Raw genomic sequence first — 56,981 nt, 5'->3', positions numbered from 1 at the left:
CAACAGAGGGTCGCCTTGGGGCGACCCTCTGTTGTTTGCGATGCTGTTTGCGGTTGCCGTCAGGCAGGGATCACAGTCGCCCCTGCTCCCGCAGCCCGGCGAGCCCTTGCATGCCGCCAGTGTGGATAAAGACGATTTTGCTGCCGAGGGCGATACGGCCCGCCGCCAGTTCGCGAAACAGACCCCACATCGCCTTGCCGCTATAGATGGGTTCAAGGGGCAGATCGGTCGTGGCGCTGAAATCCTGCACCCACTGCCAGAGGGTCGGGCTGAATTTGGCGTAGCCACCATCGTGGTGATCGAGCGCGATGCGCCAACCGGGGATGCTGGCAGCCGCGGGATGGAGGCGACACACCTCGTCAGCGATAAAGCCACCTCCTTTCAGTACCGCAATGGCGAGGATCTGCTCCCGATCCCGTTTGCCGGCGATCAGGCCCGCCAGAGTGCCGCCGCTGGCGCAGGGCAGTACCCAGAGATCCGGCGAGAAGGGCACTTCGCCGACCAGTTCCGCCACACCGGGGATGGCCAGCGGGCTGCTACCCCCTTCCGGCACGATCAGGGTATCCGGCGCGTCAAATTGGGCCAGCCAGTCGGGATCCTGCCGTCGCCGGTAACTCTGGCGGTCGACGAAAACGAGATCCATGCCCCAGCGCTGGGCATCCCGCAGAGTAGAGTTACTGACGGCGTCATATTCGCCCCGTATGATACCGGTAGTACGAAGACCAGATTGGCACCCCGCTGCCGCCAGCGCGTGGATATGATTGGAATAGGCGCCGCCAAACGAGAGCAGATGCCGTTTGCCGTGCTCTTTGGCATGCAGCAGGTGGTACTTGAGCTTGCGCCACTTGTTGCCGGAGATGGCCGGATGGATCAGATCATCACGCTTGCACCACAGCTCGACACCATAGCGGGTCAGCAACGGATGGTGGAGGCGTTGCAGGGGGGAAGGGAGGATGGCTTGACCCTCTGACTCGGCGGAAAGGTTGGCTTGCAATGGTGAGTCCGTCTTTTAATCTGGAGGCTAATCTGCTGTTTATGTTAATATTTCATACATTTAATCACTATTGATGGGCGGGCTTACATGAAACAACTGTTCAGACGGTCGACGCCAAGCCGCCAGGTCGGGCTCTTGCTGGCCAATGACAGGATCATGCTGGCTGCGGTGGGCAATCCCCCCGTCTTCGCGACGCGCACCATCAACGGCCCACAGGAGTGGGCAGTGGCCATGAACGAGCTGTTCAGCCGTCATGGGCTGGCCAAGTCTACGGTGCGGGTGGCCCTCGCCGCCAGCCTTTATCAACAGATCCAGATCGACAAGCCTGCCGTGCCTGACGCCGAGATGGCGGGGGCGCTTCCCTGGGCCATCAAGGACTATGTCAGCGAACCCGTGCTGCAACTGGCGATGGATTATGTGGACTTGCCCACCCCGCCTGCCGGTCGTCCGCGCATCAATGTGATCTGCCTGCCCAAGAGCCGGGTGCAACAGCTGGCCGATGCCATCAATGGCATAGCCACCCTGCAATCCATCATCAGCGACGAATTGGCGCTCACCTCTCTCTATGACGCGGATGACACGGTGCGCATGCTGCTGTGGCAGCCCAAGGGGCAGGATCTGCAACTGCTGGTCTTCCATCAAGGCGGGCTCTGCTTCTCCCGCCAGCTGCGCGGTTTCACCAGCCTGACTGGCGAACATGAACCGGACAGTATGTTGCTCGATTCGCTGGCGCTGGAGATCCAGCGCTCCCTCGACTATCTGGCGGGCCAGCTGAAATTGCCCGAGCTGGGGCAGATGCAGTTTGCCGTCGCCTCGCCCTTTATCGGTACCCTGGTGCGCCACATGGAGCAGACCTTCGGCTTTGCCGTCTCCGCCATGGCCAACAAGGCAGTCCTGGCCGGCGTCGAATACCTCTCGGCCTACGCCGCCGCCATCGGGGAGGATGCGTGATGAGACGTCAGATAAACCTCTATGGCGCCGAGTTTCGCCCCAAGCGACAGTGGGCCAGCCTCAATCAGATGGCGCTGGTATGGGGCTTTGCGCTGTTGCTGATCCTGTTGATGGGCGTCGGTTACAGCTGGCAGCAGCAGCAGGTCAGTCGGGCGCTGGCGCAGCGCTCTGCCGAGCTGGAACTCAAGCGCAGCGAGGCGCAGCGGCTCGATGCCGAGCTGGCGCGCCATCAGGCAGATCCCAGGCTGCAACAGCAACTGGTCAACAAGCAGGATGAGCTGACGGCCAAGCAGGGGCTGATGCGCCAATTGGGCAGCCTGACCCTGCAAAAATCCCAGGGCTACGCCAGCGTGATGGCGGATCTTTCCCGCATTCGCAACAGCAACCTCTCGTTGCAGCGCATCGAGATCAACGAAGGGCGGATCAACCTCTCCGGCTTTGCCGGACGCAGTCAGGATGTGCCGGCCTGGGTCAACCGCTTCAAGCAGACCCCGAGTCTGGTAGGCAAGGAGTTTGGTGAACTGACCCTCGGCCGTGACAAGGAGGGTCGCCTGACCTTCCAGTTGAGCGGCATTGCGCGGGAGAAACCCTGATGAACCTGAAAACACAATGGCAGGCATGGGGCCAGCGTATCGCCGTGTTGAGCCAGCGGGAGCGGGTGTTGATCCTGCTGACCGGTCTGGTGCTGCTGGGCGCGGCCGGACTCTACGGCTGGCTCGATGGCGCCGATACCCGCCTGCAGCAGGATCGTATGGCCCTGAGCGCCGCCGAGCGCGACCTCGAGATCATGGAGCTGGAAAACCTCGGCAAACAGGCCCGGCTCAAGCGGGATCCCAATCAGGGAGTTCGCGAGCAGCTGGCGCAGGTCGAAGCGGATCTGGCCCGGATCGACGATGAGCTGAAGGCCCAGACCGTCGATCTGATCCCGGCGCACGAGATGCCGCTGGTGCTGGAGGCGCTGCTCTCCCGCTCCGCCAACCTTCACATGCTGGCCCTCAGTTCGCTGGAGCCGACCCCGCTGATGGCGGGGGAGCAGAAGGTCAATCTCTACAAGCATGGTATCCGGCTTCAGCTTGAAGGCGGCTATTTCGATGTGTATCAATATCTTAAAGCGCTGGAAGCCTTGCCGCGTCACTTTTACTGGAAGCAGTTCGACTATCAGGTCAAAGCCTATCCCGGCGCGGTGGTGGAGATGGAGATCTACACCCTGAGTACCAGCAAGGAGTTTATCCGTGGCTAGAGTATTTGCGTTGTGCTGTTGCCTGTTCAGCTTGCTGGCACAGGCGGAGCAGGTCGAGGTATTGCAGGATCCCACCGCGCCGCTGGCTGATGTGGCGGTTGGCGCCCGTGCGACCAGCGAGAGCAGCGCCGGTTTGCCGAAGCTGCAGAGTGTGGTGCTGGGCAATGGCCCGGCACTGGCGGTACTCAATGGCAAGAGTTATCGGGTCGGACAACAGGTGGACGGCTATACGCTGGTGGCCATCAATGCCGATGCCGTGGTGCTGGAAAAGGCGGGGAAACGCCATGCGGTAACACTGTTTGCCAGCAAGATCCGGGTTTGAGTCGTGCTTGCCTCTCGAGAGGTGAATCGGCTTTATCGAGTTTAATTGCAAGTCAGGGTGCCCTAATTACATGAAAAAACACCGTCTCTGTCTGATCACCGTGGCCATGATGGCTGCAGGCTGTACCACGTATCAGCACCCCGAACCGACCCAGGCCAAGGATGCTCTCAAACAGGCCATGAACGAACAGCAGAAACAGGCTGCCCCTCTGACCGCCTTGCCCAAATCGGTGCAAAGTGAATTGCTGCAGTTGAACCGGCCGCAGATACCGGTCGGCATGCCGGAGAAGCGGCTGCGTATCGCGGCTCACGACGTGGAGGCGGTGGAGTTTTTCGGTTCCCTGTTCAAGGGCTCCCGCTACAGCGTGGCGGTGCACCCCGGGGTGGCCGGGCTGGTCTCCGTCGAGCTCAAGGATGTGACTCTGCCGGAAGTGCTGGCGGTGGTGGGCGACATGTACGGCTTCGACGTGCAGCGCAAGGGCAATGTCTTCCATATCTATCCGGCGGGTCTGCGCACCGAAACCATCCCGGTCAACTACCTGATGATGTCCCGTCGTGGCCTCTCCCGCACCTCGGTCAGCACCGGCGGGGTGACGGCCAATGACAGCAATAACAGCAGCGACAGCAGTTTTGACAATGCATCGAACAACAACAGCGGCAGCAACAGCTCAACCAGCAACAACTCGAGCGGTGACAACAACAACGGCACCCGTATCGAAACCGACACCAACAGCGACTACTGGACCGATCTGCGCGACTCCCTGCAGACCCTGATTGGCACGGGTGACGGTCGCGCCGTGATCACCAGCCCGCAGGCAGGTCTGGTCACCATTCGCGCCTACCCGAAAGAGCTCAAGGCGGTGCGTGAATTCCTGACCCAGTCCGAGAGTCACCTCAAGCGGCAGGTGGTGCTGGAGGCGCGGATCATCGAAGTTGCCCTCAACGAAGGGTATGAACAGGGGGTCGACTGGAGCGGTCTCTCCGCCAGTTGGGATGGCAACAAGGGGATTACCGGTGGCCAGTCGCTTGCCAATACTCAGCTGCCCAGCACCCCCAACCAGATCTTCAGTGCGCTGGGCGGCGGCGCCGGTTTCAAGATCTCTGATGGCAACTTCAATGTGGCGGTCAACCTGCTCAAGACCCAGGGCGATGTGAATACCCTCTCCAGTCCCCGTGTCACCGCGACCAACAACCAGAAGGCGGTGATCAAGGTGGGGACGGATGAGTATTACGTCACCAATGCGTCCACCACCATTACCACTACCTCGACGGGCACAGACAAGACGCCTAACGTGGAGCTGACCCCCTTCTTCTCCGGAATTGCGCTGGACGTAACGCCGCAGATCGATGAAGAGGGCAAGGTGCTGCTGCATATCCATCCCTCGGTTATCGATACCGAAGAGCAAAACAAGGTGATCGACATGGGTACCTCGGGTGGCAAGTTGCAACTGCCGCTCGCCAAGAGCTCGATCCGCGAATCCGATACCGTGGTGCAGGCCAATAACGGTGACATCATCGTTATCGGCGGCCTGATGAAGACCGACAAGCAGGAGATCGTCAGCAAGGTGCCGCTGCTGGGGGATATTCCCTGGGTGGGTGAAGCCTTTACCAACCGCCGCGAGAGCACCAAGAAGGTGGAGCTGGTGATCATGCTCAAACCGACCGTGGTGGAGAAAGATACCTGGCAAAACGAGCTGCAACGCTCCTCCGAGCTGCTCGACAAGTGGTATCCGGCCAAGGGCTGACCCATGACACCAGATGCGGTCACCCTTATCCCGAACGGCCTGTGCTGCCTTGCCAGCACAGGCTGCTTGCTTGTCGTGGCAGGTGAGGTCTCATGTACCTGACCCACTTCGGCCTGCAGGAGGCACCGTTCAGCCTCACTCCCAATACCGGCTTCTACTACGGCCTGCCGCCTCACGAAGAGGCGCTGCAGGTGCTTAACTGGGCGCTGGCGCAGGGGGAGGGCTTTATCAAGGTGACCGGCGAGGTGGGTACCGGCAAGACCCTGCTCTGCCGCAAGCTGCTCAGCGAGCTGGGCTCGGAAGCGCGTCCGGTGCGGCTTGCTTGGTTGCCCAATCCCCACCTCACTCCGGCCGAGCTGCGCATCGCGCTGGCGCTGGAGCTGGGGTTGGCGGTACGGGATCAGAGCGAGCTGGATCTGACCGATCGTATCCATCGTCACCTGATCAGCCTGCACCAGCAGGGCAGTCGGGTGGTTGTGCTGATCGACGAGGCGCAAGCGCTGCCGGACGAGACGCTGGAGGCGATCCGCCTGTTCGGCAATCTCGAGACCGAATCGAGCAAGCTGCTGCAGATCGTGCTGTTCGGCCAGCCGGAGCTGGATGCCAGACTGGCCAAGCCGCATCTGCGCCAACTGCGCCAGCGGATTGGCTTCTCCTACTGCCTGCGGCCGCTGCGTTTTGACGAGACTCGCGCCTATCTGGAGCACAGATTGCAGGTCTCCGGGTATCGCGGGGCTCCGCTGTTTGCAGGTCGAGCCATGCGCCTGTTGTGGCGCGCATCGCGAGGGATCCCGAGACTTATCAATATCCTGGCGCAGAAGTGCCTGATGCTGGCCTATGGTCAGGGTGTGCGCCAGATCGATAGCCGTCTGGTACGGCTCGCCATTCGCGATACCGACGACGCCCACCGCTTTGCGCCACGGCGCTGGTGGCCCCTGTTACTGTTGCTGGGGTGCGCCCTGGCTTATGGAGTCTGGCCATGAGTGTCATCAACCAGATGCTGAAAGATCTGGACCGGCGCCAGCAAGGATCCGAAGGTGCCGCCGTCTATATTGCCCCTGCGCGCCAGCAGGGATGGTGGATGTTGCTGCTGACCCTGATCTGCGGTCTGGCACTGGGGATCCTTGGTTGGCGAACCTGGATCTACTGGCAGCAGACCCATTCCGTGACGGCTGCCAGTGAAGTGGTCGCCTCTGATGCGGTGACTCCCGATGTGGTGACAAGGGTCGCCGCGCCAGTCAGCCCGCCCGAGCCGGTCGAGGTGGCGGCCGCGCTGCCGTTGCCAAGCCAGGATGAGGTGAATGATGAGGCAGGCGAGAGTGACTCGGATGGCATGGCCGACGGTGCGTCCTTTGATGCCTCCAGCGATGTTGACGAGACGGAGCCGACCGATGAAGAGCTGCAGCCCGAGCTTTACGCCGAACTGGCGGCAGAGCAGCAGGCAGTCGCCAGCGCACCGCGCAAACCGGGCATATTGAAGATCGAGACGGTCGAGCTGTCGGCCAAGGAGCTGGCGGCACTGGCGGAGCGCAAGGCGACCACCGCCATGGCCAAGGGAAGCCTGCGGGATGCGCAGGACAACTACTATCAGGTGCTGGCCCACGACCCCTACAACCAGGGGGCGCGCGAGCAGCTGGCGGGGCTGCTCTACGGCGAGGGCCGCCTGACCGAGGCGCGTCAGCTGCTGGAAGAGGGGATCCGGCTCGATCCCCAACAGGCCGATTTTCGTCTGCTACTGGCCCGCCTTGCCATCAGCGAGGGGCAGCAGCAGCAAGCGCTTGGCTGGCTGTCCGGCTATCAGCCGGATCTCGCCAGCAACATGGACTACTACGCCACCTGGGCAGGACTGACTCAGGAGCTGGGCCAGAATGCCGATGCGGCGGCGCTCTATGTGAAGCTGCTGCGTCAGCAGCCGGATCAGGGCCGCTGGTGGCTTGGCCTCGGCGTGGCCGAGGATGGTCAGGGCCACAGCCAGCGGGCGCTCGATGCCTATCGCAACGCCTTGCTGCACGGCAACCTCGGCGAGGCGTCGACCAACTGGCTGGAACAACGAATTGGTCAACTAACCCCTTGATAAACAGCATGTTCGATTAGCTAAGCCTAATCGGATGCGGCAACGGGTGTGAAGTAACAGAGATCGGAGCAAACATGGTACAACCCAGACTGAAAATGCGCCTCGGCGACCTGCTGGTACAAGAGCAGATCATCTCTGATGATCAGCTGCAGCTTGCCCTGCAGCAGCAGCGTCAGACCGGCCGCAAGCTGGGCACCACTCTCATCGACCTCGGCTTTATCAGCGAGGTGCAGCTGTTGCAGTTCCTCGCCCGCCAGCTGGATGTGCCCTTCTTCGATCTCAACAACCTCACCATCGACGCCGCCGCGGTGCCGCTGCTGCCCGAAGTGCAGGCGCGCCGTTATCGGGCACTGGCGGTCAACCTCACCGACGACAAGGTGACGGTGGCCATGTCGGATCCGGCGGATCTGAGCGCGCTGGATGCCATCGCCGCCCTGCTCAGCCCGCGCATCATGGTGCTGGCAGTGGCGCGGGAAGGGCAGTTGCTGGAGTATTTCGACCGCCTCTATCGCCGTACCCGCGAGATTGAGAGTTTCGCCGAACAGCTGCAGGAGGAATATCAGGACTCCGGCTTCGAGCTGGGCTCCAGCAATCTGGGGGCCAACGACGAGGGAGAGGCGACGGTGGCCAAGCTGCTGCGCTCCCTGTTCGAGGATGCGGTGCAGGTAGGTGCGTCGGATATCCACATCGAACCGGACGAGAAGGTGCTGCGCATTCGCCAGCGGATCGACGGCATCCTCCACGAGAACATCCTCAACGAGGTGCGCATCGCCCAGGCGTTGGTGCTGCGTCTCAAGCTGGTGGCGGGGCTCGATATTTCCGAGAAGCGCTTGCCGCAGGATGGTCGCTTCAACATGAAGGTGCGCGGCCGCGATGTGGATGTGCGGATGTCCACCATGCCGGTGCAATATGGCGAGTCGGTGGTGATGCGTCTGCTGGATCAATCCTCTGGCATCTTGTCGCTGACCGAGACCGGCATGCCGCCTGAGATCCTGACCCGTTTCCGTCGCCAGCTCAAACGCCCGCACGGGATGATTCTGGTGACCGGCCCGACCGGTAGCGGCAAGACCACCACCCTCTATGGCGCTCTCTCCGAGCTCAACCAGTCCAGCAACAAGATCATCACGGTAGAAGACCCGGTGGAGTATCGTCTCTCCCGCGTCAATCAGGTGCAGGTCAACCCCAAGATCGGCCTCACCTTCTCCAATGTGCTGCGCTCCACCTTGCGTCAGGATCCGGACATCCTGCTGGTGGGCGAGATGCGGGACAACGAGACGGTAGAGATCGGTCTGCGTGGCGCCATCACAGGTCACCTGGTGCTGACCACACTGCACACCAACGATGCGGTGACCAGTGCTTTGCGCCTTATCGACATGGGGGCGCCCGGCTATCTGGTGGCGAGTGCCCTGCGGGCGGTGGTCGCCCAGCGGCTGGTGCGGCGGGTATGTGAGCACTGCGTCGAGGAGAAGGCGCCCGACGAAGGGCAGGCCACCTGGCTCACCGTGCTCTCCGGCGAGGCGCCTGGCCAGCATACCTATCACAAGGGCCGGGGTTGCCAGAGCTGCAACTTTACCGGTTATTCCGGCCGGATCGGGGTCTACGAGCTACTGGAGCTGGATCAGCCGATGATGGATGCCCTGCGCCGCAATGATGCGGAAGGGTTCGCCAAGGCGGCCCGTCAACATGAACACTATCGGCCGCTGGCCCTGACGGCCCTCGATTATGCCCGTCAGGGGATCACCTCGGTGGATGAGGTGCTGCGACTGGCCGAGGATTTGGGGTAAGCGATGGCTAACTTTGCCTACAAGGGGCGTGACAGCCAGGGCAACGCCACCAGTGGCGTGGTCGAAGCGGCCAACGAGATGGCGGCCGCCGAACAGCTGATGCGCCGTGGCGTGATGCCCACCGAGCTCAAACCGGGCAAGGCCAAATCCGCTGCCATCGACTGGTCACTGTTGCTGGAAGGGGGCGTCAAGCTGGATGAGCTGGTGATCTTCAGCCGCCAGATGTATGCCCTGACCCGGGCCGGGATCCCGATCCTGCGCGCCATCGCCGGGCTGGAGGAGAGCACTCACAGCAAGCCGCTCAAGCGGGCGCTTCATTCGCTTGGGGAAGATCTCGGCAACGGTCGCCCGCTTTCGAGCTCGATGCAGGCGCACCCCAAGGTATTCAGCAGCCTGTTTGTTGCCATCATCCATGTGGGTGAGAACACAGGTCAGCTGGAAGAGGCCTTTTTGCAGCTCGCCAACTATTTCGAGCTGGAGCTGGAGACTCGCAAGCGGATCAAGACCGCCATGCGCTACCCCAGCTTCGTGATGATCGCCATCGGTATCGCCATGGTGATCCTCAATATCATGGTGATCCCGGTGTTTGCCGGCATGTTCGCCAAATTCGGGGTGGAGTTGCCGCTGGCGACCCGCATTCTGCTCGCGACTTCCCACTTTTTCGTCCACTACTGGTGGCTGCTGCTCGCCATTCTGGCGGGGATGGTGTTCGGCTGGCGCCGCTGGGTCGCCACCACCAAGGGCAAGCTGACCTGGCACCGCTGGCAGCTCAAGTTGCCGATCGTCGGCACCATCATAGAGCGCTCCCTGCTGGCCCGTTTTGCCCGCAGTTTTTCCATGATGCTCAAGGCAGGGGTGCCGCTAAACACGGCGCTGACCCTGGTGGCCGATGCGGTGGATAACGCCTATATGGCGGGGCGGGTGCGGGATATGCGCGCCGGTATCGAGCGGGGCGAGAGCCTGCTGCGCACCGCCAGCAGCAGCGGCCTGTTCACCCCGCTGGTGATGCAGATGATCGCCGTGGGGGAGGAGACCGGTCAGGTCGATGACCTGCTACACGAAGCGGCCGAGTATTACGAGCGGGAGGTGGATTATGACCTCAAGAGTCTCACCGCTCGGATCGAGCCGATCCTGATCGGGATCGTGGCGGTGATGGTACTGATCCTGGCTCTGGGTATCTTCACCCCCATGTGGGACATGATGCGCGCAGTTCGCGGCAAGTAATCTTGCTGGAACTGGATATCTTCACACCTGAGTGGTGGGACATGATGCGAGCCGTATGAGGCAAGTGATCGGTGGAGTCGAGGGCTGGATGAGCAGACAGACGCAGCAGGATGATCGCTGGCTGACCGGATATCGGCGGATCGCCGTGATCATCCTGCTGATGGTGATCGTGGCGACCCTGGTGCGGAGCTATCAGGGCCACCGGGAAGAGGCGCAGCAGCTCACTCTCACCTTGCTGGGGGAGCAATTTGCCGAGCGGGCACAGCGTTTGCACGGCATTTGGCTCGATGAGCGGCGCCCGCAGACACTGCATGTCGCTGGCAAGGGGTGGCAGTTTGATGCCCGAGGGTGGCCCCTGGGGCTGGTGCCGCTGCAATCACCTTCGGAAAATTGCCGCCAGTTGTGGTTGGCACTGATGGGTGAGACGAAGGGGGGCATGCCTCCCCTGCAGGTTCTGGCCCGCCCCGATGGCAGTGGTTGCGAGATGGGGTGGGATGGTTATTGGCTGGTTTATCAGTTTTCTGACGGGCGGGTGATGAAAAAGCCTTGAATGAAACTAATCATATGACCCAACTACATGATTTTTTTGGGTCTGCATGAAATAATGTAGGGCATTACGGAGGGAGCATGACAATGAAACCAATGGCACCAACAATGCCGGAAAACGGGATGAGGAGACGGTCTGCCGGCTTCTCCCTCATTGAGCTGGTGATCGTTATCGTGATCCTGGGGATCCTGGCGGTGACTGCACTGCCGCGCTTTCTCGATGTGACAGATGAAGCGAAAAAGGCCAGCGTCGAGGGAGTCTCCGGCGGTTTTGCTACCGGCGTTTCGCTGGTGCGTGCTCAATGGGAGGCGGAAGGTCGCGCCAAACAGGACAGCCTCAATACCGTGCTCTATGACGGCAGCCGCTTCTATCTGACCACTCCGACCGATACCCAGATCAGCAATGGCGAGCTGTCGCCCGGCTATCCCATGGATACCGTTGCAAGCAGTAATCCCGATGTGGATCCCGCTAATCTGACCGCCGAACGTTGTCTCAATATTTGGGAAGGGTTACTGCAAAACCCGCCCAAGGCTACGGCCAGCTTCAATGAAGTGCGCGGTAGCGGCAATGACCTGAAATACTATGCCACAGTGAGCAGTAATGGACTGGATTCGGTCTGCCGTTACTATTTGGTCAATAGTTTGAGTAAGGGCAGTGATGGCAAGTATCAGGATCCGCAAGGCAAGACTGATGCATTTATGAGTTTCAGTTACCGTCCGGCGTCCGGTCAGGTGACCACAAATATTAATTAACAGAGGAAAGTGAAATGAAAAAACAGTCGGGTTTTACCCTGATCGAACTGGTTATCGTGATCATCATTCTGGGTATTCTGGCGGTCACCGCTGCACCCAAGTTCCTGAATCTGCAGGATGATGCTCGTAAAGCAGCTGCTGATGGAGTTAAAGCATCGCTGCAGAGTGCTTCACAAATGGTTTATAGCAAAGCCGCTATTCAAGGAATTGAGTCAACTTCAGGGGCTGTCTCAATTGCAGGTACCACTGTTAACACTATTTATGGTTATCCAACCACTACTGATGTTGACAAGACTGTTACTCTGGACGGTTGGGCTGTTGTGTCAGGTACTCCTGGTACTTTCAAGCCTAATGATCAAGCCAATGGCAAGTGCTCGGTCACTTACACTCAACCTGGTGCTGCTGGAAGTGCACCAAGCATTGCTGTAGCCACTGATTGCGGTAAATAAAACATTTTGGGGAGGGGAAACCCTCCCATTTTTAGTCGGAGTATCAGTGTCCAAAATACGAGGCTTTACCCTTATCGAGCTCGTAATGGTGATCCTGTTACTCGGGATTCTAGCCGCCTTTGCCGTGCCCAAATGGCTGGGCAAAGGCGGCTTTGAAACTCAAACCGTACGTGACGAACTGCTGACCCGGCTGCGGCTGGTACAGACCGTCAATATGCACGAACCGGCCAATCGTTGTACCTCACTACTTGTTGAATCTGGCCAATTTGGCCACAGCACAGAATCCCCATGTGATAATCCTGCGGCCATATCGAGCTGGAATGCTAATCAGCACACCCGTGGTCGGTTGGTGACCGCCTCTGACGGAATCACTCTTTCCCTGAACAGCAACAAAAGTTTCGTACTCCGCTTCGATCAGATGGGCCGCCCGCTTGGTAGCTGCGCCGGTGGCTGCGAGCTGCAAGTCACCGATGGTCGTGAAACCAGCCGTATCAAGATTGAATCCGAGGGGTTTATTCATGAGATCCCTTAAGCGTGGTTTCACCCTGATTGAGCTGATCGTCGGCATAGTGCTGCTGGCGGTGGCCTTGACCGGCATATTGGGGTTACTCATCAATCAGGCGCCGCAGGCGGTGGATCCGGTGCAGCAGGTGCGTGCCGCCCAGTTGGCCCAGCGCCTCTCCGGCGAGATCCTGCAAAAGTCGTTTGATGAACATTCGGATCATAACGGTGGTCGTTATCGTTGTGGCGAGCAGGTGGCAGGGGTGACCATCTCTTCCTGCTCCACCAGTTATGGCCCGGATGGCGAGCCCGCATCCTATGCCTATAACGATGTGGATGATTTCGATACCGCAGGTAATTGGGTGGATGCCAACACGCTGACCCAACCTGAGGTGGGAGTCAGCAGCGAGGAGTATCGCAACTATCAGGTGAAAATTGCGGTGAGTGGAGCCGATTTCAGCGACGGCACCTTCAAGAGTTGTGCCGCGCCCTGCTCGGTGGGCAAGCGCATTGATCTGCAGATCAAGCTACCGGATCAGAGCGTGCTCGACTTCTCTTTTTATCGGGGTAATTACTGATGGATCGCTCCGCTGTCGGGTGTTGCTTGCCTGTCCGAATGTCCGCGCCTGTAACCACTTCCGGCGTTCGATTACGCCTGGCGGCCAATCGAACCGACCGTAAACCTCAGGGTAATCGTGGCTTTACCCTGGTCGAGCTGGTGATGGTTATCCTGCTGCTCGGGATAATGGCGACGTTTACCAGCCAGTTTATCGGTATCGGTACCCAGATTTATGGCGATGCCAGCAGCCGCGAGCAGCTGATGAGCGATGCCCGCTTCGCCATGGAGCGGCTTAACCGCGAACTGCGCGATGCGGTGCCGGGATCGGAGCGGATCGAGACGACTGGCGGGACATGGGTCGACACCGGCGCCTGTTTGCGGTTCTGGCCCATCAGCACCTCGAGCCGCTATCTGGCACTTAACCGCGCCATGTCGGGGAGCACGGCCACCCTTGAGCTGGTGATGGCGACCCCGGCTTCTGCTGCCAATCCGCTGGATGTGGATGCCACTGCCGTCAAAAAAGATGATCAGCTGATCGTCTTCCCCGTGCCGGACAAAAAAGTCGGTTCGCTCACGGCAGGCTGCGATTATGGCCGCTGCGTAGCCAGGGTTACCGATGTGCTGACGCCCGTATCCGGAGCGCAAACCATCCGCTATACCAGCACCGAGAGTCTGACTGGCCTCTCTCCAGGCAGCCGGGTCTACTTTGCCAACCAGCAGGTTCGCTACTGTGTGGAAGGAAACACGCTGACCCGTGCCACTGCCTCCATTGGAGCATCCTTACCTGCACAGGGCGTGTTGATGGCGGATTCCCTTCGTATTGGCACCTTCTATCGGGAAACCTCGGCGTTTAACGCCGAAGGGGAGTTTGGTATGCGCTTTGTGTTCGAACGCAAGGGGGAGTCGGTCACCTTCAACCACAAGATAGAGGTGTTCAATGTGCCCTGATCCACAGGCTTTCGGACGGATGCGAGGCAGTGCCTTGATGATCGCCCTGTTTGTGATTGTGGTGATGGCGCTGCTGGCGGCTGCAATGGGCCGTTTTCTGGTCGATAGCGGTGAGAAAAATACCGTGGAGGTGCGCAGCGTGCGGGCTCTGCTGGTCGCCCAGAGCGGGTTGGAAGTGGCGCTCTATCGGTTGTTCCCCAAGCGCACGCTTGCCCAACCGAACCCACCTGCAGTCTGCCTGGCAAGCAGCCCATTCAGCTTTGCCAGCAATCCAGGGCTGACCAACTGTCAGGCTGTGGTTCGTTGCGCCACGGTGCCGGTGACCTACAACGGATCTGTGACCAATGGCTATCGTCTCGAGAGTGTCGGAACCTGTGGCAGTTCCGACCTTAACAGTGCCAACCCTGATTTTGCCGTGAGCCGAACCCTGATGGTCGAAGCTTATGATGGAGGAACTCCCTGATGCGCAATTTATGGATCGTCGCAGCCGTGTGGCTATTTAGTGGCGCAGCAGGGGCGTTTCAGCAGATTGATAGTGAAACCTTTTTTCCCGCGGTGGCGCAAGGGCATCGAGGTGATGGTGGAGGTACCTGCTCAACCGGTAGTGGGGGGCGTCTGGAACAATATGGCACTGCTCGTATCAATGGTACACAAGGGGCTGATTTAAATTTTTGTTCTTCAAACTCCCCATTACCAGAAAGAGGTTGCGATACAGTTGATAGTGGAGATCGGCGTTGTACCATCGCGGGCTCCCGGGAGCTTGCATTACCCATCACCGGTGAAAACGTATTTTTAACCAGTTCTAACGCAGGCGGTAACGTAACCTGTAACTCTTCACTGCTCATTGGTTCAAATGTGCAAAGTCAGTTTCGAGACCTCACACTTAATAATGGCTGCAGGCTCACTTTTTCAGATAGCCAGAGTGAATACCGACTACGGACATTAACAATCAATAATGGTGGCAAGGCCATTCTTCCGGCTGGTGATTATTATATAAATTCGTTGAATCTATTTAGTGGTAGCCTCATTGAGGCTCTTGGACAGGTAAGAATATTTGTCAATAACTCTACATCACTAGAAAATGCCAGCTTGTTACGTGCAAACGGTGGTTCTATTCTATTATTTGGCTATAACAGTATAACTATGAATAGCAGCAGTCGTGTTGATGGCTATGTTTACAGCAATCAAACGCTAACAATGGAAGGTAGTTCTGTTATCAATGGTCGAGTCAGTGCTCGCAATTTATTGATGTATAACAATGCAGTGATAAATATAAGTGCTGATACCCCATTGTCACAATGTTTCAGTGACGATTTTTCGAGACCAAGTCTGGGCGATAACTGGGTTGTATCTCAGAGAAATAATAGTGAGTTGCCATCTATTCAGAGCGGTCGCTTGCGGATGACCCGAAATATTGGCAATCAGGCCACCTCTGCTACCTATCAGCGTTTATTCCCGGCTGCAAACAACTTGGTTGAAGTAACCTTTCGTTATTATGCATGGTCACCCACTTGGTTTAATACCGGGGGGGATGGATTAGCGGTGATTCTTTCTGATGCGACAGTAACCCCGCAGCCTGGTAGTTTTGGTGGCGCGCTCGGTTATGCTCAACGTGATAATGGAACGCCCGGTTTTGCCGGTGGTTGGCTTGGCGTCGGTCTTGACGAATATGGAAACTTTTCCAACGGTAATGAAGGAAAAGTTGGTGGCCCGGGATTCCGTGCTCAAGCAATTGCGATTCGGGGGGGCGTCGGTTCAAGTTATCGCTATTTGGCAGGCACGGCGGCCAATCTTAATCCCAAGATTGATGTGAGTGGCACCAGTTCCGCCCAGCCCGGCCATCTCTATCGGTTAAGGATTGATTCACGTGTGGCTGGCCGCTCCATGGTCTCGCTGGATAGAAACACTGGCTCCGGATTTAGTACCCTGGTTGCGCCATTCGATGCGATGGCGACCGCTGGGCAGGAGCAGGTTCCTGCAGATTTTTTGCTGTCGCTTACAGGGTCAACTGGAGGCGCCAACAATAACCATGAGCTGGATGATATCCAGATCTGCGCCCTGCGCTCCAACCCGATCGGGGTGCAGATTGATCATTTCCAACTTGATCACTCCGGTCAGCCACTGACCTGCAATCCCGAGACGGTGACGGTCAAGGCGTGCGCCGATGCAGCATGTTCCACGCTTATCACAGACCCGGTTACTGCAACCCTGAGTCTTACCCCAACTTCTGCCAGCAATGGTTGGATTGGCGGCAATACGGTGACCTTTAGCAGCGGTTCGACCACGGTGCAGTTGCGCAACAATACGCCGACCGCGGTGACCATAGGCGTTTCCGGCTCGACTCCGACGACCAAGCCATTCAGTACCACCTTGTGCAAGGCCGGGGCCGGTACGCCCAGTGCGGCAGCCTGTACCCTGAACTTTGCCGATAGCGGTTTCTTCTTTGATGTGCCTGATACTTATTCCAACCAGCCTCAGGATGTGACTATCAGTGCGGTCAAAAAAGACGACATTACCAAGCAATGTGTGCCCGGATTTACCGGCGTGAGGTCTGTCGGCTTTTGGGGAACGTACAACAATCCAAATACCAATAACTTTGGTAGCAAGATCTCGATAGATGGCAATGCCATCGCTACCTATGCCGCCAGTGTTCCTTCACCAACGCCAACCACCCTTAACCTGGCTTTTGATAATCAGGGTAAAGCGACCTTGAAAAAAGTGACCTACCCGGATGCGGGTCAGATGCAGCTTTCAGCCAGTCATAATGGCAGTGGTGAGACGGCGGGTCTGGTGATGAAGGGGGCCGACACGTTTGTGGCACGTCCGGTCGGCCTGTGCATTACGCCCCCGCAAGGGGGCTGCGCGGCTGGTGACAGCAGTTGTCCGGTCTTCAAAAAAGCGGGGGAGGCGTTCCAGGTAGATATCAAGGCGATGGCCTGGGAATCCGCCAATGATGGGGATATCTGCGTCGGGAATCAGACTACGCCCAACTTTTCCCTGCCCAATATTGCTCTGGGCAGTACGCTGGTGGCACCCAATCCGGGCACCAATGCAACGCTGGGTACTACCGCCTATAGCCATGTGGCTGCGGCCAACAGTGCCAATAACGTTAGCCAGACCGTGAGCGAGGTGGGAGTGTTCCGGATGACGGCGACGCCACCGGCGGCAAAGTCGCCAGAAGGAAGCACTATATCTACGGGCTATTTCGGCTATACCATCCCTCCCGCCAGCAGCATGCCGGTGGGCCGCTTCGTACCCTGGGATTACAGTTTGAGTAATGGTTTTATCACGCCTGCCTGCAATGCCTTTACATATATGAGCCAGCCCTTTGCCAGCGGTTTTGTCCTCACTGCACGCAATCTGCAGAAAGGGACGACAGAGAACTATCAGGGGGCGTTCGCTAAAGGGGTTGCTGAGATGGTGGCTGCCAATGCTCTGGATGGGGTTGCGCGAGACAAGCGTATTACACTATCTCCCTCGCTCAGCTGGGCAAGTGGTATTGCGAGCGTTAATCAGCAGTCACCTTTGGGGCTGAATACCCGCTTTGATCGTGCAGCGAGTCCAGAAGCACCTTTCGCCACGTTGAGCTTTGGTCTCAAAGTCGATGATCAGGATGGCGGCAATACACTGTTGGCTAATCCAAATATGAATACTGCTGTCGCTGGGACATGTTCCGGATCGGGGTGTAATGCGGTGCTGCTGGGTACTCAAAAGCTGTTGTACGGCCGCCTGCAGGTTGGTACGGCGGCGGGCCTGGCCTCGGCGCCGCTGGCCATTCCACTGCAGATGCAATATTACGAAGCGGGCAACTGGCTGCAAAACAAGGAAGATAACAAGGAAGATAAATGTACCCAGCTCTCTTTGGCCAATCAGGGGTTCATTTTCCTCAATCCGAGTCACACCTTTGATGCGGCGACTCGCGAGCTGAATCTGGGGGCGGGTCGCAAGATAAAGTTGGGGTTGGGTAGTTCTGCACCGGGTGGGGATGCTGCACTGGCGAAAGACGGGGAGATCTTGTTCCACTTTGCCAAGCCGGACATCTCGGTGCGCATTCCCTACAAGGTCGATTTGGCAAAACAGCCATCATCGCCACTCTGGTTGTCTGACCCAACGAGTGCCAATGACGGCAACCTGCAAGGTGAGGCCATTTTCGGCTCCAGCCGGGGTAATGACAGAATTATTTATCGGCGCGAAGTATTGCAGTAATTGATGTGTAAGGGGGGTTGGCTCAACAGCATCCCCCTAAATCCTTGTTTATTAGTGTTTGCAAGCGTGTGCGAGTGAGTGATGACTCGCATTTTTGTCGCGCCTGATTGATTGGCGACAGTTTGAGCGCTTGCCCATTGGGGTGGGCATTGGTAAAGTTAGCCGGTTTTCTGCACCTCCAAATTCTTAGGATTTCCCGTAGCCATGTTCAAAAAGCTCAGAGGCGTCTTTTCCAACGATCTGTCGATCGATTTGGGAACTGCCAACACCCTGATCTATGTAAAAGATCAAGGGATCGTCCTTAACGAACCCTCAGTTGTCGCCATTCGCCAAGAGCGCGGGAACGCCAAATCGGTCGCTGCTGTCGGTCATGCCGCCAAGCAGATGCTGGGCCGTACCCCGGGCAACATCTCCGCAATCCGCCCGATGAAAGACGGCGTGATCGCCGATTTCTACGTGACCGAGAAGATGCTGCAGCACTTCATCAAGCAGGTTCACGACAACAACTATTTCCGCCCCAGCCCGCGCGTGCTGGTGTGTGTACCGTGCGGCTCCACCCAGGTTGAGCGTCGCGCCATCAAGGAGTCCGCACTGGGCGCCGGTGCCCGCGAGGTCTACCTGATCGACGAGCCTATGGCTGCTGCCATCGGTGCCGGCCTGCCGGTATCCGAAGCGACCGGTTCTATGGTTGTTGATATCGGTGGTGGTACCACTGAAGTGGCCATCATCTCTCTGAACGGTGTGGTCTACTCCCAGTCCGTCCGTATCGGTGGCGACAAGTTTGACGAAGCGATCATCAGCTACGTCCGTCGCAACTACGGCAGCCTGATCGGTGAAGCGACTGCCGAGCGCATCAAGCACGAGATCGGCTCCGCCTATCCGGGCGAAGAGGTGCGCGAGATTGAAGTTCGTGGTCGCAACCTAGCTGAAGGTGTACCGCGCAGCTTCACTCTCAACTCCAACGAAATCCTGGAAGCGCTGCAAGAGCCGCTGTCCGGTATCGTGGCTGCCGTCATGGTGGCGCTGGAGCAGTCTCCGCCGGAACTGGCTTCCGACATCTCCGAGCGCGGCATGGTGCTGACCGGTGGTGGCGCACTGCTGAAAGATATCGACCGTCTGCTGATGGAAGAGACCGGCATTCCTGTCGTCGTGGCTGAAGATCCCCTCACCTGTGTGGCCCGTGGCGGCGGCAAGGCGCTGGAGCTGATCGATATGCACGGTGGCGATCTGTTCCACTACGAATAAGACCCAAAGCCGGCCAGCGTGCCGGCTCTTTTTTGACGACCCATGAAACCCATTTTTGGTAGAGGCCCTTCGCTTCAGTTACGGTTGTTTCTCGCCGTCATCATCTCCATCGCTGCCATCGTCGCGGATTCCCGCTTCGGTGTTTTTACCCATGTCCGCGTCTACCTCAGTTCGTTAGTCAGTCCCCTGCAGTACATGGCCAATGCGCCCGGTACCCTGCTCGACACCATGTCGACCCAGGTGCAGACCCGCGCCGATCTCATCGAGCAGACCAAGCAGCAGGAGCAACAGCTGTTCACCCTGCGTGCCCGTCTGCTCAAAATGGATCAGCTGGAGCACGAGAACCAGCGGCTGCGTGAGCTGCTCGGTTCGCCGGTGCACAAGGAGTCCCGCAAGATGGTGGCCGAGCTGCTGTCGGTGGATTCCGACCCCTTCAGCCATCAGGTGCTGATCAACAAGGGGGCCCTGGATGGCGTCTACAACGGTCAGGCGGTGATCAACGATCAGGGTGTGATTGGTCAGGTGCTTCACGTGGGTTCCACCACCAGTCGCGTGCTGCTGATCACCGACTCCAGCCACGGTATTCCGGTGCGGGTGCTGCGCAACGACTTGCGCGCCATTGCCTCCGGCAGTGGCGAGCTCGACAAGCTTGAGCTGCGCAACCTGCCGCGCAACACCGATATTCAGGTGGGTGACCTGCTGGTCACCTCGGGTCTGGGTGGCCGTTTCCCGGAAGGCTATCCGGTGGCGACCGTGACCCGCTCCGAGTATGTGGAGGGCAAGCCCTTCGCCCAGGTCGAGGCCAAGCCGCTGGTGGAGCTGGACAGGCTGCGCTATCTGCTGCTGCTGTGGACCGACAAGAAGCCTGAAGTACATGATGAGGATGGCGAACGGGCGGCTCCCGCTGCGTCCGCCGCAGGAGCCACCCGCTGATGCTAGAACCCGCCAGCGGCAGGATCTGGATCTGGATCTCGATCCTGCTGGCCTTGAGCCTGTCGATCCTGCCGCTTCCTTTCGAATTTGACCCCTTCCGTCCGGACTGGCTGGCCATGGTGCTCATCTACTGGGCACTGGCTTTGCCGCATCGGACCAACGTCGGCACCGCCTGGGTGGCGGGCCTGCTGCTGGATGTGCTGCTTGGCAGCACCCTCGGCGTGCGGGCGATGGCGATGGCCATCACTACCTATCTGGCGGCCTTCCAGTTCCAGAAGATCCGCAACTTCTCCCTCTGGCAGCAGGCACTGATCATCGGTGGCCTCTCGCTGGTGGGTAAAATGACGGTATTCTGGGCCGAGCATCTGTTCAGCCAGGCCAGTCTCAACTTCTCCTACTTTTGGTCGACGTTGACGACGATGCTAATATGGCCCTGGGTGTTTCTGGTGCTGCGCAAGGTGCGGCGCCGCTTCAATATCAGGTAAATATGAACAAAAACAACGAACCACAACTCTATCTCGCCTCGGCTTCTCCCCGTCGCCGTGAACTGCTGACCCAGATTGGCTACCGCTTCGAGGTGCTGAAACTGGATGTGCCCGAGCAGCGGGAAGAGGGTGAAAAGGCGCAGGATTACGTCTGCCGTCTCGCCCGTGACAAGGCGATGGCGGGCGTGGCGTGTGCGCCGACGGCGTTGCCGGTGCTGGGTGCCGACACCATAGTGGTGCTGGGCGACCGGGTACTGGAGAAACCGTCCGATCTGCTTGATGCCAAAGATATGCTGGAGTCCCTCTCCGGCAAGGTGCATCAGGTGATGACGGCGGTGGCGCTGGCCAGCAAGGATCGTTGTGACGTGCGTCTGGTCACCACCAACGTGGCGTTTCGCAAGCTGGACGAGGCCGAGATCGAGGCCTACTGGCAGACCGGTGAGCCCTGTGACAAGGCCGGGGCTTATGGCATTCAGGGTATTGCGGGCAAGTTTGTCAGCCGTATCGAAGGGAGCTATAGCGCCGTGGTCGGCCTGCCCCTGCTGGAGACAGACCTGCTGATCAAGCATCATCTGGAACAGCTCAAATAATTTCCCGTCAGCTGTGCTCTGCTGCGTTTCTCCCTTGCGCGCGTTGTACCGGATTGGCTCTATAGAATTCAAAACTGGAACAGGCAAGGTTACTTATGTCGGTAGAACTGCTGGTTAACGTTACCCCCTCCGAAACCCGGGTCGCTCTGGTCGAAAACGGTCTGCTGCAGGAAGTGCATGTAGAACGTCAGGCCAAGCGCGGCATTGTCGGCAATATCTACAAAGGCAAGATCAGTCGGGTGCTGCCCGGTATGCAGGCGGCCTTCGTCGATATCGGCATGGACAAGGCAGCTTTTTTGCACGCCTCTGATATCGTCCCTCACACCGAGTGTGTGGCGGTGAAGGAGAAGGAGCAGTTCCAGGTCGGTAACATCGCCGAGCTGGTGCGGCAGGGGCAGGACATCATGGTGCAGGTGGTGAAAGATCCACTGGGTACCAAGGGTGCCCGTCTCACAACCGATATCACCCTGCCATCCCGCTATCTGGTCTTTATGCCGGGCAGCGCCCACGTCGGTGTCTCCCAACGTATCGAGTCCGAAGCAGAGCGGGAGCGCCTCAAGCGTACCGTAGCTGGCTATGTGGACGAGCTGGGTGGCTACATCATCCGCACCGCCGCCGAAGGGGTGGGGGAGCAGGAGCTGGAGCAGGATGCCGCCTTCCTGAAACGCCTGTGGCGCAAGATCCTCGAGCGCAAGCAGAAGTATCCACCCTGCAAGATCCTCTACGAGGATCCCAGCCTGGCATTTCGGGTAGTGCGTGACTTTGTCGGTGCCGAGCTCGACAAGATCCGCGTTGACTCGCGCCAGAGCTTCGATCAGCTCAAGCGCTTCACCGAGGAGTACGTGCCGGAGCTGGCCAGCAAGCTGGAGTACTACCCCGGCGAGTCGCCCATCTTCGATCTTTACGACGTGGAGAACGAGATCCAGCGGGCGCTGGAGCGCAAGGTGGAGCTGAAATCCGGCGGCTACCTCATCATCGACCAGACTGAAGCCATGACCACGGTGGATATCAACACCGGCGCCTTTGTCGGCCATCGCAATCTGGAAGAGACCATCTTCAACACCAACGTCGAGGCGACGGCGGCCATTGCCCGTCATCTGCGCCTGCGCAATCTCGGCGGCATCATCATCATCGACTTCATCGACATGCAGTCGGAGGATCACCGCCGCCGGGTGCTGCACAGTCTGGAGCAGGCGCTGTCAAAGGATCGTGCCAAGACCAACGTCAACGGCTTCTCCCAGCTCGGTCTGGTGGAGATGACCCGCAAACGCACCCGTGAGAGTCTGGAGCATGTGCTCTGCTCCGAGTGCCCCGAGTGCAAGGGGCGCGGCCGGGTCAAGACGGTGGAGTCGGTCTGCTTCGAGATCCTGCGGGAGATCATCCGGGTCAATCGCGCCTACGATGCGGATCAGTTCACCGTCTACGCGGCCCCGGCCGTGGCCGACTACCTCCATGGCGAGGAGTCCCACAGTCTGGCTGAGCTGGAAGTGTTCATCGGCAAGCAGGTGCGGGTAGTGAGCGAACCCCTCTGCGGTCAGGAGCAGTTCGACGTGGTGATGATGTAATTGGTCTATCGCTGGCTGAGTCGGGGCTGGTTGGCCCTGGGGGTCCTGTTCGTACTGATGGCCATGCTGGTCACCCTGGTACGGGTCGGGGGCCCTTTGCTGAATCAATACCGGGAGAGTCTGATCCACACTCTGCTGGGGGATTCACAACTCAAGGTCAGCGTGGAGCAAGTGGGGCTGGACTGGACACAGTCCGGGCCCGCGCTCGAACTGCAGCAACTCGCCATCGCCCCGGATTCGGGGCGTTTTACCGTACAGCTCGGCAAAGCCTGGGTGCACCTCGACTTCTGGCGCACCATTAACGAGCTCAAGCCGGTGTTTGGCGAGCTGATCCTGAGCGATGGCGATATCACCATCGACTTGCGCCAACCGGCTGACGAGAGCCCCTCCGGCGATCCCCAGCAGGGCGCCCTGCTGCGCTTTCTGCTGACCCAGCTCTCCACCTTCGATGTGCACAACACCCGCCTCAGCGTCACCACCTCCCTCGGTGATCTGCGCGCCCTCGACATCGCCCAACTGCGCTGGCAGAACCGTGGCAAGCGCCATCAGGGGGTCGGCAAGGCTTACCTCATCAACGGGGTGGGCGAGAGCACCATCGATCTGATTCTGGATGTGGACGCCCCGACTGCCCGGCTCGATCGCCTCAAGGGGCAACTCTATCTGGGGGCCCGCCAGCTCGATATCACCCCGACCCTGGCCAAGATCCATGCGGGCGAACCCAAGGTTGCCGGTCAGCTCGACTTCCAGCTCTGGAGCGAGTTTGACAGCGGCAAGCTGGGCAATACCCTGCTGGCGTTTGGCAACAACTACCTGATCTGGAAGGATCCCAAGAAAGGGGAGATGCACCGTTTCGGTCTCGATGGCGGCAAGATCCAGCTGCGCCGTGAGGGCACCGACTGGCAACTGGCGAGCCATAACGTCACCTTCAAGCTGGATGGCAAACCCTGGTTGCAGAGCCGCTTGCAGCTGGAGCGGATCGGGGATCGGGTGCAGGGCTATCTGCCCAGCATAGAGTTCGACAAGATCACCCAGATCAGTCAGCTGGTCTCGGCGCTCTACCCCACACTCTGCGAGACCCTGCGCCAGACCAATCCGCAGGGTTCGGTGCAGGATCTGACGCTGCTGGCCAACGCCGACTGGCAGGATCTCTCCCTCAGCGGCCGCTTCAGCAAGGTGCGCCTCAAGGCGTGGCAGGATATACCCGGGATGCAGGATCTCAACGGCGAGTTCTGGCTTACCCCGACCGGCGGTAGCGCCAGATTGGCGCTGGCGAACGACAAGGTGGATCCCGCCCGTCACTTCAAGATGCCGATCCCGGTCGACAACTTCTCGGCCCGCCTCGACTGGTGGCGCGAGGAACAGGGCTGGGTGCTCTACGGGCAGGATATCGCGCTGGATAACCCGGATCTGACCCTGGCCAGCCGTTTCCGCCTTGATCTGTTCGAGCACCCTTTCCTGGCCCTGACCGGCCGCATCGATGTGAAGAATGCGGGCCATGCGGATCGCTACTTCCCGCTGCAGGCGATGGACAAGGGGCTGGTGGATTACCTGAGCGGCGCCATCAAGGGGGGCAAGGCCAAGGGGGCCGACCTGCTCTGGTATGGCGAGTTCAGGGACTTTCCCTACGACAACGGCAAGGGCATCTTCCAGGTGGCGGTGCCGCTGGAGCAGGCCACCTACGAGTTCTTCCCCGGTTGGCAACCGCTCACCGACCTGCAGATCGACCTGTTGTTCCAGAATGCCGGTCTCGATATGCGCAGCCACTCCACCAAACTCGGCAAGGCGAGCTCCGACTCGGTGCATGCCTGGATCCCGGATCTCTCCCCCGGCGCCCATCTCTATGTGGATGCCAAGGTGCAGGGGGAGGGCAAGGCCATCAGCGACTACCTGCAGGACTCCCCGCTGGGCAGTTCGGTAGGTCAGGCGCTGCGAGAGATCGAGATCCGCGGCCCGATGGCCGGTTCGGTCAAGCTCGATATTCCTCTCGATGGCGAGAGCGAGGTCAAGGCGAGCGGCGATGCCACCTTCAGCAACAACAAGGTGCGGTCGCCAGTCTGGATCTGCCGCTGGAGAAGGTGCAGGGGCGGCTCGAATATGACAACGAACAGACCCGTTTCAGCAACCTCAAGGCGAGCCTGTGGAACCAGCCGCTGACCCTCGATTATCAGGGGCGCCAGCATCCGGATCACTATCAGGTCGACCTCGATTTCAAGGGGCAGTGGGATAGCCGCCGCCAGCCCACCGCCATCTCCTCATACGGTATCCTCAACGGCCGCAGCAACTGGGGCGGCAAGCTTGGGTTGATCCTGCCCGACAGCAAGCCGTTCAGCTTCCAGCTGGCGCTTGACTCCAACCTGCAGGGGATGGCGCTGGATCTGCCGCTGCCGCTGGCCAAGAGCAGCGCCAGCCGGCTGCCGCTCAAGGTGATCGCCCGTGGCCGGGATGGCAGCGCCGACATTCGTGCCGTACTGGGGGCTGATGTGGATATGCAGACCCGACTGGTCTACGGCGAAGGGGTACCTTATCTCAGCCGGGTGCGGGTCGATGTGGGTCAGCCGGGCGCCCGGGTAATGCGCGATGCCCCCATGCTGCTCGCCATCAACCAGCAGGAGGCCGATGTGGGCGGCTGGCTGGCCAGACTCAAGCAGTGGCTGCCAGCGCAGAACCAGACCGGCAATGCGGTGGTCGGCCCGGCCTTCCTGCCGCAGGAGTGGTGGGTGGATGGACAGCTGGCTCGCGCCTATATCGGCAGTGCCACCCTCAAGGCGGCGCGTTTCACCGTGGGGCCGACCAATCAGGCTACCGAAGTGATGATCGACAGCCCCGATGTGATGGGGGTGATCCGCCTGCCTGCAGTAGCCAATCGTCCGGTGGATGCCAAGTTTGCCCGCATCTACTGGTCCGGCAAGAGTTCGGATCTCAGCCCGGATCCCGATACGAAGCAGGATAATGCCATCATGGCCTCCATCCCCTGGCTGACATTCAGCTGTGTCGATTGCCGCTTTGGCGCATTGCCGCTCGGCGAAGTGAAAGGGGAGCTGGTGCCCGGTGCCAACAAGGTGACCCTCAAGGGGCTGGATGTGCGGCTGGCGGGGAGTCAGCTCACCGGCAGCGTCGACTGGCTGGCCGATGGCAACCGGATGGAGACCCGCGCTCGTGGCAAGCTGACCAGCAACAACAGCGAACTGCTGCTCAAGCGGCTCGGCTACACCTCGCCCATCGGCGATGCCCCCGGCTCCCTCGCTTTTGATCTGAACTGGCAGGATGTGCCCTATCGCCCGAGCCTGCCGACTCTGGGGGGAAGTGCCAACTATCAGCTGGAGGGCGGCACCCTGCGAGAGGTCAACGACAAGGGGGCACGGCTGCTCTCCCTGCTCAGTCTCGACTCCCTGCTGCGCAAACTGCGACTCGATTTTCGCGATGTGTTCGACAAGGGCTTCTACTTCGAATCCATGTCTGCCTCTGCCACCATCAAGCAGGGGCAGGTCAGCAACGATGATTTCTATATGAAGGGGGCGGCAGGCAACCTTCGCGGCGAGGGGATCGCCGATCTGGTGCGCTGGCGGCTCGACTACGAGCTGAGCTTCTCTCCCAATCTGGGGGGCACCCTGCCGGTGGTGGCGGCCTTCTCCATCACGCCGGTCACGGGTCTCTATGTGCTGGCCCTCTCCAAACTGCTGGAGCCGGTGGTGGATGTGGTGACCCGCATCGATTTTCGCATCTCGGGCCCGCTCGACGCACCCAAGCTGATCGAGGCGGGGCGAGATCGCGCGCGCATCAAGCTCAACCAGCAGCAGAAAGAGGCGGTTGACGCCGTTGCCCCCGGCCTGCCGACCCAAGAAGTGACCCCTTTCCTGCTGAGCCCCAAACACGCAGGGCCCGCTCAGCGCTGAACGAGCGGCCCGGCACCATCACAAGGAGTGAGCCATGATCCGACATATCCTGCTGATCGCCTTCAAGCCGGGCACCCAGCCTGCCCAGATAGATGCGGTGCGTACCGCCTTTCTCGCCATTCCCCATCAGGTCAGCGGCGTGACCGCTGTCGAGTGGGGTCGGGATGACAGCCCGGAGGGGCGGGCCGAGGGGTTTACCCACAGCGTGCTGATGACCTTCGCCGACGAAGCGGCCCGCCAGCGCTATCTGCCCCACCCGGATCACGATGCCCTCAAGGCCATCTTCCGCCCTGTGCTGGCGCGCATCATAGTGCTGGATTACACCCTGCAGGCGGGGGATCGGGTTGTGTCAGAGGGGCCGTTATGATGGTGGATGAGCACTGGGCTGCCATCCCTCCACTGCAGCGCGCACTGCTGGAATCGGTTATGAAACATGGCGCAGCTCATCCTGCGATTGATGCCGGGGTAGTGGTTGGGTCGCTCGCCAAGGGCAAGGCAGACCGGGTATCCGATGTCGATCTCTTGTTGCTGGCCGAGCCGGGCTTCCATAAGCAGGGAGACGAACTGGTGCGCACCATTGTGGGGGAGCGGCCCATCTTTCATTGCTGGCAAGGAAGACATGAAGAGGTCTGTTCATACTGGCGCTTCATCTTCCTCGATATGTCCAGCATCGAGATCCATATCCTTGATCGGGGGGCTGAGTTCCCCCTTGCCAAACCTTATTTGCCACTGTTCGATAAAACTTCCTCCCTTGGTGCGCTTGAGGTATCTGGCCCTGCCCCAAGCCATTGGGACTTTCCTGCCTATATGGCCGAAGGAGATGGTCTGGTTTGGGAGTTGTTCGATTGCCTCAAATGGGCGGAGCGGGGGCAGCGGGGATTGGTCCGGCATCATCTTCGCAAGCTGCTGGCCGAGATGGATAAAGACCCGAATATTGTGGATCGCGATTAATACGGACAAGGAGAACGTCATGTGGTTAGCCGCAATACAGCTGGTATCTGGCCGTCACTGGCAGGATAACCGGGAGCAGATCGCCGCTGAACTGGCGGCCTTGCCCAAAGAGCGGCCGCTGCTGGTGCTGCTGCCGGAGAACTTTGCCCTGTTTGGCGAACGGCAGGGTTATCTGGATGGTGCCGAGGCGATTGGCTCCGACCTGAGCGGAGTCGCGCCGATCCAGCAGCAACTGGCGGAATGGGCCAGTGATTACGACATCTGGCTGGTGGCCGGGGCTATGCCGACCACCATCTCAGGTTCCGACCATATCCACACCAGCTCGCTGGTGTTTGACCCAAGCGGTGAGCTCAGGGGCCACTACCACAAGATCCACCTGTTCGACGTGGATGTGGCGGATAATCACGGCCGCTATCGGGAGTCGGAGACCTTCAGCCCCGGCAAGGAGCCTGTGCTGGTGGACTCCCCCTTTGGTCCCCTCGGCCTCTCGATCTGTTATGATCTGCGCTTTCCCGAGCTCTACCGCCAGTTGGCCCGTGCTGGTGCCCGCGTGCTGCTGGTGCCTGCCGCCTTTACCGCCGTGACCGGCGAGGCGCACTGGGAGCCGCTGCTGCGGGCCCGCGCCATCGAAAACCAGTGCTACGTAGTCGCTGCCAATCAGGGCGGCACTCACGAGACGGGGCGCCAGACCTGGGGCCACAGCATGGTGGTCGACCCTTGGGGTCGGGTGCTGGCGAGCAAAGAGTCCGGGCGCGGCACAGTGCTGGCGAAGATGGAGCCCGGGCTTATCGATGAATTGAAACGCACCATGCCAGTGCTGCAACACGCCCGTTTGCTCTGATGGTGTGGCTTGTCGCCAACCCGTCGGCAAGACGATTTAAAACAGCTCGTTACGAGAGTGGAGAAGAAGATTGAGTCTATTGAGCCAGGTTAGTGCCTCCCTGTTGGCCCCGAACGATCTCGACGAAGGGCGCCTGCAGCAACTGCTCGGCAGCCTGATGAGCCATCAGGTCGAGTTCGGCGATCTCTATTTCCAGCGCAGCTGGCACGAGTCCTGGATGCTGGAAGATGGCATCGTCAAGGATGGCAGCTACAACATCGATCAGGGTGTGGGGGTGCGCGCCGTCAGCGGCGAGAAGACTGGCTTCGCCTACTCGGACGAGCTGAGCCTGCTGGCGCTGCAACAGTCGGTGACTGCCGCCCGCGGCATCGCCGCTGCCGGTGCTCACGGCAAGGTGAAGGCATGGGCGCGCACCGAAGCGAACCTGCTCTATCCGGCCATGGATCCGCTGCAGACCCTCGACAAGCATCAGAAGATCGCCCTGCTGGAGCAGATGGACAAGTTCGCCAGAAGTCTGGATCCCGCCATCAATCAGGTGATGGCCTCCATCAGCGGCGTCTACGAAGAGGTGCTGGTGGCCGCCACCGACGGCACCCTGGCTGCCGATGTGCGTCCGCTGGTGCGTCTGTCGGTGACCGTGATCGCCGAGAAGGGCGATCGCCGCGAACGTGGCAGTGCTGGTGGCGGCGGGCGCTTTGGTTACGACTGGTTCCTCGAACTGGACGGGCTGGAGAGCCGCGCCTTTGGCTATGTGCGTGAAGCGGTGCGTCAGGCGCTGGTCAATCTGGAAGCCATCGATGCGCCAGCCGGCACCATGCCGGTGGTGTTGGGCTCCGGCTGGCCCGGCGTGCTGCTGCACGAGGCGGTAGGTCATGGTCTGGAGGGGGATTTCAACCGCAAGGGATCTTCCGCATTTGCTGGCCGCATCGGCGAGCAGGTGGCCTCCAAGCACTGTACCATCGTCGATGATGGCACCCTGCTGGGTCGGCGCGGCTCCGTCTCCATTGATGACGAGGGGACACCGGGTGGCTACAACGTGTTGATCGAGAACGGTATCCTCAAGGGTTATCTGCAAGACAAGCAGAACGCTCGCCTGATGGGGGTACCGCTCACCGGCAACGGGCGCCGCGAATCCTACGCCGCCATGCCGATGCCGCGCATGACCAACACCTACATGCTGGCGGGCCAGTACGATCCGGCCGAGATCATCGCCTCGGTGAAGAAGGGCATTTATGCCCCCAACTTCGGTGGCGGTCAGGTGGACATCACCTCCGGCAAGTTTGTCTTCTCCGCCTCCGAGGCCTACCTCATCGAGGATGGCAAGATCACTGCCCCCATCAAGGGCGCGACCCTGATCGGCAACGGCCCAGAAGCGGCAAGGAGGGGCATGAGCCAGGTCTCCATGGTGGGCAGCGATCTTGCGCTGGATCGTGGGGTTGGCATCTGCGGCAAGGAGGGGCAGAGCGTGCCGGTCGGTGTCGGCCAGCCCACCCTCAAACTGGACCAGCTCACCGTGGGTGGTACTTCGTAGGTTTTGGTTAGCCGCGCAGCGGCGTAACCCGACGCATTCAAACCCCCGGCTCTTGCCGGGGTTTTGCTATTCAGGGGATCGCAGACAACAAAAAGCCCCGGTCGTTGGACCGGGGCTGGCGGGTGATTCGGTATCAGTTGACGGATATGGCGCGGGCGTCGATGAAATAGCGAGCGTTACCCTGTTTGTCGATCTGGATTTTGGCAACCAGCTGCTCTTGATCTTTATATTCCCAGCGTTGCTCGATCTTGGCGAGGGATGGGCTCGCAATCCCAACCACGTTCAGGTACTCGTGAAACAGGCTATGGCTCCCATTTCGGTCAGCATCTTGTCCATCTGCATACTCTCCTGAAGTTGAGTGGGTATTCATCAACAAACCTATCAGCGTCCATCTGAATACAGTCTGTATGAAAAACAAACTAACTCATTTGTGTGTCAATAACATGATCAGGAACAAGATCAGTGCAGATCGTCAGGGACTTTTTGATACCGTTTTCAATCAGAGCCGGTGGGCTTTTGCGGCAACTGATCAAACGTGCCGGAAGCCTTTGGGAGCGCCGGCGCGGTTTGCACAGCCTGGCCGCCGTGGAAGACTGGATCCTGTGCCACTTCCTTGATGCCGTTGATGCAAAACTGCATACCCATGCAGACCAGCAGGAAGCCCATGATGCGGGTTATGGCGTCGATGCCGGTGGCGCCCAGGATCTTGCAGACCGGATCCGCCAGCTTCAATACTCCCCAGCTGATCAGGCTCATCAGGGCAAACGCCGTTACCACACCGGCGTTGATGGTGAGGCGGTTGTACTCGTCAGGCAGCTCGGCAATCTGGGCTGCCCCGCTTATTACCAGCGCCATGGTACCTGGCCCGCACATGCTGGGCATGGTGAGCGGTACGAAGGCAATGCTCTGGTTGATATCGACCCCGCTCTGCTGGCTGGGGGCGGGGAACAGCATGCGAAAGCCGATAAAGCCGATGATGAGGCCACCGGCCAGGCGCAAGCCCGGAATGGAGATCCCGAACAGATCCAGGATCGAGGATCCGATAAAGAAGGTGGTGCAGAGGGTGCAGAACAGATAGATGGCGGCCAGATTGACCTGACGGCGCACGTGTTCGCGCGACATCCCCTTGCTCAGTCCCAGCAGCAGGGTGGCCGTGGTAGGCGGGTTGACCATGGGCAGCAGCGCCAGCAAGGTGAGTAATACGACCTGAAAGAACATCTTGAGCCTCGGATAAAGAGTGGGAAGCCATGGGGCGATGCGGGTGGCAGGCCCCAGAGGGAGGCATATCTTATGCTGGCGAAACTGAACATAAGCAGTACAAAAAAGCCCCGGCAGATACCGGGGCTTGTTGTTCGGGTCAGGCCGCTTGCGGCGCTTGCTGCTGCCGGATGGCCCGTTGCTGGAACCAGAGCCAGAGACCGATGGCGAAACCCAGCACCGACAGGCTCACCACATAGTGGGAGGGGGCCAGCATGTCGCTCTTCATCCAGAGGGTCACCGCCATCGGGGTGAGGCCGCCGAAGATGGCGTAGGCCACGTTATAGGAGAACGACAGACCGGAGAAGCGCACCACCGGCGGGAATGCGTTGACCATCACATAAGGCACGGCACCGACAATCCCGACCGCAAAGCCCGCCAGCATGTAGAGCGGCACCAGCTGGCTCGTGCCTGCCGCCAGACCGTGATAGAAGGCGTAGCTGGAGCCCGCCAGCAGCAGGGAGCCGAACATGAAGGTGAGACCGCTGTCCAGCAGGTCGATCAGTCGACCATAAACGATGCAGCCGAGGGTCAGGGCCACGATCGCCAGCGAGTTGGCGGTCAGGGCGTCGGCCGGGCTGATGCCATAGACCTTCTGCAGATAGGTCGGGGTCATCAGGATCACCACCACGATCCCTGCGGAGAGCAGCCAGGTGAGCAGCATGGAGACCACCACGCTGCTCTTGTGGTTGCGCAGCACCGACTTGAGGGGGAGCTCATCGGCCAGGGTCTTGTTGGCTTTCATCTCGGCGAAGACCGGGGTCTCGTGCAACCAGCGACGCAGGTACATGGCGACGATGCCGAAGATACCGCCCAGCAGGAAGGGTACTCGCCAGCCCCAGTCACTCACTTCGGCCGGGGTCAGGCTCTTGTTGACCGCAGTGGCGATGAGGGAACCAAGCAGGATGCCTGCCGTCAATCCCGCCGTGAGCGTGCCGCAGGCGACCCCTACCCGACGGGCAGGAACGTGCTCGGCGACAAACACCCAGGCGCCCGGCACTTCACCGCCGATGGCGGCGCCTTGCAGGATCCGCAGTCCCAGCAGGGCGATGGGGGCGCCGATGCCGAGCACTGCATAGGTGGGCAGCAGACCGATCAACAGGGTCGGCAGCGCCATCATGATGATGCTGAGGGTGAACATCCGCTTGCGACCGATGAGATCGCCAAAGTGGGCCATGATGATGCCGCCGAGCGGGCGGGCCAGATAACCGGCGGCGAAGATGCCGAAGGTCTGGAACTGGCGCAGCCACTCGGGAATATCGGCTGGGAAGAACAGCTCGCCGATGACCACGGCGAAGAAGACGAAGATGATGAAGTCGTAAAACTCCAGCGCGCCGCCGAGGGCAGCCAGACTCAGGGTTTTGTAATCCTGTCGATTGAGGGGGCGGGCGTGATCGTGCTGTTGTGTGGTCGTGGTCATATCCGTATGTTTCCCATCGGTTTTTTTAGTTATTGTCACCCCGTACAAGGGGCATATACAGGTGATCGAGAGTATGCTGCCTGCCTCTTGTGTGTAAATCGCGCAATTCGCAACACTGTCTTGCATCTTTTTGGGGCAATCCGAATGCCCCGCTGGCGGAGGAATGATGGAAAAGAAACGGGTACTGCTCTCCTGGAGCAGCGGCAAGGATTGCGCATGGGCACTGCATCAGTTGCGGCAAGATCCCGCCATCGAGGTGGTGGGGCTGTTTACCACCCTCAATCAGGCATTCGAGCGGGTGGCGATGCACGGGGTGCGCAAGCAACTGTTGACCGAGCAGGCCGCCTGCGTCGGGCTGCCCCTCATCACCATCGATCTGCCCTGGCCCTGCAGCAACGAGGATTACGCCCGCATCATGACCGGCTTTATCGCCGATGTGGTGGCACAGGGGATCCGCCATATGGCCTTTGGCGACTTGTTCCTCGAGGATGTGCGCGCCTACCGTGAAAAGCAGCTGGCAGGTACCGGCATCGAACCACTGTTCCCGCTGTGGGGCAGCAATACCCGTGAACTGGCGCCGCAGATGGTGGCCGCTGGGTTGAAGGCGCGGATCAGTGCTCTCGACCCGAACAAGCTGGATGCCAGCCTGGGTGGCCACGATTTTGACGAGGCACTGCTGGCGGCGCTGCCGGAGGGGGTCGATCCGTGCGGCGAGAACGGCGAGTTTCACACCCTGGCCTATGATGGCCCCATGTTCTCCCGCCCGCTCGGCATTCGGGTCGGTGAGACAGTGCTGCGCGACGGCTTTGTCTTTACCGATCTGCTGCCAATCGAAGATTAATTATCGGGCGTCAAATGCTCCCTTTTGCTGGAGTATTCACAGATTTGAGAGGCGGGATGGGGGCACTATTGGCCCCCTCTTTTGATTGGAGATGACAACCTGCCTTATGAAACACATCTATCGTCCGGCGCTGCTTGCCTCCTTGCTGGCTGCCGCCCTCTCTCTGCCTGCCGTGGCGGGTCAAGTCGCTACCGTTCAGCCTATCCCTGCCGGTGTCACCACCGTCACTCTGGCCCAGCAGGCGCCAATCCACTGGGTATCGGTGGAGCAGATTGCCAAGAGTCTGGATGGCCTGCCGCCAATGGCAGTCGGGTTTGATATCGACGATACCCTGCTCTTCTCCAGCCCGGGCTTCTATCGCGGCAAACAGGAGTTCTCGCCCAACGACGAGAGCTATCTGAAGAACCCCGCCTTCTGGGAGAAGATGAATAACGGCTGGGATGCGTTCAGCATGCCGAAAGAGGTGGGCAAGGCGCTCATCGCCATGCATCTCAAGCGCGGTGACCACATCTATTTCGTCACCGGTCGCTCGGCCACCAAGACCGAAACCGTGAGCCAGACTCTGCAGCAGACCATGAATATTCCAGCCGACCAGCTCAATCCGGTGATCTTCGCGGGTGATCAGCCGGGCCAGAACACCAAGGTGCAGTGGCTCAAGGATAAGCAGATGAAGCTCTTCTACGGCGACGCCGATGGGGATATCAAGGCGGCGCAGGAGGTCGGCATTCGCGGCATTCGTCTGCTGCGGGCCGCCAACTCCAGCTATCGGCCACTGCCGTTGGCAGGGGCGCTGGGGGAAGAGGTGATCATCAACTCCCAGTTCTGATCCGGAGTGGATCCATACAAAAGGGCGGGGCCATTGGCACCCGCCCTTTTTGCATCCGTCATCAAGCTCGGGTCAGTCGTCTGCCCACGGCATCTCGGGCAGGCTGTCGAGGAACTCGCCATAGCGGGTCAGATTGAAGGGGCCCTGATCGGCCTCCATTGCCATCAGCTCGGCCCCGAGGGCGCAGGCGATATATTGCAGCGCCTCTTCCCGTGGGGTGCCCTTCATCACCAGCCGCATCAGAGTCGCCTTCACATGGGGCGGGTGACCATCGTTGAGCTGGTTCTCCACCATCTCCAGCAGCGTCTCTTCGTCAAAAAATTCCTGAGTGTCGTTCATGGGATATCCGCAGCAGTGAATGTGGCGGCCAGTATAGCCTGAATGTGACTAACACCTTGAATGGCCAGCGAATAAACAATCCGATGGGGAGGCCATTTGTTACCCATAATTAGGAGGAGTTTGCCAAGGCAAACAGGTTGGAACACAGATAACATGGATGGACACGCCTATGCCCACGATAGATTCCCTGCTGGCCGAGCCCAAGCTACTGCCCCAGATCCCGGAAGTGATGCGCGATTTGATCCAGACCTTCAATGAAAAGGATCCGGATCTGCTCAAGATCAGCAAGTTGATCAACAAGGACCCTGTCATCTCCGCCAAGTTGCTGCGGCTGGCCAACTCGGCCAAATTCGGCAGCAGTCGTCAGATCGGCACCGTCAATGAAGCCGCGGTGCGGCTTGGACTGGCGATGGTGCGCAACATGGTGCTGGCCTGCGGGCTCACCGAATCGGTCACTGCGGTGCCCGGCATTGACCTCAAACATTTCTGGGGCTGCGTCTTCAATGTGGCGGAGCTGGCGCGTCGTCTGGCTGTGAAGAAGGGGATGAAGGGAGATGAGGTCTTTACCTGCGCCCTGCTCTATGACCTTGGCCGACTGGTGATGCATGTGGGCCTGCCGGAAAACACCGTCCATCACATTCACGACCTGGAGTTGCACAAGGGGCGGGCCAAGGCGGAAGAGCTGGTGGTCGGCTTCAACTATGCCCAGGTCGGGGCGGCCATGGCACGTTACTGGAAGTTCCCCGAGACCATCAGCAATGCGGTGGAGTATCACTACAACCCCATGCTGGCCAAGGAGTTCTCTCCCGAGGCCGGGTTGATCCATCTGGCGATCGTGCTGGCAGCGCAATCCGATGTGGGGGAAGAGGCGCCGCCCGAGTGGCCCCACAAGGTGGCAGACGCGCTGGGGCTGAGCTGGGCCGATTGCGCCGCCCAGTTCACTGCACTGCGCGAGCAGGGTAATGGCTACGCCGGGTTACTGGCTGCCTGAGCCCGTTTATCCCATCTCATCAGGGGCCAATATGGCCCCTTTTTCATGGCCGATGGTGCCACAGGCTTGCCAGTCTTGGAGTGACGGGGCACTCTTTGCCCTTCACTTTTCGTTTGAGAGCCCTTGCCATGATTGCCTCCTCCCGCCTGATCCTGCGCGAAATGATCGCCACCGATGCCCCCTTCATCCTTGAGCTGCTCAATGACGGCGACTTTTATCGTTACATCGGTGATCGGGGCATTCGCACCCTGGAGCAGGCGCAGGAGTATATCCAGCAGGGACCGGCGGTCAGCTATGCCCGCTATGGTCACGGACTCTATCTGGTGGAGCGCAAGGAGGACGGTGCCAGCCTCGGTATCTGCGGTTTGATCAAGCGCGATACCCTGGAGCAGGTCGATATCGGTTACGCCTTCCTGCCGCAATATCGCGGTCAGGGCTACGCCATTGAAGCGGCGCAGGCCGCCCTTGCCGATGGCAAAAGCCGGTTGGGGATCGGGCAGGTGGTCGCCATCGTCACCCCGGGTAACGAGCGATCCATCGGCCTGTTGGCCAAGCTGGGGCTGGTGCGCAGTCGACTGGTCAAGTTGAGCGAAGATGCTGATGAGTGCCTGCTGCTGGAGCAGTGATCAAGGTCAGAGAGTGGGGAAGCGAATGGCGAGGTGGCTGTCAGGCTGAGTGACAAGCAAGAGCCCGGGTCTGGCGAAAGGCGTGAGAGAAGCAAAGAGGCCGCCGTGAGTTGCGGCCTGTCTGCATCGGGCGCTGCCGGAGGGCAGGCAGGATCAGTTGAGGTCTTCGATGGAGAACTCGCCAGCGATACCATCACAGGAGATGGCGAAACCGCCGCTGAAGCGGGTGCTGAACTGGATCAGGAACGCATCATTGTCGTGCTCTTGCACAGGCAGGTTGATGGGCTTGCTGCGACGCAGGGGCTTGTGTGTTTGTACTGCTTTCATCATGGTATTTCTCTATATAAATTAGGTGTTTGCTCCTTGTATTGGCAAATGTCAGGTCAATGGGCGCGGTCGATTGGGTGAACGACAAGCGCGCAGGAATACCCAGCCCGGTTAAGGGGCGTCTGCACTTTCAAGGAATATGCTGATGCATAAATCAAATTGGGTGGGCAGATCGGGTCTGCACCGTGAGAGCCGGGCAACGCAGGCAGACAGCCTGACGGTTCTCAAGGCGAGTAAATCAGAAGAAGGTTATGCGGGTACTGGCAGGATTCATCGTGAGGTGAAGCATTGCAGGGTAAACATAAACAGGGCTGATTAACTAGCCGACGCGCATTCTCTCCTCGAAATGAATAAAAAGCAAACAATAATTTGCCTATGTTGAAGTCAATACGCTTTTCCTCTGTGTAATCAAGGTGCTATCAGCAGCAAATATCCGCAGCTATCAGTCATAAAAAGAGGGCTCCCGACGGGAGCCCTCTCTCATGCTGCAATCAGCACTGTGGACCGACTCAGTAGTCGCCACAGGCCTTTTTGGCAGCCGTGATCATCGGGGTGATGGTCATGCCTTGCACCACGATGGAGAACATCACCACCGAGTAGGTCATCACCAGGATGACCTGACGCAGGTCGACGCCATGTTCCGGGATCATCATGACGCCGGAGGGGAGTGCCAGTGCCATCGCCATCGCCAGACCACCGCGCAGGCCACCCCAGGTGAGGATCCGCACCGAGAAGGTGTTGTAATTGCGGAATCGGCGGAAAGCCACATAGGGTAGCGACACGCTGATAAAGCGGGCGCCCAGGCAGAGCGGCACCGCAATGACCAGCAGGATCCAGTCACGCCAGGCGAGATCCAGCAGTACCAGCGCCAGACCGATCAGCAGGAACAGCAGAGCGTTGAGGAACTGGTCCATCAACTCCCAGAAGTGATCCAGGTGATGGCTGCTCTGCTCGGAGAAGCCGGAGTGACGGGTCCAGTTGCCGATCATGATGCCGGTGACCACCATGGCCAGTGCGCCGGAGACGCCGATCATGTTGGCAAAAGCGAAACCGGCGGTCGGGATGCAGAGGGTCAGCAGCAGCTCCAATGAACCGTCATCGGTGGCGCTGATCATCACGTGGGCGATGAGGCCCAGCACGGCACCGAACAGGATGCCGCCGAGGGCTTCGTGCAGGAACAGACCGGCCACGCTGCCGAAGGTGGGCTCGACACCGCCAAAGGCGACGGCAAACACGGTGGCGAAGATGACGAGGCCAACACCGTCGTTGAACAGGGATTCCCCTTCGATCTGGATGGCGATCTGGGGTGGCGCTTTCATCTTCTTGACGATGGCCAGTACGGCAATCGGGTCAGTGGGGGAGATCAGCGCGCCGAACAGCATGCAGTAGACCAGCGGCAACTCCCAGCCCAGCAGCTTGGCGATAAACCAGAAGCCGTAGCCGATGAGGAAGGTGGAGAGCAGGGTGGCAATGATGGCCAGAATGGTGATCTCCCACTTCTGGCTACGCAGCGCCTTGAGGTTGATGCCAAGGCCACCGGCGAACAGCAGGAAGCCCAGAATCCCCTTCAGCAGGAAGTTCTGGAAGTCGATGCTCTCCATGGTCTTGACGGCAAGAGGTTCCAGGTTGAACCAGCCCAGTTTGCCAAACAGCACCAGCAGTGCGGAGATCAGCATGGAGCCCGCAGTGATGGCGATGGTGGTCTGGATCTTCACAACATACTGGTTGGCAAAGGCGATAAAGATCGCCAACGCTGCCAGAAAACAGAGTGTGTAGTAGACGCTCATAGTTATTTTTTTCTCGTTGGTAGACAGCAAGCACGTATCCCTATGCAGGACGGGCATAGGTTACTCTCGGGCCCTATGTTACTCATTACCCATAAATGAGTATATGGTGGCGCATTTGGACTGATAGACGGCTAGATTTCCATTTTATTTGTTTGCTGTTAGGATGCTGTTTACGCAGTTGCATGGATGTAAGAGGAACACGCGGTGTCGAACGTAATGTCGAGCAGAGAGCCGAGCAAGCAGTCGGACGTAACAAAGAAGCTGGAAGCCTGCCTCAGGGAGCGGATCCTGATCATCGACGGGGCCATGGGCACCATGATCCAGGGCTACAAGCTGGGGGAGGCGGATTATCGGGGTGAGCGGTTTGCCGACTGGCATACCGACATCAAGGGCAACAACGATCTGCTGGTGCTGACCCGTCCGGCGGTGATCCGCGAGATCCACGAGCAGTATTGCGCTGCCGGGGCCGACATTCTCGAGACCAACACCTTCAACGCCACTCGCATCGCCATGGCCGATTACGAGATGGAAGAGTTTTCTGCCGAGATCAACCGGGAAGCCGCCCGTCTGGCCCGCGCCGTGGCCGACGAGTGGACGGCAAAAGATCCCGCCAAGCCGCGTTTCGTCGCAGGGGTGTTGGGCCCCACCAACCGCACCGCCTCCATCTCGCCGGATGTGAACGATCCCGGCAAGCGCAACGTCACCTATGACCAGCTGGTGGCCGCCTACACCGAATCGACCCACGCCCTGATCGAGGGCGGCGCCGACATCATTCTGATCGAGACCATCTTCGATACCCTCAACGCCAAGGCCGCCGCCTTCGCGGTGGAAGGGGTGTTCGAGGAGCTGGGTTACAGCCTGCCGGTGATGATCTCCGGTACCATTACTGATGCCTCCGGTCGTACCCTCTCCGGCCAGACCACCGAAGCTTTCTATCACTCGCTGCGCCACGTCAAACCGGTATCGTTCGGCCTCAACTGTGCGTTGGGGCCCGATGAGCTGCGCCAATATGTGGAGGAGCTGTCTCGCATCAGCGAATCCTGCGTCAGCGCCCACCCCAACGCCGGTTTGCCCAATGCGTTCGGCGAGTACGACCTCGATGCGGGTGAGATGGCGGAGCATATCCGCGAGTGGGCCCAAAGCGGCTTTCTCAACCTGGTCGGTGGCTGTTGCGGTACCACCCCGACCCATATCCGCGCCATGGCGGACGCTGTGGCGGGCATCAAGCCGCGTGTGCTGCCCGAGCTGCCGGTGGCCTGCCGCCTGTCGGGCCTCGAGCCCCTGATCATCACCCCCGAGTCCATGTTCGTGAACGTGGGGGAGCGCACCAACGTCACCGGTTCGGCCAAGTTCAAGCGGCTGATCAAGGAGGGGCTCTACGACGAGGCGCTCGATGTTGCCAAGCAGCAGGTAGAGAACGGCGCCCAGATCATCGACATCAACATGGACGAGGGGATGCTGGACGCCGAAGCGGCCATGGTGCGCTTCCTCAACCTCATCGCCGGTGAGCCGGATATCGCCCGGGTGCCTGTGATGATCGACTCCTCCAAGTGGGAGGTGCTGGAAGCGGGCCTCAAGTGCGTGCAGGGCAAGCCGGTGGTCAACTCCATCTCCATGAAAGAGGGGGAGGAGAAGTTCATCCAGCAGGCCAGATTGCTGCGTCGCTACGGCGCCGCCGTCATCGTGATGGCGTTCGATGAGATGGGTCAGGCCGACACCCGCGCCCGCAAGTTCGAGATCTGCCAGCGTGCCTACCGGATCCTGGTGGATCAGGTCGGTTTCCCGCCGGAAGACATCATCTTCGATCCCAACATCTTCGCGGTGGCGACCGGCATCGATGAGCACAACAACTACGCGGTGGACTTTATCGAGGCGGTGAAGGACATCAAAACGCACCTGCCTCACGCCATGATCTCCGGCGGCGTCTCCAACGTCTCGTTTTCGTTTCGCGGTAACGAGCCGGTGCGCGAAGCCATTCACGCCGTCTTCCTCTACCACGCCATCAAGAACGGCATGGACATGGGGATCGTCAATGCGGGTCAGCTCGCCATCTATGAAGACATTCAGGCCGAGCTGAAAGAGAAGGTCGAGGCGGTGGTACTCAACCTCAATGACAACGCCACCGAGGAGCTGCTGGCCATCGCCGAGAAGTATCGCGGTGCCGGTGCCCAGGCAGAGGATCCGCGGGATCAGGAGTGGCGCAGCTGGCCGGTGGGTAAGCGGCTGGAGCACGCGCTGGTCAAGGGGATCACCGACTTTATCGAAGAGGATACCGAAGAGGCACGCGCTGGCGCCGAGAAGCCGCTGCACGTCATCGAAGGGCCGTTGATGGATGGCATGAACGTGGTCGGCGACCTGTTCGGCGCGGGCAAGATGTTCCTGCCGCAGGTGGTGAAATCGGCGCGGGTGATGAAGCGGGCGGTGGCCTATCTGCAGCCCTATATCGAGGCGGAAAAATCGGGCGGCTCCAGCAATGGCAAAATCGTGCTGGCGACCGTGAAAGGGGACGTGCACGACATCGGCAAGAACATCGTCGGGGTGGTGCTGCAGTGCAACAACTTCGAGATTGTCGACCTCGGGGTTATGGTCTCCTGCGAGACCATTCTCAAGACGGCGCGTGAGGTCGGCGCCGATATCATCGGGTTGTCGGGTCTCATCACCCCGTCGCTGGACGAGATGGTGCACGTGGCCAAAGAGATGGAGCGTCAGGGCTTCAAGCTGCCGCTGCTGATCGGTGGTGCCACCACCTCCAAGGCCCACACCGCGGTGAAGATCGAGCAGAACTACTCGGAGCCTGTGGTCTATGTCTCCAATGCCTCCCGCGCGGTAGGGGTGGCCCAGAGCCTGCTCAGCCCGGATCTCAAGGAGGCGTTTGTCGCCCGCATCGACAAGGAGTACGAGATCGCCCGGGATCAGCATGCCCGCAAGCAGCCGCGCTCCCGCCCGGTCAGTCTGGCCCACGCCCGCGCCAACCGGCATCAGCTGGATTGGGTTGGCTACCAGCCACCCAAGCCCCGCGAGCTCGGGGTGCAGAAGTTCGAAGATGTGCCCATTTCGGTGTTGCGCCCCTACATCGACTGGACGCCGTTCTTCCTCAGCTGGGAGCTGGCGGGCAAGTATCCGCGCATCCTCGAGGACGAGATCATCGGCGAGGAAGCGACCAGGCTGTTTGCCGACGCCAACGCCATGCTGGATCAGCTGGAAAAGGATCAGAGCGTGCGCTGCGCCGGGGTGGTCGGCCTGTTCCCGGCCAACGCGGTAGGGGACAGCATCGAGGTCTACAGCGACGAGTCCCGCACCGAGGTCATCAAGGTGCTGCATCACCTGCGCCAGCAGAGCGAGAAGCAGGGCTTCCCCAACTACTGTCTGGCGGACTATGTGGCGCCGAAAGAGAGCGGCAAACCGGACTGGATCGGCGCCTTCGCGGTGACCGGCGGTATCGGTGAGGAGGCCATCGCCAAGGCCTACAAGGCGCAGCACGATGACTACAACGCCATCCTCATTCAGGCGGTGTGCGACCGTCTGGCCGAAGCCTTTGCCGAGTACCTGCACGAGCAGGTGCGCAAGGTGCACTGGGGTTATGCTCCCGACGAGGCCCTCAGCAACGAGGAGCTGATCCGCGAAAACTATCAGGGCATCCGTCCGGCGCCCGGTTATCCGGCCTGTCCGGAGCACACCGAGAAGGGGAGCATCTGGGAGCTGCTGGAGGTGGAGCAGGCTATCGGCATGCAGCTCACCGAATCCTACGCCATGTGGCCGGGGGCGGCGGTGTCGGGCTGGTACTTCTCCCATCCCGAGAGCAAATACTTCGCGGTGGCGCAGATCCAGCAAGATCAGGTGGAGGATTACGCTGTTCGCAAGGGGATGACGCTGGCCGAGGCCGAGCGCTGGCTGGGGCCGAACCTGAACTGACTCCCGTGTGACATCGGTTGATCTTTAACGAGAAACGGCGGCATCCTTGCACGGGTTGAACAACCTGCGCAGAGCCGCCGTTTAACCTGTTGGTCACAGTGATGTGGTAGCGTGCGGTTTGGTGTGGTTTGTCTTGTTGTCAGGATAAACAATTGGCGTTGTCTTGGCGCTGTGGCACCTTATACTCTCCCGCCCCATCCTGCCCAGGCACAGCCTTCTAGCGGAATTGTCATGAAGATCGCCATTTTATCCCGTGAGCCGAAAAACTACTCCACCCGCCGTCTGGTCGAGGTGGCGCAGGCGCGCGGTCATCAGGTAGAGGTGCTCGACACCCTGCGCTGCTATATGAATATCGCTTCCCACAACCCCTCCATTCACTACGAGGGTGGGGAGTTGGGAAGTTATGACGCCGTGATCCCGCGGATCGGTGCCAGCATTACCGCCTACGGCACCGCCGTGCTGCGCCAGTTCGAGATGATGAACACCATGGCCCTCAACAGCTCGGTGGCCATCAGCCGTTCCCGCGACAAGCTGCGGGCGATGCAGTTGCTCTCCCGCCACGGCATCGGCCTGCCCATCACCGGCTATGCCCACAGCACCCACGACGTGCCCGACCTCATCACCATGGTGGGCGGGGCGCCGCTGGTGGTGAAACTGCTGGAGGGAACCCAGGGGATTGGCGTGGTGCTCTGCGAGACCCAGAAAGCCGCCGAGAGCGTGATCGAGGCCTTTATCCAGACCAACAACAACATTCTGGTGCAGGAGTATATCCGCGAGGCCAATGGCGCCGATATCCGCTGTCTGGTGGTCAACGGCAAGGTGGTTGCCGCCATGCGCCGTCAGGCCCAGCCGGGGGAGTTTCGCTCCAACCTGCACCGTGGCGGCACCGCCGAGGCGATCAAGATCACCCCGGAAGAGCGCGCCACCGCCGTGCAGGCCGCCAAGATCATGGGGCTGGATGTAGCGGGGGTGGATATCCTGCGCAGCCCCGTGGCCCGCTGGTGCTGGAGGTCAACTCCTCCCCCGGATTGCAAGGGGTGGAAGCCGCCTCCGGCAAGGATGTGGCTGGCAAGATCATCGAGTTCCTCGAACTCAAGGCGAGCCGCAAGAACAAACCGGCGGAGTGAGCCTCAGGCTTGCATCCGTCAGATAAAAACAGGGCGCTCTCGGGCGCCTTGTTGCTATCTGGCTGGTGGGTTAGCGGTGCCACTGCGTCCTCACCCTAACCCTCTCCCAAAGGGAGAGGGAACTGTTCGGCAGTGATCATCGCCAGCCGGGCGCTAAATACGCCATCCTCGAGCCGGGTGTCGATCTGCCAGCCCAGCTTCTCGCAGATGCGCTGAATGATGGTGAGGCCACAGCCGTAGCCGAGGATCTGATCCGGCGCCGCCGCCGTCGGGTTGCTGATGGTGAGCACCGGGCCACACAGCTCGATGTCGATATGTCCCTCGGCATAGCTCAGGGCATTTTTCAGCAGGTTGCCGAGGGCGATGGCGAGCAGGGAGAGGGGGGCGTTTACTTCGCTGCTCTCGTCCAGGTTAAGCCGGATATCGAGGGCCTCCCGCTGCAACAGCGGAGCGAGGCGGGCCAGCTCCTGACGGATCAGCGGGGTCACCTGCTGCAGCGGTCGCTCCACTGCATCCTTGCGGCCCAGCAGCAGGAAGGTCTCGGTGAGCAGCGCCATCTCGTCGGCGGCGGCGCGGATGCGGGTGGTGGCGCGGGCGGCCGGTGCTGGCAGATCTGTCACCTTGCCAAGCAGCGCGGCCGAGCCCTGGATCACCATGTTGGGGGTGCGCAGCTCGTGGCTGGCGAAGCGACTGAACTCCTGCTCGCGAGCGAACACTGCGCTCACCTCCTGCTTGCCGGCCAGCAGCGCCAGCTCGATATCCCGCAGCTCCTGCCAGGGGGCGTCGGGTTCGAAATCCGCCTGATCCGGGGTGAGGTGGGCAACCCTCTGTTGCAGCCGTTGCAGCGGCCCCGTGATATGGCGCACCAGCCAGATGCCGAAGCCGAGGCAGGCGAGCAGCAGGGTCACCCCGATCAGCCGGGTCGCCAGATGCAGCTTGTCTTCGTAGGGGTCGAGGTAGTCGTCGGCGTCGTCATTGAACACCAGATAGAGCAGTCCCTCGCCGGAGGGGTGACGGGCCACCAGAAAGTGTTTGTCCTCCTTGCCCAGTTGGTGCTCGAAAAAGCCGGGGGTCTGGTAGGGCTTCAGCCATTTCGGCAGGCGGCCCGCCTCGGTCCAGTAGCTGGAGAACTGTCTGGGGCTCGGGGCAGCGGCGGCCGGGCCGAGTCGCAGCCAGTCATCGCTGTAGCGGGTCACTTCGGCTTCCAGCCAGTGGCGCAGGCTCAACTCCTCCATCTTGTCCTCGGCCACCAGCATCAGGCCGGAGAGCAGGATCAGCAGCACCACCCCGGCGCCGCCGAGCGCCATGATCAGGCGGCGGCGCAGGCTCGGCAGACTCATGCGCTCACCAGTCGGTAGCCCTGGCCGTGCAGGGTCTCCAGCATGGGAGTGGGGAAGGGTTTGTCGAGCGCGTTGCGCAGGGCGTAGATATGGCTGCGCAGGGCATCGGAGTCGGGCTCCTCATCCCCCCAGACGGTGTCGAGCACCTCCTGACGGCTGACGATGGCGGGGGCGCGGCGGGCCAGCAGGGCGAGGATCCGGAACGGGATCTTGCCGAGCTTGAGGGGCTCACCGGCACGGGTGGCGCGGCCGCTGGCGACATCGACCGTCAGATCGCCAAAGCTGATGGCCCCCACATCGCCGCGCGGGCCACGCAGGCTGAGGGCTTGCAGTCGCACCTCCAGCTCCTCCATGGCGAACGGCTTGACCAGATAGTCATCCCCTCCCGCCTTGAAGCCCGCCAGCTTGTCCTCCAGGCTGTCGCGGGCGGTGAGAAACAGCACGGGAGTGGCAATCCCCTGCTCGCGCAGGCGCGCCACTGTGCTGAGGCCATCGAGGCGCGGCATCATCACATCCATGATGATGACGTCGAAACGCTGATCCTCCAGCAGTTGCAGCGCCGCCTGACCGTGATAGGCACAATCGAGGCGGTGACCGGCCAGCTCCAGATAATCCATGATGGTTTCCGCCACCTGAGGATTGTCTTCCACTACCAAAATCTTCATGCTTTGCTCTCCTGGTTGGTGAGCGTTTCACGCTCTTTTCACACCGGATTCGGCATCCTGTTTGCCAGTGTAACCCCGAGGATCCCTGATGAAGAAGTCTCTCTGCGCCCTCCTGTTGCTGATCTTGTTGCCACTTGGCACCGCACAGGCGACCGAATTCAAACTGACCGGCCGCACCACCTGGCAGCTTGGCCAGTTGATGGTCAACGGCATGCCGTTCGTGATCGACGACCAGACCCGCTTCAAGGATTGGCTCAACGAGGATGATCTCGGCGGTACCTGGGTCGAGATGAAGGGGGTGGTGGAGAACGGCGTGCGCTATGTGCGCAAGGTCGAAGCCCTCGACGAAGATGACAAGGACGAGATGGATCTGGAGGGGCCAGTCGAAGGGGGGCGGATCTGGGGCTACACCACTTCGGATAACAGTCTGGCGCCGTTTGAAGGGCGCTGGCTTGAGCTGGAGTGCAAGTTTGACGGCATGCGCCTGAGCCGCTGTCGCGAGGATGACTGATCCGATCTCTGCGTTCCGATTAGAAATGCTCCCGAATGAAGCCCATGCTTGTCCAGCATGGGCTTTTTGTTCAGGGACGAACGAAGATGGAACAATCGAGAACATGGTGTGCATGGATGCTGGGTGTGCCGCTCTGGGCGGCGCAGGCGGGAGCCGACGAATTGTGGCTGGTGGAGCTGGAGCACAGCGACGGCATCCGCCTGCAATTTCAGGGGGCCGAAGTGGAGCAGGGCAGTGCCGCCGTCTGGCGGCAGGGGGAGATTTGGCCGCAGCCACTCAAACCCGGCGACCAGCTCGCCCTGCTGGTGGCCGATGGCGTTGCCACCCGCATTGAGCTGCTGGCCGCCAGAGCCCCGCTGGCCAATCTGCCCTGGCAGCGGGCGCAAGATCGCCTGCAATCCTTCGATGACCGGCAGCTCACGCTGGCCACCCTGGGTACTGTGCGACTCAATCCACAGGTGCGCTGGGTCAACGGTTCGGCCGCCGATCTGCATGCCGGGAGCGAGCTGGTATTGATCCGTTCGGCGGATGGAATATTGCAGGGAATTGAAGTGATCAATCCGGAAGAGTAATTCAGCATCTTCTTATTTAATATAGCTTCACCATATTGTGGCAGCCATTAAATAATGGCTGCCACAATATTTATGATTTATTCCTCAATAAAGTCATCGCTCTAATTATTTTCTTATACCACCATTATTTTGTTTGTCATGGATGTTTTTTGGTGGTTTATTTTATTTGTGTCAGGTTTTGTCGGAGTCCATACCTGTCAAATGAAAAAGGATATTTCTACACAATAACAATTATCGTATGTCTGAAAGAGGGATAAATGATGAATAGAATAATTACCGCCAATCTGGCGTTTTTGGCGTCTTCATTGATGCTCGCTCAGGTGCAGGCGGCTGAACCTGTCTACCCTGATCAGGTCAAGTGGGCGGGGCTTGGCACGGGCGTCTGTGCCAGTGGTTACCGTCCTCTGACCCGCGATGAAGCCATGAGTATCAAGGGTAATCTGGTCAGCCGCATGGGGCAGTGGCAGATCACCGGGCTGGCGGATCGCTGGGTGATTATGGGGCCTGGATATAATGGCGAAATCAAACAGGGCACTGCCGGAGAAACCTGGTGTTATCCCAACTCACCGGTTTCCGGAGAAATACCAATACTCTCTGACTGGAATATTCCGGCGGGTGATGAGGTCGATGTGCAATGGCGTCTTGTCCACGACAATGATTATTTTATCAAGCCAGTCAGTTATCTCGCCCATTATTTGGGATACGCCTGGGTGGGTGGAAATCATAGCCCCTATGTCGGGGAAGATATGGATGTTACCCGGGTTGGCGATGGCTGGCTGATAAAGGGAAATAATGACGGCGGCTGCTCCGGATATCGTTGCGGGGAGAAGAGCTCCATCAAGGTAAGCAACTTCTCATATACCCTGGAACCCGACTCCTTCAGCCATGGTCAGGTCACCGAGAGCGGCAAGCAGCTGGTCAAGACCATCACGGCCAATGCGACCAACTACACCGACCTGCCCCAGCAGGTGGTGGTGACCCTGAAGTATGACAAGGCCACCAACTGGTCGAAGACCGATACCTACAGCCTGAGCGAGAAGGTGACCACCAAGAACAAGTTTCAATGGCCGTTGGTAGGTGAAACCGAATTGGCCATCGAGATCGCTGCGAGCCAGAGTTGGGCCTCCCAGAAAGGGGGCTCGACGACCGAGACCGTCTCGGTTGAAGCGCGCCCCACGGTGCCGCCTCACTCCAGCCTGCCGGTGCGGGTTGCCCTCTACAAGTCCAACATCTCCTACCCCTACGAGTTCAAGGCCGAGGTCAATTATGACCTGACCATGAAGGGCTTCCTGCGTTGGGGCGGCAATGCCTGGTATACCCATCCGGAGAATCGCCCCACCTGGGAGCACACCTTTGCCGTCGGCCCGTTCCGCGACAAGGCGAGCAGCATCCGCTACCAGTGGGACAAGCGTTATATCCCGGGTGAAGTGAAGTGGTGGGACTGGAACTGGACCATCAGCGAGTATGGTTTGTCGACCATGCAGAATAACCTGGGTCGTGTGCTGCGCCCGATCCGTTCGGCAGTGACCGGTGACTTCTACGCCGAGAGCCAGTTTGCCGGCGATATCGAAATCGGTCAGCCCCAGACCCGTTCCGCAAAGGCTGCCCAGCTGCGCACTGCCTCTGCCGATGAGGTGGCGCTTACCGGTGTGGATCTGGACAGCGAGGCTCTTGCCAACGAAGGCTTTGGCAACGTATCCCTGACCATAGTTCCGGTTCAATAACCTCCCTCACAGGCCCCTTTCATAGGGGCCTGTTTCTGTTCTGCGCAAGACGGTGTTCTTGCCCCGCCCCCCTCGACTTTCCCTCTTTTTCTCCTCTTGTCTCTGAATGATCACAACGGGAACTTGTGGCGTGCCAAGGGGATGCCAACGCAGGTTTGACCTGTACTTGGGGTGGCCCCGTGAGCGAGGCATCGTTCACTCATTTGTTGAAAGAGGTGTGTTGGCCAGATTGTTAACGGCTTGTGCTTTAAATTTTCCCCCTTATACTGGCGCCATCTTGTCGGAGTGCTGACCGTCGAACGACGCGAAGCTGAGACCGTTAATTCGGGATCCGTGGAACCTGATCAGGTTAAAACCTGCGAAGGGAACAAGGGTAACTTGCGGGTTACCGCGCCGGGGGAGGAACAAGCCTCTTCCGCTCATCGAAGGGATCACCCTTGATGGGTCAGGGCGCACAGGAGGGAGTCTGTCCCGTCCGGTTGTCCAGCACGTGGGGCGCCTTGCCCACAGCATGCAGAGAGCGGGAAGCGGCAGAACAGCAGCGCGGAGATCCATCCCGCGCGCACTCCCTCCCGAGATAAACACTCCGCCGCAAGTTCATCTTCTCCTCGAACTCCAGACAAGCAAACACCCATAACTTCAACCAGTTAATGTGAGTTTTGCTATGTCTACTTCTGTATCTGATACCGCCAAATCCAGCCGCCGCGAGCAGCGATCCAGCGCCCAGACTTTTATCGACAACCTCAAGGGGATGGCTCATCCCAACTCCCGTCGCATCTTTATCGAAGGCTCCCGCCCCGATATTCGTGTTCCTCTGCGGGAGATCCAGCTGGCCGACACCTTCGTCGGCGGCACCAAAGAAGATCCCCGGTTCGAGCCCAACGAGCCGGTGCCGGTCTATGACACCTCGGGCCGTTACGGGGAGGAGGGGGTTGCCATCGACGTGCGCCGTGGCCTGCCGCGCCTGCGGGAGAACTGGGTGCTGGATCGCGATGATACCGACGAACTGCCGGGGCTCAGCTCCACCTTCACTCAGGAGAGGCTGGCCGATGAGGGGCTGGATCACCTGCGCTTCGAACATCTGCCCAAGCCGCGCCGTGCCAAGCCGGGTCGCCGGGTCACCCAGTTGCACTACGCCCGCGCTGGTATCATCACTCCCGAGATGGAATTTATCGCCATTCGCGAGAACATGGGGCGCGAGCGGGTGCGCTCCGAGCTCCTGCGCACCCAGCATCCGGGCCGCGATTTCGGTGCCCGTTTGCCGGAAAATATCACTCCCGAATTTGTGCGCGATGAGGTGGCCGCCGGCCGCGCCATCATCCCCAGCAACATCAACCACCCGGAAGCGGAGCCGATGATCATCGGCCGCAATTTTCTGGTGAAGATCAACGCCAACATCGGCAACTCGGCGGTCACCTCCAGCATCGAAGAGGAGGTAGAGAAGCTGGTCTGGTCCACCCGCTGGGGCGCCGACACCGTGATGGATCTCTCCACCGGCCGCTACATCCACGAGACCCGCGAGTGGATCCTGCGCAACAGCCCGGTGCCCATCGGTACCGTGCCCATCTATCAGGCGTTGGAGAAGACCAACGGCATCGCCGAAGACCTCACCTGGGAGCTGTTCCGCGACACCCTGCTGGAGCAGGCCGAGCAGGGGGTGGACTACTTCACCATCCACGCCGGCGTCTTGCTGCGCTTTGTGCCAATGACCGCCAAGCGCCTCACCGGCATCGTCTCCCGTGGTGGCAGCATCATGGCCAAGTGGTGCCTGTCGCACCACAAGGAGAACTTCCTCTACCAGCACTTTCGCGAGATCTGCGAGATCTGCGCCGCTTATGACGTGGCCCTGTCCCTCGGTGACGGTCTGCGCCCGGGATCCGTCTATGACGCCAACGACGAGGCCCAGTTCGCCGAGCTGCGCACCCTTGGTGAGCTGACCAAAATCGCGTGGGAGTACGACGTGCAGGTGATGATCGAGGGGCCGGGTCATGTGCCGATGCACATGATCGAGCGCAACATGACCGAGCAGCTGGAGCACTGCCACGAGGCACCGTTCTACACGCTGGGCCCGCTCACCACCGATATCGCGCCGGGTTACGATCACTTCACCTCCGGCATCGGCGCCGCGCTCATCGGCTGGTACGGCTGCGCCATGCTTTGCTATGTGACCCCCAAGGAGCATCTGGGGCTGCCCAACAAGGAGGATGTGAAGCAGGGGCTGATTACCTACAAGATCGCCGCCCACGCCGCCGATCTGGCCAAGGGGCACCCGGGCGCCCAGATCCGCGACAACGCCATGTCCAAGGCGCGCTTCGAATTCCGCTGGGAGGATCAGTTCAATCTGGCCCTCGACCCCGACACCGCCCGTGCCTACCACGACGAGACCCTGCCGCAGGAGTCCGGCAAGGTGGCTCACTTCTGCTCCATGTGCGGGCCCAAGTTCTGCTCCATGAAGATCACTCAGGACGTGCGTGACTACGCAGCAAAGCTGGAGGCCGTTGAGATCAAGCTGGTCGGCATGGATGGCCAGCAGGAGCAGGTAGTGGCTCAGGTGGAGAGCGGCATGGCCCGCATGGCTGAAACCTTCAAGGAGACCGGCGGCGAGATCTACCATCAGGCGGCGGCGCTGAAACAGGCCGCAGGGGAGGAGGCGTGAGCAGCGCAAGCGGGGCTGTCAGCCCCGCCGATCTGCTGCCTGTGACGGACTCCCGCCCAGTTGTCTGGACCATCGCCGGTTCAGACTCCGGCGGCGGTGCCGGCATTCAGGCCGACTTGCATACCTTGCACGACCTCGGCGTGCACGGTTGTTCGGTTATCTCCGCCATTACCGCCCAGAACTCGGTGGCGGTGAAGATGGTCGACCCCGTGCTGATGCAGACCTTCACCGCCCAGATCGACGCCCTCGGCGTCGATCTGCCGCCCGCCGCCATCAAGATTGGCCTGCTGCCGACCCGGCTCCATGTGGAGGTGCTGGCCCGCCGACTGGCAACTATAGAGGCTCCCTTCGTGGTCTACGACCCGGTGGCCATCGCCAGCACCGGCACCCCGATGGCGGAGCCCAATATGCTGGAGGCGGTGCGCGAACAGCTGCTGCCACGTCTGTCGCTTATTACCCCCAACGGCCCCGAGCTGGAAGCCCTGACCGGACTGCCGATCAGCAGCCCCGAACTGGTGCGCCTTGCCGCCCGCCGCCTGCGCGAACTCGGCGCCCGCGCCGTGCTGGTCAAGGGGGGCCATCTGGAGTGGAGTGGCGATCTCTGCCTCGATTACTACCAGGATGAGCAGCGTGAATTCTGGCTGGCGGCACCGCGCCTCGATACCCGCCACGGCCACGGCACCGGCTGCTGCTACGCCAGCGCCATCGCCGCCGTGGTGGCGCAGGATTATCCGGTAGAGGACGCCATCACCCTCGCTCGCGCCTACCTGCAACAGGGGCTGGCGGCGGCGCAGGGAGTGGGCGCAGGCCCGGGGCCCATCGCCCATCTCGGCTGGCCCGCCGATCTTGCCCACTTCCCCCGCGCCGTATTGGCGGGGTCAACCCTCGATCGCCGCTTCGGACTTTATGAGGCGAGCGGTGCCCGCCTGCCGGATGGTCCCTTCGCGCCGACCGAACACAACCTCGGCCTCTATCCGGTGGTCGATTCGGTCAAGTGGCTGCGCCGCCTGCTGGGGCAGGGGGTCAAGACCATCCAGCTGCGGATCAAGAATCTGCCCGCCGCAGAGGTGGCACCGGCCATTCGCGATGCGGTAGCGCTCGGTCGCCGCCATGGGGCGCGGCTCTTTATCAACGACTACTGGCAGCAGGCCATCGAGGCGGGCGCCTGGGGCGTGCATCTGGGGCAGGAGGACATGGAGACCGCCGATCTCGCCGCCATTCAGGCGGCGGGGCTGCGTCTTGGCATCTCCACCCACGGCTACTTCGAGCTGATGCGGGCCCGCGAGCTGGCCCCCTCCTATATCGCGCTGGGTCATATCTTCCCGACCAACACCAAGGCAATGCCGTCTCGCCCGCAGGGGCTGGTGCGGCTGCATCGCTACCGCGCCCTGATGGCGGAGTGGCCCACGGTCGCCATCGGCGGCATCAGCGAGGAGCGGGTGGCGGCGGTCAAGGCAAGCGGGGTCGGCAGTATCGCGCTGGTCTCGGCCATCACCGCCAGCGACGACTGGCAGGGGGCGACCGAGCGGCTGCTCGCGGCCGTGGGGGCGGGGGATGAACCGCGCTCGGCTTCTGCCATAAGTGAGGTGGAACATGCTCTCTGATGCTGAGTATTTGCGATACGGCCGCCAGCTGATGCTGGCGGAAGTGGGGGAGGCGGGGCAGGCTCGGCTGAAAGATAAGTCCGTGCTGATCGTGGGCTTGGGCGGGCTTGGCTCGCCGCTCGCCCTCTATCTGGTTGGCGCCGGTGTGGGCACCTTGTGGCTGGCCGATGGCGATACGGTGGACTCCAGCAACCTGCCGCGCCAGATCCTGTTCGATAGCGAGGCGGTCAACCACTCCAAGGCGGAGCTGGCCCGCGAGCGCTTGGCGGCCCACAACCCGCTGGTGGAGCTGATTGCCATCAACCAGCGACTCGATGCCGCCAGCCTGCCGGAGTTTGTGGCCGAGGTGGATCTGGTGATCGACTGCTGCGACAACCTCGCCACCCGCCAGGCCATCAACGCCGCCTGCGTGGCTCAGGGCAAGCCCTGGATCTCCGCCGCCGCGGTGGGCTGGCAGGGGCAGCTGATGGCGCGCACCAGCAGTGAGCACGCCTGTTACGCCTGCCTCTATCCGCTTGATACCAAGCTCGCCCAGAGCTGCGAGACCAGCGGCGTCACCGGCCCGCTGGTCGGGGTGATGGGCTCCTTGCAGGCACTGGAGGCATTGAAACTGCTGCTCGGCCTGCCAAGCCCGGTCGCCGGCACATTGCGCCGCTTCGATGCCCTTACCCATCAGTGGCAGACCCTCACTCTGGCCCCTGACCCCGATTGCCCGGTTTGCGGGCTGCGCCGATGCCCGACACACGATAAGGAGATCACCCCATGACCCTCACCATTCGACTCAACGATAAAGCCCAGTCGCTGGCGGCAGGGCAGAGCGTGGCCGACCTGCTGGCGGCGCAAGACGTTAATCCACAGGGCGTAGCGGTGGCCCTTAACGGCGCCGTGCTGCCCCGTGGCCGCTGGGCCGAGACCCGTCTCAATGACGGGGATGAACTTCACCTCTTCACCGCCATAGCGGGAGGCTGACATGCTGACCATTGCCGATCACACCTTCTCTTCGCGCCTCTTTACCGGCACCGGCAAGTTTGCCCGCCCGGAACTGATGGCCGCCGCCATTGAGGCGAGCGGCTCCCAGCTCGTCACCATGGCCATCAAGCGGCTCGAACCGGGCAAGGCCCACGACGATATCCTGAGCCCCTTGCTGCAACTCGGGGTCAAGCTGCTGCCCAACACCTCCGGCGCCAAGACCGCCGCTGAGGCGGTATTTGCTGCCCATCTCGCCCGCGAGGCGCTGGGGACGAACTGGCTGAAGCTGGAGATCCACCCCGATCCGCGCTATCTGCTGCCCGATCCCATCGAGACGCTGAAAGCCGCCGAGCAGCTGGTGAAAGAGGGCTTTGTGGTGCTGCCCTACTGCGGCGCCGACCCCGTGCTCTGCAAACGGCTCGAAGAGGTGGGCTGCGCCGCCGTGATGCCGCTCGGTGCGCCCATCGGTTCCAATCAGGGACTGGTGACCCGGGAGTTTCTCGCCATCATCGTCGAGCAGGCCAATGTGCCTGTGGTGGTGGATGCGGGCATAGGTGCGCCGAGCCACGCCGCCGCCGCCTTTGAACTGGGTGCCGATGCCGTGCTGGTCAACACTGCCATCGCGGTGAGCGGCGACCCGGTCGCCATGGGCCGCGCCTTTGCGCTGGCCTGCACCGCCGGTCGCAGCGCCTATGAAGCTGGCCTTGGCGCTCGCGCCCTGCAGGCGCAAGCCTCCAGCCCGCTCACCGATTTTCTGGGGGCGTTATGAGTCAGGGAATTGCTATCACTGGGGGAGATTCTTCCTCCCCTCTCCCCTTGGGAGAGGGGCTGGGGGTGAGGGCAGAGGCAGATTCGGTGCTTGAAGGGGGCGAACCCTGCGCTCCTCTCGCCGGGAGGGGGTTGGATTTTGCCAATCGTTGGCAGGAGCTGGAGTGGGACGATATCGGCATGCAGATCCGCGCCAAGACCGCCGCCGATGTAGAGCGGGCGCTGGGTTCACCCCGCCGTACCTTGGCCGATTTTATGGCGCTGATCTCGCCAGCTGCCGAAGCCTATCTGCCGCAGATGGCAGCCGAGGCCGAGCGCCTGACCCGCCAGCGCTTTGGCAACACCATCGGCTTCTATGTGCCGCTCTATCTGTCGAACCTCTGCGCCAACGACTGCACCTACTGCGGCTTCTCCATGAGCAACCGCCTCAAGCGCAAGACCTTGAATGCAGAGGAGATTGAGCGCGAGTGTCTGGCCATCAAGGCGCGCGGTTTTGACAGCGTGCTGCTGGTGACCGGCGAGCATGAACACAAGGTGGGGCTCGCCTATTTTCGCGAGGTGATGCCCATCATCCGCCGCCACTTCAGCACGGTGGGGATGGAGGTGCAGCCCCTTTCGCAGGCTGACTATGCCGAGCTGAAAAGCCTCGGCCTCGACGCCGTCATGGTCTATCAGGAGACCTACCACGCCCCCACCTACGCCCGCCACCACCTGCGCGGCAACAAGCGGGATATCGCATGGCGCCTCGCCACGCCGGATCGGCTGGGCCGCGCCGGTATCGACAAAATCGGCTTGGGGGCGCTGATCGGTCTCTCCTCGGACTGGCGCGCCGACAGCTACTTTGTCGCCGAGCACCTGAGCTGGCTTGAGCGTCACCACTGGCAGAGTCGCTATTCGCTCTCCTTCCCGCGCCTGCGCCCCTGCACCGGCGGGCTGGAGCCTGCCGTGGTCATGTCGGATCGCCAGCTGGCCCAGCTTATCTGTGCCTGGCGCCTCTTCTCGCCCACGCTGGACTTGTCCCTCTCCACCCGAGAGTCGGCTACGTTTCGCAACGGCGCGGTGCGCCTTGGCATCACCCAGATGTCGGCCGAATCACGCACTCAGCCGGGTGGCTATGCCGAGGGGGATAAAGAGGAGCTGGAGCAGTTCGCCATCCACGACGACCGCCCGGTGGGGGAAGTGGCCGCCGCCGTACGGCAGGCAGGATTACAGCCGGTGTTTAAAGATTGGGAGCCGTTTTTGGGTCGTTAACGACGTTTACACCTGTGGTAACAGACAGCGGCAAGCAGATCGGAGGGGCAGACCCCGCCACTGCTTGTCGCTTTGCTTTGTTTGCTCCAACAAGATTGTTTCGTTGGTGCGACGATGTCTCTTGATATCGTTTCGCCAGTGCAAAAACCGTGGCTGCTGGTCAGCTGATCGAATGGGTCATTGCGCCCATAAGCAACAGCCGATTAGGGGGATGAAAGTTGAATTACACCCCCAATTCTTCAAGGCACCAATTATATGGCGCCCCTTTGTTCAGAGCTGCTTGAGGTATTCGGTTAGCGAAGGGCTGAGCAAATTCCTTCATCCCTGCGAATCTGTCCAGTTCTGCCTGGCCAATCTTCTGTAGCTGGGTTTTCTGGGCGGGAGTTAGCGTGGTGGTCCTCGCTTTGATCAAGGTGTCGAGAAAACTGCGGTCTCCCTCTACGGCTTGATGGAACGCCTTGAGTGCCAGCGCATCGACCTCTGCTGCGGTGCAGCGCTCCATGCTTTTCTCATGCAGATAGATCAGCAAGGTCGCCTGCTGTTCCCTCTCCAGTGACCAGAAGAGGTCGCTTTTCGCGGGCAGTGTGGCGCTGTGTTGTGACTTGATCGCTTCACATCGCTCAAACGCAGGATCCAGATCGTGGAGTGAGAGGGCCATAGAGGCCTGACATATAAAGAGCAGCAGGAAGGCAAGTTTACTTGTTATATGAGGCATGGACGCATTTCCAGAATTGGGATTCTTTACCTGTTGAAGACCATGCCATGGGTTCAACAACCTGATTCAATTTATGGCGAAGCATATTGGGGATCCCTTCCATTGCTTGACCATACAACTCCCAATCGTAATCGTTGATATTGTAAACCACGTCTTTGGCACTTCTTGGATCGCTGAAAATCGTATATAGCGGTGTGGCAGAAACAGCGAATGCAAGTTGATTTGCGCTATCCACCAGTTGATCAATTTGCTCAAGAGCATCTATTGAGCGGGAGCTCAGAGTCAACTCTTTGATCGGACAAGTGGCTATCCCCATGATACTCTCCTGTAGCTACCAGACATGAATGAGGCCAAATGGATATCATTTATCCAGCCAATCGTCAAATTGAAGGGCTTGAAAATGGAAGGTATATCGTACTGTTAT

The 56,981-nt window shown here is 60.3% G+C and carries 50 protein-coding genes, 3 pseudogenes and 1 riboswitch; of the genes and pseudogenes, 42 read left to right on the top strand and 11 right to left on the bottom strand.

Annotation, left to right across the window (positions count from 1 at the left end):
• Window positions 1-70: 70 nt before the first annotated feature.
• The gene (locus ACTG2O_RS01890) at window positions 71-994 is read right to left on the bottom strand and encodes a 1-aminocyclopropane-1-carboxylate deaminase/D-cysteine desulfhydrase (protein WP_019446552.1); all 924 of its coding nucleotides are present in this window, start codon (window positions 992-994) and stop codon (window positions 71-73) included.
• Window positions 995-1,081: 87 nt separating this feature from the next.
• On the opposite strand from ACTG2O_RS01890, the gene ACTG2O_RS01885 reads away from it, so the two are divergent.
• From ACTG2O_RS01885 to tldD, 27 genes and pseudogenes are all read left to right on the top strand, one after another.
• Window positions 1,082-1,945, top strand: a complete 864-nt coding sequence (locus ACTG2O_RS01885; protein ID WP_026035092.1) for a hypothetical protein — start codon at window positions 1,082-1,084, stop codon at window positions 1,943-1,945.
• A complete protein-coding gene (locus tag ACTG2O_RS01880) occupies window positions 1,945-2,538 on the top strand; it encodes a PilN domain-containing protein (RefSeq protein WP_019446550.1) in 594 nt (197 codons plus the stop codon). The genes ACTG2O_RS01885 and ACTG2O_RS01880 overlap by 1 nt, the downstream gene beginning before the upstream one ends.
• A complete protein-coding gene (locus ACTG2O_RS01875; protein WP_139429545.1) occupies window positions 2,538-3,185 on the top strand; it encodes an MSHA biogenesis protein MshJ in 648 nt (215 codons plus the stop codon). The genes ACTG2O_RS01880 and ACTG2O_RS01875 overlap by 1 nt, the downstream gene beginning before the upstream one ends.
• Window positions 3,178-3,507 (top strand): SctD/MshK family protein, encoded by a 330-nt coding sequence (locus ACTG2O_RS01870; RefSeq protein WP_204380549.1) that lies wholly within the window; start codon window positions 3,178-3,180, stop codon window positions 3,505-3,507. Before ACTG2O_RS01875 ends, ACTG2O_RS01870 begins: the two co-directional genes overlap by 8 nt.
• A 70-nt stretch (window positions 3,508-3,577) precedes the next feature.
• Window positions 3,578-5,251, top strand: coding sequence for a pilus (MSHA type) biogenesis protein MshL (gene mshL, locus ACTG2O_RS01865; protein WP_216954783.1), 1,674 nt, complete (start codon window positions 3,578-3,580; stop codon window positions 5,249-5,251).
• Window positions 5,252-5,343: 92 nt separating this feature from the next.
• The gene (mshM, locus tag ACTG2O_RS01860; protein WP_439975277.1) at window positions 5,344-6,234 is read left to right on the top strand and encodes an MSHA fimbrial biogenesis protein MshM; all 891 of its coding nucleotides are present in this window, start codon (window positions 5,344-5,346) and stop codon (window positions 6,232-6,234) included.
• Window positions 6,231-7,325, top strand: coding sequence for a tetratricopeptide repeat protein (locus ACTG2O_RS01855; RefSeq protein ID WP_439975276.1), 1,095 nt, complete (start codon window positions 6,231-6,233; stop codon window positions 7,323-7,325). The genes mshM and ACTG2O_RS01855 overlap by 4 nt, the downstream gene beginning before the upstream one ends.
• 74 nt (window positions 7,326-7,399) lie before the next feature.
• A complete protein-coding gene (mshE, locus tag ACTG2O_RS01850) occupies window positions 7,400-9,109 on the top strand; it encodes an MSHA fimbrial ATPase MshE (RefSeq protein ID WP_439975275.1) in 1,710 nt (569 codons plus the stop codon).
• Between the two features lie 3 nt (window positions 9,110-9,112).
• The gene (locus ACTG2O_RS01845) at window positions 9,113-10,333 is read left to right on the top strand and encodes a type II secretion system F family protein (protein ID WP_019446485.1); all 1,221 of its coding nucleotides are present in this window, start codon (window positions 9,113-9,115) and stop codon (window positions 10,331-10,333) included.
• Window positions 10,334-10,421: 88 nt separating this feature from the next.
• A complete protein-coding gene (locus ACTG2O_RS01840; RefSeq protein WP_005340030.1) occupies window positions 10,422-10,883 on the top strand; it encodes a hypothetical protein in 462 nt (153 codons plus the stop codon).
• 77 nt (window positions 10,884-10,960) lie between these two features.
• Window positions 10,961-11,632 (top strand): type II secretion system protein, encoded by a 672-nt coding sequence (locus tag ACTG2O_RS01835; protein ID WP_439975274.1) that lies wholly within the window; start codon window positions 10,961-10,963, stop codon window positions 11,630-11,632.
• A gap of 14 nt (window positions 11,633-11,646) precedes the next feature.
• Entirely contained in the window at window positions 11,647-12,081 is a 435-nt protein-coding gene (locus ACTG2O_RS01830; protein ID WP_019446488.1) for a prepilin-type N-terminal cleavage/methylation domain-containing protein, read from the top strand.
• Between the two features lie 46 nt (window positions 12,082-12,127).
• Window positions 12,128-12,613: a pilus assembly FimT family protein gene (locus ACTG2O_RS01825; protein WP_019446489.1), complete on the top strand. Its 486-nt coding sequence runs from the start codon at window positions 12,128-12,130 to the stop codon at window positions 12,611-12,613.
• Complete coding sequence (locus ACTG2O_RS01820; protein ID WP_439975273.1) at window positions 12,600-13,160, top strand: type IV pilus modification PilV family protein; 561 nt, start codon at window positions 12,600-12,602, stop codon at window positions 13,158-13,160. Before ACTG2O_RS01825 ends, ACTG2O_RS01820 begins: the two co-directional genes overlap by 14 nt.
• Window positions 13,161-13,198: 38 nt before the next feature.
• The gene (locus ACTG2O_RS01815; protein ID WP_019446491.1) at window positions 13,199-14,089 is read left to right on the top strand and encodes a type II secretion system protein; all 891 of its coding nucleotides are present in this window, start codon (window positions 13,199-13,201) and stop codon (window positions 14,087-14,089) included.
• Window positions 14,090-14,126: 37 nt separating this feature from the next.
• The gene (locus ACTG2O_RS01810) at window positions 14,127-14,552 is read left to right on the top strand and encodes an MSHA biogenesis protein MshP (protein ID WP_156808828.1); all 426 of its coding nucleotides are present in this window, start codon (window positions 14,127-14,129) and stop codon (window positions 14,550-14,552) included.
• The gene (locus ACTG2O_RS01805; protein WP_026035084.1) at window positions 14,552-18,295 is read left to right on the top strand and encodes a DUF6701 domain-containing protein; all 3,744 of its coding nucleotides are present in this window, start codon (window positions 14,552-14,554) and stop codon (window positions 18,293-18,295) included. Before ACTG2O_RS01810 ends, ACTG2O_RS01805 begins: the two co-directional genes overlap by 1 nt.
• A 204-nt stretch (window positions 18,296-18,499) precedes the next feature.
• Entirely contained in the window at window positions 18,500-19,540 is a 1,041-nt protein-coding gene (locus ACTG2O_RS01800; protein ID WP_005340051.1) for a rod shape-determining protein, read from the top strand.
• A gap of 42 nt (window positions 19,541-19,582) precedes the next feature.
• Window positions 19,583-20,473 (top strand): rod shape-determining protein MreC, encoded by an 891-nt coding sequence (gene mreC / locus ACTG2O_RS01795; RefSeq protein ID WP_005340053.1) that lies wholly within the window; start codon window positions 19,583-19,585, stop codon window positions 20,471-20,473.
• The gene (mreD, locus tag ACTG2O_RS01790) at window positions 20,473-20,958 is read left to right on the top strand and encodes a rod shape-determining protein MreD (RefSeq protein ID WP_005340054.1); all 486 of its coding nucleotides are present in this window, start codon (window positions 20,473-20,475) and stop codon (window positions 20,956-20,958) included. Before mreC ends, mreD begins: the two co-directional genes overlap by 1 nt.
• 2 nt (window positions 20,959-20,960) lie before the next feature.
• Window positions 20,961-21,548: a Maf family protein gene (locus ACTG2O_RS01785; protein WP_005340055.1), complete on the top strand. Its 588-nt coding sequence runs from the start codon at window positions 20,961-20,963 to the stop codon at window positions 21,546-21,548.
• Window positions 21,549-21,643: 95 nt separating this feature from the next.
• Window positions 21,644-23,113, top strand: coding sequence for a ribonuclease G (gene rng / locus ACTG2O_RS01780; RefSeq protein WP_005340056.1), 1,470 nt, complete (start codon window positions 21,644-21,646; stop codon window positions 23,111-23,113).
• Window positions 23,114-27,006, top strand: a pseudogene (locus tag ACTG2O_RS01775) (YhdP family protein). It begins immediately after the preceding gene.
• A gap of 34 nt (window positions 27,007-27,040) precedes the next feature.
• Window positions 27,041-27,373 carry a Dabb family protein gene (locus tag ACTG2O_RS01770; protein ID WP_019446497.1) on the top strand — a complete coding sequence of 111 codons (333 nt, stop codon included), beginning with the start codon at window positions 27,041-27,043 and terminating at the stop codon, window positions 27,371-27,373.
• The gene (locus ACTG2O_RS01765; RefSeq protein WP_129504843.1) at window positions 27,370-27,957 is read left to right on the top strand and encodes a nucleotidyltransferase domain-containing protein; all 588 of its coding nucleotides are present in this window, start codon (window positions 27,370-27,372) and stop codon (window positions 27,955-27,957) included. Before ACTG2O_RS01770 ends, ACTG2O_RS01765 begins: the two co-directional genes overlap by 4 nt.
• Before the next feature lie 19 nt (window positions 27,958-27,976).
• Entirely contained in the window at window positions 27,977-28,798 is an 822-nt protein-coding gene (locus ACTG2O_RS01760; RefSeq protein ID WP_019446499.1) for a carbon-nitrogen hydrolase family protein, read from the top strand.
• Window positions 28,799-28,868: 70 nt separating this feature from the next.
• Window positions 28,869-30,329 (top strand): metalloprotease TldD, encoded by a 1,461-nt coding sequence (tldD, locus tag ACTG2O_RS01755; RefSeq protein WP_439975272.1) that lies wholly within the window; start codon window positions 28,869-28,871, stop codon window positions 30,327-30,329.
• A 133-nt stretch (window positions 30,330-30,462) separates the two neighbouring features.
• On the opposite strand, the pseudogene ACTG2O_RS01750 reads toward tldD, so the two are convergent.
• The 3 genes and pseudogenes from ACTG2O_RS01750 to ACTG2O_RS01740 all read right to left on the bottom strand — a co-directional run bounded on the left by ACTG2O_RS01750 (window position 30,463) and on the right by ACTG2O_RS01740 (window position 33,006).
• Window positions 30,463-30,665, bottom strand: a pseudogene (locus ACTG2O_RS01750) (hypothetical protein).
• A 159-nt stretch (window positions 30,666-30,824) separates the two neighbouring features.
• On the bottom strand, window positions 30,825-31,547 hold the full coding sequence (locus ACTG2O_RS01745) for a MarC family NAAT transporter (protein ID WP_019446501.1): 723 nt from the start codon (window positions 31,545-31,547) through the stop codon (window positions 30,825-30,827).
• Window positions 31,548-31,686: 139 nt separating this feature from the next.
• Entirely contained in the window at window positions 31,687-33,006 is a 1,320-nt protein-coding gene (locus ACTG2O_RS01740; RefSeq protein ID WP_439975271.1) for an MFS transporter, read from the bottom strand.
• Window positions 33,007-33,172: 166 nt separating this feature from the next.
• Between ACTG2O_RS01740 and ACTG2O_RS01735 the strand changes: the two genes are divergently transcribed.
• Together ACTG2O_RS01735 and aphA are read left to right on the top strand one after the other, a co-directional pair.
• A complete protein-coding gene (locus ACTG2O_RS01735) occupies window positions 33,173-33,847 on the top strand; it encodes an ATPase (protein ID WP_019446503.1) in 675 nt (224 codons plus the stop codon).
• Window positions 33,848-33,953: 106 nt separating this feature from the next.
• Window positions 33,954-34,673 (top strand): acid phosphatase AphA, encoded by a 720-nt coding sequence (aphA, locus tag ACTG2O_RS01730; protein WP_439975270.1) that lies wholly within the window; start codon window positions 33,954-33,956, stop codon window positions 34,671-34,673.
• A 72-nt stretch (window positions 34,674-34,745) separates the two neighbouring features.
• On the opposite strand, the gene ACTG2O_RS01725 is transcribed toward aphA, so the two are convergent.
• On the bottom strand, window positions 34,746-35,012 hold the full coding sequence (locus ACTG2O_RS01725) for a hypothetical protein (protein ID WP_019446505.1): 267 nt from the start codon (window positions 35,010-35,012) through the stop codon (window positions 34,746-34,748).
• Window positions 35,013-35,181: 169 nt separating this feature from the next.
• Here ACTG2O_RS01725 and ACTG2O_RS01720 point away from each other — a divergent pair, with 169 nt between their 5' ends.
• Both ACTG2O_RS01720 and ACTG2O_RS01715 read left to right on the top strand, forming a co-directional pair.
• Window positions 35,182-36,003 carry an HDOD domain-containing protein gene (locus ACTG2O_RS01720; RefSeq protein ID WP_019446506.1) on the top strand — a complete coding sequence of 274 codons (822 nt, stop codon included), beginning with the start codon at window positions 35,182-35,184 and terminating at the stop codon, window positions 36,001-36,003.
• Between the two features lie 128 nt (window positions 36,004-36,131).
• Window positions 36,132-36,629 carry a GNAT family N-acetyltransferase gene (locus ACTG2O_RS01715; protein ID WP_069529746.1) on the top strand — a complete coding sequence of 166 codons (498 nt, stop codon included), beginning with the start codon at window positions 36,132-36,134 and terminating at the stop codon, window positions 36,627-36,629.
• Window positions 36,630-36,782: 153 nt separating this feature from the next.
• On the opposite strand, the gene ACTG2O_RS01710 is transcribed toward ACTG2O_RS01715, so the two are convergent.
• Window positions 36,783-36,959 (bottom strand): hypothetical protein, encoded by a 177-nt coding sequence (locus ACTG2O_RS01710; protein WP_005340085.1) that lies wholly within the window; start codon window positions 36,957-36,959, stop codon window positions 36,783-36,785.
• Between the two features lie 506 nt (window positions 36,960-37,465).
• Window positions 37,466-38,743 carry a cation:proton antiporter gene (locus tag ACTG2O_RS01705; RefSeq protein WP_021231596.1) on the bottom strand — a complete coding sequence of 426 codons (1,278 nt, stop codon included), beginning with the start codon at window positions 38,741-38,743 and terminating at the stop codon, window positions 37,466-37,468.
• A 216-nt stretch (window positions 38,744-38,959) separates the two neighbouring features.
• On the opposite strand from ACTG2O_RS01705, the gene metH reads away from it, so the two are divergent.
• Window positions 38,960-42,655 (top strand): methionine synthase, encoded by a 3,696-nt coding sequence (metH, locus tag ACTG2O_RS01700; protein WP_439976644.1) that lies wholly within the window; start codon window positions 38,960-38,962, stop codon window positions 42,653-42,655.
• Between the two features lie 231 nt (window positions 42,656-42,886).
• Window positions 42,887-43,782 (top strand): annotated as a pseudogene (rimK, locus tag ACTG2O_RS01695) (30S ribosomal protein S6--L-glutamate ligase).
• Window positions 43,783-43,877: 95 nt separating this feature from the next.
• Here the strand turns inward: rimK and ACTG2O_RS01690 are convergent.
• Together ACTG2O_RS01690 and ACTG2O_RS01685 are read right to left on the bottom strand one after the other, a co-directional pair.
• Window positions 43,878-45,122, bottom strand: a complete 1,245-nt coding sequence (locus ACTG2O_RS01690) for a sensor histidine kinase (RefSeq protein ID WP_439975269.1) — start codon at window positions 45,120-45,122, stop codon at window positions 43,878-43,880.
• Window positions 45,119-45,787 carry a response regulator transcription factor gene (locus ACTG2O_RS01685; protein ID WP_047434725.1) on the bottom strand — a complete coding sequence of 223 codons (669 nt, stop codon included), beginning with the start codon at window positions 45,785-45,787 and terminating at the stop codon, window positions 45,119-45,121. The genes ACTG2O_RS01690 and ACTG2O_RS01685 overlap by 4 nt, the downstream gene beginning before the upstream one ends.
• An 88-nt stretch (window positions 45,788-45,875) precedes the next feature.
• Here ACTG2O_RS01685 and ACTG2O_RS01680 point away from each other — a divergent pair, with 88 nt between their 5' ends.
• The 9 genes from ACTG2O_RS01680 to thiH all read left to right on the top strand — a co-directional run bounded on the left by ACTG2O_RS01680 (window position 45,876) and on the right by thiH (window position 55,842).
• Entirely contained in the window at window positions 45,876-46,298 is a 423-nt protein-coding gene (locus tag ACTG2O_RS01680) for a hypothetical protein (protein WP_005340092.1), read from the top strand.
• An 86-nt stretch (window positions 46,299-46,384) separates the two neighbouring features.
• Window positions 46,385-46,870, top strand: a complete 486-nt coding sequence (locus ACTG2O_RS01675) for a hypothetical protein (RefSeq protein ID WP_439975268.1) — start codon at window positions 46,385-46,387, stop codon at window positions 46,868-46,870.
• Between the two features lie 260 nt (window positions 46,871-47,130).
• Window positions 47,131-48,594 (top strand): aerolysin AerA, encoded by a 1,464-nt coding sequence (gene aerA, locus ACTG2O_RS01670; RefSeq protein ID WP_231720673.1) that lies wholly within the window; start codon window positions 47,131-47,133, stop codon window positions 48,592-48,594.
• A gap of 271 nt (window positions 48,595-48,865) precedes the next feature.
• Window positions 48,866-48,978, top strand: a riboswitch (TPP riboswitch).
• 280 nt (window positions 48,979-49,258) lie between these two features.
• The gene (thiC, locus tag ACTG2O_RS01665) at window positions 49,259-51,250 is read left to right on the top strand and encodes a phosphomethylpyrimidine synthase ThiC (protein ID WP_439975267.1); all 1,992 of its coding nucleotides are present in this window, start codon (window positions 49,259-49,261) and stop codon (window positions 51,248-51,250) included.
• The gene (thiE, locus tag ACTG2O_RS01660; protein ID WP_439975266.1) at window positions 51,247-52,854 is read left to right on the top strand and encodes a thiamine phosphate synthase; all 1,608 of its coding nucleotides are present in this window, start codon (window positions 51,247-51,249) and stop codon (window positions 52,852-52,854) included. Before thiC ends, thiE begins: the two co-directional genes overlap by 4 nt.
• A complete protein-coding gene (locus tag ACTG2O_RS01655) occupies window positions 52,844-53,620 on the top strand; it encodes a HesA/MoeB/ThiF family protein (protein ID WP_439975265.1) in 777 nt (258 codons plus the stop codon). Before thiE ends, ACTG2O_RS01655 begins: the two co-directional genes overlap by 11 nt.
• Complete coding sequence (thiS, locus tag ACTG2O_RS01650) at window positions 53,617-53,823, top strand: sulfur carrier protein ThiS (RefSeq protein ID WP_005308183.1); 207 nt, start codon at window positions 53,617-53,619, stop codon at window positions 53,821-53,823. Before ACTG2O_RS01655 ends, thiS begins: the two co-directional genes overlap by 4 nt.
• 1 nt (window position 53,824) lies before the next feature.
• Window positions 53,825-54,592: a thiazole synthase gene (locus ACTG2O_RS01645; protein WP_040069445.1), complete on the top strand. Its 768-nt coding sequence runs from the start codon at window positions 53,825-53,827 to the stop codon at window positions 54,590-54,592.
• Window positions 54,589-55,842: a 2-iminoacetate synthase ThiH gene (gene thiH, locus ACTG2O_RS01640; protein ID WP_439975264.1), complete on the top strand. Its 1,254-nt coding sequence runs from the start codon at window positions 54,589-54,591 to the stop codon at window positions 55,840-55,842. Before ACTG2O_RS01645 ends, thiH begins: the two co-directional genes overlap by 4 nt.
• Window positions 55,843-56,065: 223 nt before the next feature.
• Here thiH and ACTG2O_RS01635 read toward each other — a convergent pair whose 3' ends face one another.
• Window positions 56,066-56,557, bottom strand: a complete 492-nt coding sequence (locus ACTG2O_RS01635; protein ID WP_439975263.1) for a hypothetical protein — start codon at window positions 56,555-56,557, stop codon at window positions 56,066-56,068.
• Complete coding sequence (locus tag ACTG2O_RS01630; protein ID WP_033112521.1) at window positions 56,538-56,873, bottom strand: hypothetical protein; 336 nt, start codon at window positions 56,871-56,873, stop codon at window positions 56,538-56,540. Before ACTG2O_RS01630 ends, ACTG2O_RS01635 begins: the two co-directional genes overlap by 20 nt.
• Window positions 56,874-56,981: the final 108 nt, after the last annotated feature.

Origin of the sequence: Aeromonas sp. 61P (genome assembly GCF_051919545.1) — a bacterium.
Taxonomy (GTDB): Bacteria; Pseudomonadota; Gammaproteobacteria; order Enterobacterales; family Aeromonadaceae; genus Aeromonas; species Aeromonas veronii.
Note: the sequence above shows the minus strand (reverse complement) of the source record. Positions and strands in the feature narration are given on the sequence as shown.

What these genes read in the sequence shown, in the direction of transcription:
- ACTG2O_RS01765 (WP_129504843.1), top strand. Translation starts at nt 27,370, where the DNA reads ATGATGGTGGATGAGCACTGGGCTGCCATCCCTCCACTGCAGCGCGCA.
- thiH (WP_439975264.1), top strand. Translation starts at nt 54,589, where the DNA reads ATGAGTCAGGGAATTGCTATCACTGGGGGAGATTCTTCCTCCCCTCTC.
- ACTG2O_RS01690 (WP_439975269.1), bottom strand. Translation starts at nt 45,122, where the DNA reads ATGAGTCTGCCGAGCCTGCGCCGCCGCCTGATCATGGCGCTCGGCGGC.
- ACTG2O_RS01820 (WP_439975273.1), top strand. Translation starts at nt 12,600, where the DNA reads ATGAGATCCCTTAAGCGTGGTTTCACCCTGATTGAGCTGATCGTCGGC.
- mreC (WP_005340053.1), top strand. Translation starts at nt 19,583, where the DNA reads ATGAAACCCATTTTTGGTAGAGGCCCTTCGCTTCAGTTACGGTTGTTT.
- ACTG2O_RS01840 (WP_005340030.1), top strand. Translation starts at nt 10,422, where the DNA reads ATGAGCAGACAGACGCAGCAGGATGATCGCTGGCTGACCGGATATCGG.
- ACTG2O_RS01815 (WP_019446491.1), top strand. Translation starts at nt 13,199, where the DNA reads ATGTCCGCGCCTGTAACCACTTCCGGCGTTCGATTACGCCTGGCGGCC.
- mshL (WP_216954783.1), top strand. Translation starts at nt 3,578, where the DNA reads ATGAAAAAACACCGTCTCTGTCTGATCACCGTGGCCATGATGGCTGCA.
- ACTG2O_RS01880 (WP_019446550.1), top strand. Translation starts at nt 1,945, where the DNA reads ATGAGACGTCAGATAAACCTCTATGGCGCCGAGTTTCGCCCCAAGCGA.
- thiC (WP_439975267.1), top strand. Translation starts at nt 49,259, where the DNA reads ATGTCTACTTCTGTATCTGATACCGCCAAATCCAGCCGCCGCGAGCAG.
- ACTG2O_RS01800 (WP_005340051.1), top strand. Translation starts at nt 18,500, where the DNA reads ATGTTCAAAAAGCTCAGAGGCGTCTTTTCCAACGATCTGTCGATCGAT.
- ACTG2O_RS01635 (WP_439975263.1), bottom strand. Translation starts at nt 56,557, where the DNA reads ATGCCTCATATAACAAGTAAACTTGCCTTCCTGCTGCTCTTTATATGT.
- thiS (WP_005308183.1), top strand. Translation starts at nt 53,617, where the DNA reads ATGACCCTCACCATTCGACTCAACGATAAAGCCCAGTCGCTGGCGGCA.
- ACTG2O_RS01875 (WP_139429545.1), top strand. Translation starts at nt 2,538, where the DNA reads ATGAACCTGAAAACACAATGGCAGGCATGGGGCCAGCGTATCGCCGTG.
- ACTG2O_RS01630 (WP_033112521.1), bottom strand. Translation starts at nt 56,873, where the DNA reads ATGGGGATAGCCACTTGTCCGATCAAAGAGTTGACTCTGAGCTCCCGC.
- ACTG2O_RS01810 (WP_156808828.1), top strand. Translation starts at nt 14,127, where the DNA reads ATGATCGCCCTGTTTGTGATTGTGGTGATGGCGCTGCTGGCGGCTGCA.
- ACTG2O_RS01675 (WP_439975268.1), top strand. Translation starts at nt 46,385, where the DNA reads ATGGAACAATCGAGAACATGGTGTGCATGGATGCTGGGTGTGCCGCTC.
- ACTG2O_RS01655 (WP_439975265.1), top strand. Translation starts at nt 52,844, where the DNA reads ATGCTCTCTGATGCTGAGTATTTGCGATACGGCCGCCAGCTGATGCTG.
- aerA (WP_231720673.1), top strand. Translation starts at nt 47,131, where the DNA reads ATGAATAGAATAATTACCGCCAATCTGGCGTTTTTGGCGTCTTCATTG.
- ACTG2O_RS01715 (WP_069529746.1), top strand. Translation starts at nt 36,132, where the DNA reads ATGATTGCCTCCTCCCGCCTGATCCTGCGCGAAATGATCGCCACCGAT.
- ACTG2O_RS01725 (WP_019446505.1), bottom strand. Translation starts at nt 35,012, where the DNA reads ATGAACGACACTCAGGAATTTTTTGACGAAGAGACGCTGCTGGAGATG.
- ACTG2O_RS01785 (WP_005340055.1), top strand. Translation starts at nt 20,961, where the DNA reads ATGAACAAAAACAACGAACCACAACTCTATCTCGCCTCGGCTTCTCCC.
- mshM (WP_439975277.1), top strand. Translation starts at nt 5,344, where the DNA reads ATGTACCTGACCCACTTCGGCCTGCAGGAGGCACCGTTCAGCCTCACT.
- ACTG2O_RS01805 (WP_026035084.1), top strand. Translation starts at nt 14,552, where the DNA reads ATGCGCAATTTATGGATCGTCGCAGCCGTGTGGCTATTTAGTGGCGCA.
- ACTG2O_RS01745 (WP_019446501.1), bottom strand. Translation starts at nt 31,547, where the DNA reads ATGTTCTTTCAGGTCGTATTACTCACCTTGCTGGCGCTGCTGCCCATG.
- ACTG2O_RS01645 (WP_040069445.1), top strand. Translation starts at nt 53,825, where the DNA reads ATGCTGACCATTGCCGATCACACCTTCTCTTCGCGCCTCTTTACCGGC.
- ACTG2O_RS01710 (WP_005340085.1), bottom strand. Translation starts at nt 36,959, where the DNA reads ATGATGAAAGCAGTACAAACACACAAGCCCCTGCGTCGCAGCAAGCCC.
- mreD (WP_005340054.1), top strand. Translation starts at nt 20,473, where the DNA reads ATGCTAGAACCCGCCAGCGGCAGGATCTGGATCTGGATCTCGATCCTG.
- ACTG2O_RS01855 (WP_439975276.1), top strand. Translation starts at nt 6,231, where the DNA reads ATGAGTGTCATCAACCAGATGCTGAAAGATCTGGACCGGCGCCAGCAA.
- ACTG2O_RS01720 (WP_019446506.1), top strand. Translation starts at nt 35,182, where the DNA reads ATGCCCACGATAGATTCCCTGCTGGCCGAGCCCAAGCTACTGCCCCAG.
- ACTG2O_RS01705 (WP_021231596.1), bottom strand. Translation starts at nt 38,743, where the DNA reads ATGAGCGTCTACTACACACTCTGTTTTCTGGCAGCGTTGGCGATCTTT.
- ACTG2O_RS01680 (WP_005340092.1), top strand. Translation starts at nt 45,876, where the DNA reads ATGAAGAAGTCTCTCTGCGCCCTCCTGTTGCTGATCTTGTTGCCACTT.
- ACTG2O_RS01845 (WP_019446485.1), top strand. Translation starts at nt 9,113, where the DNA reads ATGGCTAACTTTGCCTACAAGGGGCGTGACAGCCAGGGCAACGCCACC.
- aphA (WP_439975270.1), top strand. Translation starts at nt 33,954, where the DNA reads ATGAAACACATCTATCGTCCGGCGCTGCTTGCCTCCTTGCTGGCTGCC.
- ACTG2O_RS01735 (WP_019446503.1), top strand. Translation starts at nt 33,173, where the DNA reads ATGGAAAAGAAACGGGTACTGCTCTCCTGGAGCAGCGGCAAGGATTGC.
- ACTG2O_RS01830 (WP_019446488.1), top strand. Translation starts at nt 11,647, where the DNA reads ATGAAAAAACAGTCGGGTTTTACCCTGATCGAACTGGTTATCGTGATC.
- ACTG2O_RS01685 (WP_047434725.1), bottom strand. Translation starts at nt 45,787, where the DNA reads ATGAAGATTTTGGTAGTGGAAGACAATCCTCAGGTGGCGGAAACCATC.
- mshE (WP_439975275.1), top strand. Translation starts at nt 7,400, where the DNA reads ATGGTACAACCCAGACTGAAAATGCGCCTCGGCGACCTGCTGGTACAA.
- ACTG2O_RS01885 (WP_026035092.1), top strand. Translation starts at nt 1,082, where the DNA reads ATGAAACAACTGTTCAGACGGTCGACGCCAAGCCGCCAGGTCGGGCTC.
- rng (WP_005340056.1), top strand. Translation starts at nt 21,644, where the DNA reads ATGTCGGTAGAACTGCTGGTTAACGTTACCCCCTCCGAAACCCGGGTC.
- metH (WP_439976644.1), top strand. Translation starts at nt 38,960, where the DNA reads ATGTCGAGCAGAGAGCCGAGCAAGCAGTCGGACGTAACAAAGAAGCTG.
- ACTG2O_RS01770 (WP_019446497.1), top strand. Translation starts at nt 27,041, where the DNA reads ATGATCCGACATATCCTGCTGATCGCCTTCAAGCCGGGCACCCAGCCT.
- ACTG2O_RS01760 (WP_019446499.1), top strand. Translation starts at nt 27,977, where the DNA reads ATGTGGTTAGCCGCAATACAGCTGGTATCTGGCCGTCACTGGCAGGAT.
- ACTG2O_RS01740 (WP_439975271.1), bottom strand. Translation starts at nt 33,006, where the DNA reads ATGACCACGACCACACAACAGCACGATCACGCCCGCCCCCTCAATCGA.
- ACTG2O_RS01835 (WP_439975274.1), top strand. Translation starts at nt 10,961, where the DNA reads ATGACAATGAAACCAATGGCACCAACAATGCCGGAAAACGGGATGAGG.